Source organism: Streptomyces sp. NPDC017202 (assembly GCF_044331705.1).
Classification (GTDB): Bacteria; Actinomycetota; Actinomycetes; order Streptomycetales; family Streptomycetaceae; genus Streptomyces.
On record NZ_JBIRNP010000009.1, the window covers coordinates 255,772 to 306,886 of the forward strand.

At 74.8% G+C, this 51,115-nt stretch carries 43 protein-coding genes and 1 pseudogene (1 of these 44 cut by a window edge); 25 read left to right on the forward strand and 19 right to left on the reverse strand.

What is annotated here, in order from left to right; translation table 11 throughout:
* Positions 1-331, forward strand: the 3' portion of a protein-coding gene (locus ACH4N1_RS20015) for a peptidoglycan-binding protein (RefSeq protein WP_398098717.1). It extends 362 nt beyond the left edge of the window; 331 of the gene's 693 nt are visible here — the last part of the coding sequence; the start codon falls outside the window, past its left edge; its stop codon occupies positions 329-331.
* A gap of 126 nt (positions 332-457) precedes the next feature.
* Here the strand turns inward: ACH4N1_RS20015 and ACH4N1_RS20020 are convergent, their stop codons facing one another.
* The 5 genes from ACH4N1_RS20020 to ACH4N1_RS20040 all read right to left on the reverse strand — a co-directional run bounded on the left by ACH4N1_RS20020 (position 458) and on the right by ACH4N1_RS20040 (position 8,147).
* Positions 458-2,869 carry a SpoIIE family protein phosphatase gene (locus tag ACH4N1_RS20020; RefSeq protein ID WP_398098719.1) on the reverse strand — a complete coding sequence of 804 codons (2,412 nt, stop codon included), beginning with the start codon at positions 2,867-2,869 and terminating at the stop codon, positions 458-460.
* Positions 2,870-2,969: 100 nt separating this feature from the next.
* Positions 2,970-3,344: a hypothetical protein gene (locus ACH4N1_RS20025; protein WP_398098720.1), complete on the reverse strand. Its 375-nt coding sequence runs from the start codon at positions 3,342-3,344 to the stop codon at positions 2,970-2,972.
* A 318-nt stretch (positions 3,345-3,662) separates the two neighbouring features.
* Positions 3,663-4,586: a MurR/RpiR family transcriptional regulator gene (locus tag ACH4N1_RS20030; RefSeq protein WP_398098721.1), complete on the reverse strand. Its 924-nt coding sequence runs from the start codon at positions 4,584-4,586 to the stop codon at positions 3,663-3,665.
* Between the two features lie 312 nt (positions 4,587-4,898).
* Positions 4,899-6,821, reverse strand: a complete 1,923-nt coding sequence (locus tag ACH4N1_RS20035) for a phosphatase PAP2 family protein (RefSeq protein ID WP_398098723.1) — start codon at positions 6,819-6,821, stop codon at positions 4,899-4,901.
* A gap of 417 nt (positions 6,822-7,238) precedes the next feature.
* Positions 7,239-8,147: a BadF/BadG/BcrA/BcrD ATPase family protein gene (locus ACH4N1_RS20040; protein ID WP_398098725.1), complete on the reverse strand. Its 909-nt coding sequence runs from the start codon at positions 8,145-8,147 to the stop codon at positions 7,239-7,241.
* A gap of 358 nt (positions 8,148-8,505) precedes the next feature.
* Here ACH4N1_RS20040 and ACH4N1_RS20045 point away from each other — a divergent pair, with 358 nt between their 5' ends.
* The 5 genes from ACH4N1_RS20045 to ACH4N1_RS20065 all read left to right on the forward strand — a co-directional run bounded on the left by ACH4N1_RS20045 (position 8,506) and on the right by ACH4N1_RS20065 (position 15,010).
* A complete protein-coding gene (locus ACH4N1_RS20045) occupies positions 8,506-9,639 on the forward strand; it encodes an ROK family protein (protein ID WP_398098727.1) in 1,134 nt (377 codons plus the stop codon).
* Between the two features lie 270 nt (positions 9,640-9,909).
* A complete protein-coding gene (locus tag ACH4N1_RS20050; RefSeq protein ID WP_398098729.1) occupies positions 9,910-11,241 on the forward strand; it encodes an ABC transporter substrate-binding protein in 1,332 nt (443 codons plus the stop codon).
* Between the two features lie 46 nt (positions 11,242-11,287).
* Positions 11,288-12,265 (forward strand): carbohydrate ABC transporter permease, encoded by a 978-nt coding sequence (locus tag ACH4N1_RS20055; RefSeq protein ID WP_398098730.1) that lies wholly within the window; start codon positions 11,288-11,290, stop codon positions 12,263-12,265.
* 33 nt (positions 12,266-12,298) lie between these two features.
* Complete coding sequence (locus ACH4N1_RS20060) at positions 12,299-13,177, forward strand: carbohydrate ABC transporter permease (protein ID WP_398098731.1); 879 nt, start codon at positions 12,299-12,301, stop codon at positions 13,175-13,177.
* Positions 13,178-13,183: 6 nt separating this feature from the next.
* Positions 13,184-15,010 (forward strand): hypothetical protein, encoded by a 1,827-nt coding sequence (locus ACH4N1_RS20065; protein WP_398098733.1) that lies wholly within the window; start codon positions 13,184-13,186, stop codon positions 15,008-15,010.
* Between the two features lie 12 nt (positions 15,011-15,022).
* Here ACH4N1_RS20065 and ACH4N1_RS20070 read toward each other — a convergent pair whose 3' ends face one another.
* Entirely contained in the window at positions 15,023-15,658 is a 636-nt protein-coding gene (locus ACH4N1_RS20070) for a DUF6461 domain-containing protein (RefSeq protein WP_398098734.1), read from the reverse strand.
* A gap of 147 nt (positions 15,659-15,805) precedes the next feature.
* Positions 15,806-16,486 carry a nucleoside/nucleotide kinase family protein gene (locus ACH4N1_RS20075; protein WP_398098735.1) on the reverse strand — a complete coding sequence of 227 codons (681 nt, stop codon included), beginning with the start codon at positions 16,484-16,486 and terminating at the stop codon, positions 15,806-15,808.
* 67 nt (positions 16,487-16,553) lie between these two features.
* Here ACH4N1_RS20075 and ACH4N1_RS20080 point away from each other — a divergent pair, with 67 nt between their 5' ends.
* The 5 genes from ACH4N1_RS20080 (at position 16,554) to ACH4N1_RS20100 (ending at position 22,563) form a co-directional block, all read left to right on the forward strand.
* Positions 16,554-16,949 (forward strand): nuclear transport factor 2 family protein, encoded by a 396-nt coding sequence (locus ACH4N1_RS20080; protein ID WP_398098737.1) that lies wholly within the window; start codon positions 16,554-16,556, stop codon positions 16,947-16,949.
* A gap of 103 nt (positions 16,950-17,052) precedes the next feature.
* A complete protein-coding gene (locus tag ACH4N1_RS20085; protein ID WP_398098739.1) occupies positions 17,053-17,814 on the forward strand; it encodes an HAD family hydrolase in 762 nt (253 codons plus the stop codon).
* Positions 17,811-20,156 (forward strand): glycoside hydrolase family 65 protein, encoded by a 2,346-nt coding sequence (locus tag ACH4N1_RS20090; RefSeq protein ID WP_398098741.1) that lies wholly within the window; start codon positions 17,811-17,813, stop codon positions 20,154-20,156. Before ACH4N1_RS20085 ends, ACH4N1_RS20090 begins: the two co-directional genes overlap by 4 nt.
* Before the next feature lie 188 nt (positions 20,157-20,344).
* Positions 20,345-21,853: a hypothetical protein gene (locus ACH4N1_RS20095; RefSeq protein WP_398098742.1), complete on the forward strand. Its 1,509-nt coding sequence runs from the start codon at positions 20,345-20,347 to the stop codon at positions 21,851-21,853.
* A 236-nt stretch (positions 21,854-22,089) separates the two neighbouring features.
* On the forward strand, positions 22,090-22,563 hold the full coding sequence (locus ACH4N1_RS20100; protein ID WP_398098744.1) for a DUF5709 domain-containing protein: 474 nt from the start codon (positions 22,090-22,092) through the stop codon (positions 22,561-22,563).
* Between the two features lie 250 nt (positions 22,564-22,813).
* Here ACH4N1_RS20100 and ACH4N1_RS20105 read toward each other — a convergent pair whose 3' ends face one another.
* The gene (locus ACH4N1_RS20105) at positions 22,814-23,020 is read right to left on the reverse strand and encodes a hypothetical protein (RefSeq protein WP_363090040.1); all 207 of its coding nucleotides are present in this window, start codon (positions 23,018-23,020) and stop codon (positions 22,814-22,816) included.
* Between the two features lie 480 nt (positions 23,021-23,500).
* On the opposite strand from ACH4N1_RS20105, the pseudogene ACH4N1_RS20110 reads away from it, so the two are divergent.
* Together ACH4N1_RS20110 and ACH4N1_RS20115 are read left to right on the forward strand one after the other, a co-directional pair.
* Positions 23,501-24,103, forward strand: a pseudogene (locus ACH4N1_RS20110) (MMPL family transporter); the annotation flags it as partial.
* Between the two features lie 320 nt (positions 24,104-24,423).
* Complete coding sequence (locus tag ACH4N1_RS20115) at positions 24,424-24,702, forward strand: GlsB/YeaQ/YmgE family stress response membrane protein (RefSeq protein ID WP_363090077.1); 279 nt, start codon at positions 24,424-24,426, stop codon at positions 24,700-24,702.
* Between the two features lie 22 nt (positions 24,703-24,724).
* Here the strand turns inward: ACH4N1_RS20115 and ACH4N1_RS20120 are convergent, their stop codons facing one another.
* From ACH4N1_RS20120 to ACH4N1_RS20130, 3 genes are all read right to left on the reverse strand, one after another.
* Entirely contained in the window at positions 24,725-25,612 is an 888-nt protein-coding gene (locus ACH4N1_RS20120) for a Gfo/Idh/MocA family protein (RefSeq protein ID WP_398098746.1), read from the reverse strand.
* A gap of 132 nt (positions 25,613-25,744) precedes the next feature.
* Positions 25,745-25,960, reverse strand: a complete 216-nt coding sequence (locus ACH4N1_RS20125; RefSeq protein ID WP_398098748.1) for a hypothetical protein — start codon at positions 25,958-25,960, stop codon at positions 25,745-25,747.
* Positions 25,961-26,040: 80 nt separating this feature from the next.
* Positions 26,041-27,411, reverse strand: a complete 1,371-nt coding sequence (locus ACH4N1_RS20130; protein ID WP_398098749.1) for a diaminopimelate decarboxylase — start codon at positions 27,409-27,411, stop codon at positions 26,041-26,043.
* A gap of 259 nt (positions 27,412-27,670) precedes the next feature.
* Here ACH4N1_RS20130 and ACH4N1_RS20135 point away from each other — a divergent pair, with 259 nt between their 5' ends.
* The 11 genes from ACH4N1_RS20135 (at position 27,671) to ACH4N1_RS20185 (ending at position 41,937) form a co-directional block, all read left to right on the forward strand.
* Complete coding sequence (locus ACH4N1_RS20135) at positions 27,671-28,603, forward strand: alpha/beta hydrolase (RefSeq protein ID WP_398098750.1); 933 nt, start codon at positions 27,671-27,673, stop codon at positions 28,601-28,603.
* Between the two features lie 231 nt (positions 28,604-28,834).
* The gene (locus ACH4N1_RS20140; protein ID WP_398098751.1) at positions 28,835-31,552 is read left to right on the forward strand and encodes a LuxR C-terminal-related transcriptional regulator; all 2,718 of its coding nucleotides are present in this window, start codon (positions 28,835-28,837) and stop codon (positions 31,550-31,552) included.
* 143 nt (positions 31,553-31,695) lie between these two features.
* Positions 31,696-32,961 carry a PucR family transcriptional regulator gene (locus tag ACH4N1_RS20145; RefSeq protein ID WP_398098753.1) on the forward strand — a complete coding sequence of 422 codons (1,266 nt, stop codon included), beginning with the start codon at positions 31,696-31,698 and terminating at the stop codon, positions 32,959-32,961.
* 450 nt (positions 32,962-33,411) lie between these two features.
* Positions 33,412-34,206, forward strand: a complete 795-nt coding sequence (locus tag ACH4N1_RS20150; RefSeq protein WP_398098755.1) for an ABC transporter ATP-binding protein — start codon at positions 33,412-33,414, stop codon at positions 34,204-34,206.
* Entirely contained in the window at positions 34,203-35,138 is a 936-nt protein-coding gene (locus ACH4N1_RS20155) for an ABC transporter ATP-binding protein (protein WP_398098756.1), read from the forward strand. Before ACH4N1_RS20150 ends, ACH4N1_RS20155 begins: the two co-directional genes overlap by 4 nt.
* Complete coding sequence (locus ACH4N1_RS20160; protein WP_366056443.1) at positions 35,135-36,031, forward strand: branched-chain amino acid ABC transporter permease; 897 nt, start codon at positions 35,135-35,137, stop codon at positions 36,029-36,031. Before ACH4N1_RS20155 ends, ACH4N1_RS20160 begins: the two co-directional genes overlap by 4 nt.
* Entirely contained in the window at positions 36,024-37,181 is a 1,158-nt protein-coding gene (locus ACH4N1_RS20165; RefSeq protein ID WP_398098758.1) for a branched-chain amino acid ABC transporter permease, read from the forward strand. The genes ACH4N1_RS20160 and ACH4N1_RS20165 overlap by 8 nt, the downstream gene beginning before the upstream one ends.
* Positions 37,178-38,446: an ABC transporter substrate-binding protein gene (locus tag ACH4N1_RS20170; protein ID WP_398098759.1), complete on the forward strand. Its 1,269-nt coding sequence runs from the start codon at positions 37,178-37,180 to the stop codon at positions 38,444-38,446. The genes ACH4N1_RS20165 and ACH4N1_RS20170 overlap by 4 nt, the downstream gene beginning before the upstream one ends.
* 162 nt (positions 38,447-38,608) lie before the next feature.
* On the forward strand, positions 38,609-39,466 hold the full coding sequence (locus ACH4N1_RS20175; RefSeq protein ID WP_398098760.1) for an aldo/keto reductase: 858 nt from the start codon (positions 38,609-38,611) through the stop codon (positions 39,464-39,466).
* 207 nt (positions 39,467-39,673) lie between these two features.
* Positions 39,674-41,443, forward strand: coding sequence for an ABC transporter ATP-binding protein (locus tag ACH4N1_RS20180; protein ID WP_398098761.1), 1,770 nt, complete (start codon positions 39,674-39,676; stop codon positions 41,441-41,443).
* Between the two features lie 188 nt (positions 41,444-41,631).
* Positions 41,632-41,937 (forward strand): DUF5133 domain-containing protein, encoded by a 306-nt coding sequence (locus ACH4N1_RS20185; RefSeq protein ID WP_398098762.1) that lies wholly within the window; start codon positions 41,632-41,634, stop codon positions 41,935-41,937.
* 14 nt (positions 41,938-41,951) lie between these two features.
* On the opposite strand, the gene tgmB is transcribed toward ACH4N1_RS20185, so the two are convergent.
* From tgmB to ACH4N1_RS20220, 7 genes are all read right to left on the reverse strand, one after another.
* Entirely contained in the window at positions 41,952-42,935 is a 984-nt protein-coding gene (tgmB, locus tag ACH4N1_RS20190; protein WP_398098764.1) for an ATP-grasp ribosomal peptide maturase, read from the reverse strand.
* A gap of 14 nt (positions 42,936-42,949) precedes the next feature.
* Complete coding sequence (tgmA, locus tag ACH4N1_RS20195) at positions 42,950-43,141, reverse strand: putative ATP-grasp-modified RiPP (protein WP_363090027.1); 192 nt, start codon at positions 43,139-43,141, stop codon at positions 42,950-42,952.
* A gap of 213 nt (positions 43,142-43,354) precedes the next feature.
* On the reverse strand, positions 43,355-43,636 hold the full coding sequence (locus tag ACH4N1_RS20200) for a DUF1232 domain-containing protein (protein ID WP_398098766.1): 282 nt from the start codon (positions 43,634-43,636) through the stop codon (positions 43,355-43,357).
* A 181-nt stretch (positions 43,637-43,817) separates the two neighbouring features.
* Positions 43,818-45,923 (reverse strand): xanthine dehydrogenase family protein molybdopterin-binding subunit, encoded by a 2,106-nt coding sequence (locus ACH4N1_RS20205; RefSeq protein WP_398098768.1) that lies wholly within the window; start codon positions 45,921-45,923, stop codon positions 43,818-43,820.
* Positions 45,920-46,930: an FAD binding domain-containing protein gene (locus tag ACH4N1_RS20210; RefSeq protein ID WP_398098770.1), complete on the reverse strand. Its 1,011-nt coding sequence runs from the start codon at positions 46,928-46,930 to the stop codon at positions 45,920-45,922. The genes ACH4N1_RS20205 and ACH4N1_RS20210 overlap by 4 nt, the downstream gene beginning before the upstream one ends.
* A complete protein-coding gene (locus ACH4N1_RS20215; protein ID WP_398098772.1) occupies positions 46,927-47,487 on the reverse strand; it encodes a 2Fe-2S iron-sulfur cluster-binding protein in 561 nt (186 codons plus the stop codon). Before ACH4N1_RS20215 ends, ACH4N1_RS20210 begins: the two co-directional genes overlap by 4 nt.
* 141 nt (positions 47,488-47,628) lie before the next feature.
* The gene (locus tag ACH4N1_RS20220; protein ID WP_398098773.1) at positions 47,629-48,774 is read right to left on the reverse strand and encodes a hypothetical protein; all 1,146 of its coding nucleotides are present in this window, start codon (positions 48,772-48,774) and stop codon (positions 47,629-47,631) included.
* 885 nt (positions 48,775-49,659) lie between these two features.
* Here ACH4N1_RS20220 and ACH4N1_RS20225 point away from each other — a divergent pair.
* Positions 49,660-50,160 carry a roadblock/LC7 domain-containing protein gene (locus ACH4N1_RS20225; protein ID WP_398098774.1) on the forward strand — a complete coding sequence of 167 codons (501 nt, stop codon included), beginning with the start codon at positions 49,660-49,662 and terminating at the stop codon, positions 50,158-50,160.
* Positions 50,161-50,227: 67 nt separating this feature from the next.
* Here ACH4N1_RS20225 and ACH4N1_RS20230 read toward each other — a convergent pair whose 3' ends face one another.
* A complete protein-coding gene (locus ACH4N1_RS20230; protein ID WP_398098775.1) occupies positions 50,228-50,830 on the reverse strand; it encodes a hypothetical protein in 603 nt (200 codons plus the stop codon).
* Between the last annotated feature and the right edge of the window lie 285 nt (positions 50,831-51,115).

Consider the following 51,115-nt stretch of genomic DNA (forward strand, 5'->3'; position numbering starts at 1 on the left):
GCTGCCGGACGACGGCCGGGAGACCGCCGCCCGGACCCTCCCGGGCGCCACCACGCCCGTCACCACCGTGCCCGTCAGCACCGCGCCCCCGGCCGACCCCGACGGCCCCGGCACCCTGCGCGAGGGCGCCACCGGCCCCGAGGTCACCGACCTCCAGCAGCGCCTGCGGCGCATCCCGGACGTCTACGACGGCGGCGCCACCGACGGCCGCTACGACACCGTCCTCACCGAGGCCGTGGCCCGCTTCCAGCTCTGGTACGGCATCCGCGGCGACGAGAGCGGCGTCTACGGCGACGACACCCGCCGTGATCTGGAATCACGCACCGGCTGACGGGACGACGCCCGGGACCCTCCGCCGGGTTCGAGAACACCCCGGCCGCCCACGCCTTCGCCCGCCTCCGGGGTCTCACCCCCGTCGGCGGACGAGGGGAAACAGCGCCGGCCGGCACGCCGTAGGTCATTCGGGGGACGGCGCCCAGGCGGGCTGTTCGCTCTCGCCGGGGACCCCGATGTCCAGCACGCACACGTCGTCCCGCCGTTCCGCCTCCAGCAGTGCCCCGAGCAGCCGGTCCAGCGGGGCCGAGCCGTCCCTGCCCGGCAGCACGGCGGCGCGGGCCAGCCGCTCCAGGCCGCGGTCGATGCACTCCGAGGGCCGCTCGACGAGGCCGTCGGTGTACAGCACCAGGCGGTCGCCGGGCGCGAGGCGGCACTCGGACTCCTCGTAGCGCGCGGTGTCGGTCGCGCCGAGCAGCATCCCGAAGGGCCGGTCGAGGTAGCGGGCCTTGCCGTCCCGCACCAGCAGGGGCGGCGGATGGCCCGCCTGCGCCCAGACCAGCCGCCCCTCGCGGGGGTTGTAGCGGGCCAGGACCATGGTCGCCGTGCCCTGCGGATCGCGGGAGTGCAGCAGCAGGGCGTTGAGCCGGGCGAGCGCGCCGGTCAGCGACGAGCCGGTGATGACCATGCCCTTGGCGGTGAAGCGCAGCAGGGCCATCGCGGCGACCGCGTCGACGCCGTGCCCGGCCACGTCGCCCACCACGAACAGGGCGTCGCCGTCGGGCAGTTCGATGGCGCTGAACCAGTCGCCGCCGACGTTGAGGCCCGACTGCGCGGGCAGGTACGCGATGTCGACCCGCAGTCCCGAGAGCCGTACGGGCTGCTTCGGCAGCGGGAGCAGCGCGTCCTGGAGCCGGGCCGCCATCGTGCGTTCGGCCTGCAGCACGCCGTGCTGGGTGAGGATGGCCCGTTCGCTGGCGACGAGGGCGAGTTCGGCGCTGCGTTGCGCGGTGATGTCCTGGACGAAGCCGTGGACCTCGACCGGGGTGCCCCGGTCGTCCGGCACGGCCTCGGCGACGAGCCGCAGGTGCCGGGCCCCGTCGCGGGTGGCGATCCGGAACGGCACGTCGCAGGGCCGGCCCTCCAGCACCAGGTCCGTGACGGCGCCGGCCACCGCGGGCATGTCCGAGGGCAGCGCCAGGGTCGCCAGCTGGGCCAGCGGCACGGCGCCCCGCGCGGGATCGCGGTCGAGGATGGCGAAGACCTGGGAGGACCAGTTCACCTCGTCGGTGACCAGGTGCCAGTTGGCCCAGCCGAGGTTGCCGAGCCGCTGCACGTCCGCGAGGCGCTGTTCCTGCCGGTCCGAGGGGGCGTGCCGGATCCAGTTGAGGACCAGCCCGTCGCCCAGCCGCGCCACCCGCGCCGAGTAGGTGGCCAGCTCGCCGACCCCGGCCACGACCTGCTGCTGGGCGAACGGCTCGCTCTCGTACGGTCGTCCGGAGGCCAGGGTGTCCAGGCAGCCCTGCCACAGGGGTTCCCCGGCCGTCGCCGGCCAGCACTCCCGGAAGCGCAGACCGAGCAGTTCCCGGCCGCGGCGGCCGACGGTGTCGGAGGTGTCCGCGGTGGCGGCGTCGATGCGGAAGTCCTCGACGTCCCCGGACGGGGAGCGCAGCGGGGCGAGCAGGACCGAGGTGCCCGGGAGCCGGTCGAACACGGTCCGCACGGCGTCCGCGTCCGCGCCGGTCGCGGGGTGCTGCCGGATGCCGAACATCCGCAACGGCCCCGCGCACAGCCGGGCGGCGGAGAGCAGGTGCCGGCGGGCGTCGGGGGCGAACGGCTCCGCGCGGCGCCGGAAGACGCCGATGGCGACGTCGGCGGACCCTCCCCCGTCGGTCACGGGCAGCCAGGCGCGGGTCGGCCACCGCTCGGCGGGTTCCCCGATCAGCTGGTAGCGCCACCGGTCCGCCCGTGTGTTCTCCAGCCAGCGCGCCTCACCGGAGTCGAGGACGTCCAGCGCGGCGATCCCGCTCAGTGGCGGCACCCGGCGCCACTGCTCGACGAGCACGTCGTCCACGCCCGCGTGTCCGACGAGTTCGAGTCCGCCGGCCGGCAGCCGCGTGTAGATCATCACGGCCTCGGCCCCGATGTCCGGGGGGAGGTGGTCGAGCAGGCAGCGGGCGAGGTCCCGCGGTCCGCCGACCCGGACCAGCGCCCGGGCGAAACGGGCCAGGGCCTCGCCGTCGGGTTCCGCGCCGGGCGGTGCGGGTGACGGAGGGCGGTCGGCGACGTCGTCGGCCCGGGGCGGCAGCGCGGCAGTGCTGCCGGACGGGGCCAGGCCCCCGAGCGTGATCCAGCACTCCTCGAGCAGGGTCCGCCCGGCCGCCTTGGCCCGGTGCTGAAGCTCCTCGTGGGCGGCGTCCAGGGAGCAGCCGGTGCGGGCCATGAGGGCGCCCTTGGCGCGTTCCAGTACCACCGAGGTCGCGGCCGTCTCCTGGAGCCGGTCGAGCTCGGCGCGCTGACGCGCGACGACCTTGGCCAGGGCGGCCAGATCGGGTACGGCACCGGTCTCGGAGGGCCGGGCGGCTTCGCTCGTCACGTCTTGAGCATCGCATACCGGCCAGGGTCCGGGCAGGGGCTTCCGGCATCGCTCCCGCCAGCGGTGATGCCGGGTGGAGCAGGGAAACGGAAGGTGTCGTTCAGTGTCTGGGGCCGCTCTCCACGAGCGCCTCGGAGACCGCGCGGACACTGCGGGCGATGTGCTGGAGCTGCATCACCTCGGCGGCGTACAGCTTGATCGTGTGCTCGATGACGGACTCGGGCAGACCGAGGCGCGGCAGGTCCGCGCGGGCGGTCTGGAGCGCGGTGCGGGCCACCCGGATCTCGTGCTGGACCTGGATCTGCGCGTGGCGGGCGAGCAGCACCGGGTGGCGCAGCAGCGCGGGGTAGCTCGCATAGCGTGCCGGTACCAGCTCGCGCAGCCACTTGGCAGCGGAGCGCTCCCAGTCGTAGCTGCCGGGGGTCTTGACCTGGCACGGCCAGTCCGGGCTGATGCGCGTCGTCGTCAGAGGCATGGTGATCGCTTCCGGGTGTCTGTCGTCGTGACGGGTGGTCCGACGGTTCTGGGCGGCCCCGGCCCAGGGGATGACCGGGGCCGCCGCGGGCGCTCGTTCCGGCGAGGCCCCGAGCGCCCTCGGCGCCGACGCGGGTGGGTGACGGCGGCTTCGGGTGCTCGTTCTGGTGCCCTTGGCGGGCGGGTGCGGCCGTGAGCAGTATTTATATATGCCGTCTGCTTTGCAAGACGTATGAAAACATTCATGCTCGATTTGTTCGCAATGATCCGCCGGCGGTTCCGAGGGGCGGGGGTGGGGGAGCCGGTGGCCGGCGCCGGGTCATTCCCGCAGGAAGAACTGGTGCTGCTCGGCGATCTGCTCGTACTCCTCCAGCCGCGCCTGGGTCCGTTCCGGACCGGCGTCCGTCATGGCCTGGAGCAGCGCCGCGGCCATCACACCGGGGGCGGCGTAGGAGTCGAACACCAGCCGTGAGCCGGTCCCGGTGGCGAACGCGACGTCCGCCTCGTCGGCCATCGGACCCAGCGCCAGGTCGGTGACCAGCGCGACCTTGAGGCCGGCGCTGCGCGCGACCCGCACCGCGGTCAGCGTCTCCTGCGCGTGCCGGGGCATCGAGAACGCCAGCACCCACGTCCCGCCCGCCTCCCGCGACTGCAGCAGGGCGTCGTACGCCACGCTGCCGCCCCGGGTCACCAGCCGTACGTCCGGGTGGATGCGGCGGGCCGCGTAGGCGAAGTACTCCGCGAGCGAGGCCGAGATGCGCAGGCCCAGGACGGTCAGCGGGGTGGAGGCCGACAGCTGCCGGCCCACGTCGATGACCCGGTCCGGGTCGGCGAAGTCGCGGCGCAGGTTCTCCAGGTTCTCCAACTCCGCGTCGACCGCCGCCTGGAGTTCGTTGCCCCGGTTCTCCTCGGCCGCCGCCGGACCGCCCGAGAGCGTGCCGAGCGCGATCGCCTGGAGCCTCTCCCGCAGCGCGGGATAACCGCTGAAGCCGACCGCCGCCGCGAACCGGGTCACCGAGGGCTGGCTGACCCCGACCCGCTCGGCCAGGTCGGTGATCGACAGGAACGCCGCCTCGGTGAGGTGCTCGATCAGGTACTGGGCGATGCGCCGTTGCCCCGGGGACAGATGGGGCCCGTCGAAAAGCGCCCTGAGCCGGGAGGTCGCGGACGCCTCCGCCTCCGGATCGGTCTTGCCCGAGGTGATCGTGGTCGCCTGTGCGCGTGCCTGCTGAGGCGATGGCACCGGTCCTCCTCCGTGTTCTCCCACGAGGCTCAACATAGCCCACGGGCCGTGCCCGGCCGGGTGCGCGGAGGAGCGGGAACGGGCCCGGGAGAGGGCGGCGGAGCGGAGGGAGGCGGGCCGCGGCACGAGGCGGGGCGCGCGGGCGGGAGGAGGCCGGGGGAAGCCGGGGGAGAGGGGCGGGCAGGTGCGGGGGGAGGGGAGCGGCGGGGTACGGGCGGGAGCGGTCCGCAGGTGCAGGTGCAGGTGCAGGTGCAGGTGCGGCCATGGGTGCGGGCTGGGCCCGCCGCTTGACCGCTCCCGTCCGTCAGGGCGTCAGCGCCGCTCGATGCGCACGGACAGGCCGTCGGCCGTGTACACCGGCACGGCCCGCAGGCGGTCGGAGCCCGCGCTCAGCTCGACCCGGTCGAAGCGGCCGCGCAGCGCCGGGGCGTCGATCACGCGGACGGTGCTGCCCACGGCCGGCGGGCGTTCCCCGTCCAGGCGCAGCGACAGCACGCTGTCCGCGCCCAGCACGACCCGGCGCGTCACGGTCAGGACCGCCTTGTGCCGGCCCGCGCGCAGGGTCGGCGCCAGCGTGCCGGACTCCTGGGCGAACAGGCCGTGCACCTGGACCGGTTCGTCGACGCGGAGGGTCCCGCCCAGCACCCGGACGTCCCCGTGGCCCAGCGCGTGCGCCGACGCCGACACCAGCACGCCGTCCCGCACGACCGTCCCGCCCGTGTACCGGTTGCGGCCGGTCAGGGCGAGCGTGCCGGTGCCGTCCTTCGTCAGAGCGCCCCGGCCGCCGATGTCGTTGCGCCAGGCGTCGGCCGCCCGGAAGCCGCCGGCCGCCGCGTCCAGGGTGACCGCCACGTCCGTGTCGAAGGAGCCGTAGCCGTCCGCGGCGGTGAACAGGTCCAGGCGGCCCCACTGTTCGAAGCCGTCCAGCAGGACGTACCCGGCGGGCAGCGCCGTGGTGCGCAGCACCTCGCGGCGCTGGGCCGCGGTCAGGTACGGCAGCCGTGTCTCCAGCAGCACCTCCGCGCCCTTGGGCACGGTGAGCGGCTCGTCGCGGCCCTCGCGGGTGAGCACGTACGTCAACCGGTCCCGCACGGCACGGTGGTTGGCGCTCCGGTCGGCGTAGCGGTCGCCGGCGTCGGAGTGCGCGTGGGCGTACAGGGTGTCGGCCGTGGTGCCGGTCCGCTCCGTGAAGTAGGCCAGGGCCTGCGCCCGCGCGGCCTTCTTCAGTCCGGCGTTGGCGGGGTCGGCCAGCGCGGCGGCGGCGAGGGCGGTGGCCATGATGCGCCCGCCCATGACGTCGACGGTGGAGTGCATGCCGGAGACGATCCGGGTGTGGCTCAGCTCGAAGGCGCGCGTGACCAGCTCCTGGAACCGCTCGGGCACCGCGTACGCGAAGGCCAGCGCGGCCAGGTGGAAGGCGTTGGTGTGCCCGCTGGGGAAGCCGCCGTCGTCGACGGGGGAGGTGCTGCGCTGGCGCAGCAGCTGGGTGACGACGACCACCTCCGAGTCGTAGACCGGGTAGCCGAGGGCGTCGGTGCGGCCGGTGTCGACGACCTCGCTGTCCTCGTTCATGCGCCAGGGGCGCGGGTACTGGAAGGCGTACTTGCCGGGGTTGCCGGACGCGAACGGGCCGCGCACGGTGTCGACGAGCCTGGCCACCTGACCGAGGTCGGAGGTGTAGGACCCGGCGCCGAGCGCGGAACCGGCCGGGGCGTCGGCGGGAACGGCGTCGCTGATCGTGGTCGGGGGAGTGGTGTCGGGGGCGGTGGTGATCGAGGTGACCGCCCTGGCGCCCGCGCGGTAGAGGTCGGCGAGCGGGCCCAGGGCGCCGATCATCGCGTAGCTCTGGTGCTGGCGGTCGTGGACGAACGCCTCCCTGGCCTGCGCCTCCGTGCGGGTGGCGGTGACGCGGGCGCAGTAGCGCATGTTGGCGCGCAGCACGTCCGGCCGCAGCGCCGTGCCGGTGTCCCAGGCCGCACCCGTCTTCCAGACCCGCGCCATGCCGCCGAGGGCGCGCACCACGGCGTTGGTCTCGGACGTCAGGTTCGCCATGACGTTGCTCTGGTAGTCGTCGACGAACGCCGGTGCGGCCGTGGCGGCCTTGGCGTCGGCGGCGGCGAGCCAGGAGACCAGGGTGGGGGCGGCGAGCAGCGCGGCGGAGCCGCCCAGCGAGGCCTTGAGGAAGCCGCGTCGGTTCACGGCGGACGGCGTGCGGGGCCCGGCGGTTGACGGCATGGAGGTGCCTCTCTCGGATGGTTCGGCCGTGCGGCCGGGGAGGTCGGACGATCGGGTGCGGTCTGAGCGGTCGTGTCGATCCGTGAGCCGATCGGTGCGTACGTGCGAAGATCTACGGCCGTGTCGTGTCCCGTCGGCGAGGCTCCGGCGACCGCGGCATGTCCCGCGGGTGAACGCGGTGCCGGTGTCCCGGGGCGTGCGCGGGTGGGGGAACGCGGTGCCGGTGTCCCCGGCCCGCGAGCGTGCGGGCGAGGCGCGCAGGAGGCGCATCGGGAGACCGGGGGACTGCGGGGACGAGGCCGCGGCGAGGACGGCGGCCACCGCCGGAGCGCGCACGCCCCGTCACGACAGCCCCGGTCACGACAGCCCCCGTCACGACAGCCCTCGTCATGACAGCCCCCGTCACGACAGCCCCCGTCACGACAGCCCCCGGGCCAGCGCGATCGCCCCCTGCACGGGCGGTACCCGCAGTGCTCTCGCCCGGGCCCCGGGCACGGCCTCCGCCAGTGCCGTGGTGAACGCCTCGAACAGTGCCGGTTGCGCGAGCACGGTCCCGCCCGCGACCACGACGTCGTCCACGACGACCCCACGGGCGGCGAGCCGGGCGACCAGTGCGGCGAGCGCCCCGCCGGCCCCGGTGATCACGGTGCGGGCGAGCGGGGAGCCGTCGGCGGCGGCCGCGAAGACGGCGGGGGCGTGCCCGCCCCACTCGGCGGAGAGGTCGGCGGCGGCCTCCAGCGCCGCGCCGAGCGCCGGCACCTCGGGCACCCCGAGCGAGTCGAGCAGCCCGCGCGCGAGGCGTTCGGGAGGCTCCCCGCGGTCGTGGGCGGCCAGGACCGCGCGGGCCGCCTCCCGCACCAGACCGGCGGCGCCGCCCTCGTCGCCGAGGACCGCGCCCCAGCCGCCCACCTGGACGGCGGTGCCGTCGGGCAGCCGGCCCACGGCCACCGAGCCGGTGCCGGCGACGAGGCCGACGCCCTTGTCGAGTCCGGCGGCGGGGACGAGGAGTTCGGCGTCGCCGACGACCCGTGCGGGAACGTCGAGGAGCGTGCCGACGGCGGCGCCGATCGCGGCGCCCTGGCGGGGGGTCTCGCACGCGTGGGCGCCGACGGCGAGGGCGGACGGGCGGGCGCCGGCGGGCAGTGTGTCGCGCACCAGCGCGGCCAGCCAGCCCGCGGCGGCGGCCGGGTCGTGCGGCCGCCAGCCGCCGCTGGCGCGGACGTGGTCGGCGACGAGGTCGCCGCCCGCGAGCGCGCGGAGATGCGTCTTGGTGCCGCCCACGTCGATGCCGACCAGCAGGGGGCACGCGGGAGGGGATTCCTGCACGGATCCTCTTTCGTCGTTGCGCGGGGCTGCGACGGCGGGCGAACCGTGTCCTGGGGACAGGAGAGAAGCAGGAGAAGCGGAAGAAGGGGAAGGTGGCGAAGCCCCGGGACGGGCCTCTGGCGGAGCACGGCAGGCGAGTACCGTGCTGTTCGTTAGGAAGTTAACTAACGAAGTACAGTGCGTCAAGAGTCGTCGCGCGCCCGGGTCCGGGCGTGCTCCGGCCGGGCCGGGGACGCGTGACGCCGGCCCTTCCCCGGCCGTGTTCCACGGGGCCGATCACAGGGATGATCGCCTTCGTGAGCGCGGCCCGTGACCTGAGTGGCCCGTGACCTTGACTGGGGGAACCGTGGAACACGTCGTGGCAAGAGCCCCCCGCCTGACCGAGAGCGCCGGTGCGGTGTTCGCCGTGCTGGCCGAGGCGGGCAGCGCCACCCGGCCGCAGCTCGCGACCCTGGCGGGCCTGTCCAAGCCGACGGTGTCCTCCGCCGTCGCGGAGCTGGAGGGCGTCCGCCTCGCGGCCCACTCCGGCACCTCCTCCGGCGGTACGGGCCGGTCCGCCGCCGTGTACCGGCTCGGTCCCGCCGCCGGGGCCGTGCTCGCCGTCGATCTCGGTCCGGCCCTGACCCGGGTGCGCGGCTGTGCCCTGGACGGCACGCCGCTCGCGGAGGCCACCGGTCCGCGGGCGGACGCCGCCGACGTCGTACGGGAGGCGCTCGACGCGCTGCCGGCGGACGCCCCGCTGCGCACGATCGTCGTCGCCGTGGGCGATGTCACCGCGCCCGGAGGGCGGGGCGGCGGCATGCGCCCGGCGACCGCCAAGGCCGGTCCGGTCTTCGACGCCGTGGCCGTGGCGCTGCCGCCGGGGGTGCCGGTCCACCTGGAGAACAACGTGAACTGCGCCGCGCTGGCGGAGCTGCACGAGGGTGCGGCGCGGGGCCGGCACACCTTCGGCTACCTGCGGATCGGGGTCGGCATCGGCCTCGGCATCGTGGTGGGCGGACGGGTGCTGCGCGGGGCGAACGGGGCCGCCGGAGAGCTGGCCCGGCTGCCCTACCCCTGGGCCGACGGCCGCGAGCCGCGGCACGAGGCCCTGGAGGAGTACCTGGGCGCCCGCGCCCTGCTGCGGCGCGCCGCCGAGGTCTGGGGCGAGGACGACGGGCCGTGTCCGCGCACCACGGACCGGCTGCTGGCCCTGGCCGGGAAGGGCAGCGCCCCGGCCCGCGCCGTCCTGGACCGGCACGCCGTGGACGTGGGGCGGCTCGCCGCCGCCGTGATCGCCGTACTGGACCCGGGGCTGGTCGTGCTCGGCGGCAGCACCGGTGCCGACCCGCGGCTGCTGCCCGGTGTGCGGGCCGAGGTGGAGCGGCTGAGCTGGCCCACCGAGGTGGTCAGCAGCACCATCGGTGACCTGGGCACCGTCGTCGGCGCGGCCCGGCTCGCCGTGGCCCGGGGAGTCCAAACCGTGACCGAGGCGGCGCGGACGAAGGATTGACGGCCTCCGACTCGGTCTGCCAATGTCCGGACAAGCGCTTTCTAAGTCGGCCGGGACGCCGACTTGGGGGAGGCGTCCCGCCCGTACCCGAGGTACGGCAGCCGCACGAGGGCGTGCTCGTGTGACGACGGCCATGGCAGCCGGGGATCCCCACCCGTCAGGATGGCGCGGCCGGGCGAGGCCGCACTTCCGGAAGGCGTCATTCCGAGCAGCATGCCCGTGCCGCATCGACCGGCCGGGACGTCCATCACGCACCTCAGGGAGGACCCGGTGGGTCACCAGATCTCGCGCAGAACCCTCTTCCGCACCGCGAGCGGTCTCGCCGTCGCCGGCGCGCTCGGCAGCTCGCTCGCGGCCTGTTCCGGCGGCACCGGGGCCGGCAGCACCACCAGCAAGTTGACCATGACCTGGTGGGGCAGTGACGAGCGGCACGCGGCCTACAAGAAAGCGCTTGCTGCATTCCAGAAGGCCAACCCGAAGATCGAGATCCAGGAGACCTACTCCGGGTACGACGGGTACTTCGACAAGTTCAACACCAACGTCGCCGGCGGCAGCGCGCCCGACCTCATGCAGATGGACACCGCGCTGGTCGCCCAGTACGCCCGCAAGGGGGTCCTCGCCCCGCTCGACGAGTACGTCGGCAAGGACCTGGACCTCACCGGCTTCTCCAAGACGCTCCTGGCCAACGGCACCGTCGACGGCAAGCTCTACGGCGTCCCGTCCGGCATCGGCGTCAACCAGCTCACCGTCAACCGCAGCGGCCTGGAGGCGCTCGGCCTGAAGCTGCCCGACCGCGAGTGGACCTGGGCCGACCTCAAGGAAGTCGCCCGGCAGGTCCACAAGAAGAGCGGCGGCAAGACCTACGGCGTCGACGACGGCGGCGGCGGCACCCTGCAGTGCTTCGAGATCTTCGCCCGGGAGAAGGGCGAGACCTTCTTCTCCGAGGACGGCAAGAAGATCGGCTTCACCGCCGACACCCTCCAGGAGTGGTGGGAGTACTGGGCCGAGATGCGCAAGCTGAACGCCTGCCCGCCGCCGGCCGTCACCTCCGCCGCGCACAACGACCTCACCAAGAACGCGGTCGTCATCGGCAAGGCCCTGTTCACCTTCGACTCCGGCGTCTACGGCGCGGGCGGCTCGATCACCGACGCACAGCTGGACTTCCTGCCCACCCCGCAGGGCGACTGGTCGGGAGCGCGCGAGGGCAACTTCGTCAACGGCGGTGTGCTGCTGAGCGCCACGAAGAAGAGCAAGCGGGTGGCCGACTCCGTCAAGATCATCTCGTTCATCGCGCAGGACGACGCCGCCATCAAGGACTTCCAGCTGCTGCGCGGCATCCCGCCGACCGACAAGGCCCGCAACCTGATCTCCGCCGGCCTGTCCGAGACGGACAAGCTGAACATGGCGAACGCCGACTACATCTCGCAGCGGGTGGCCAAGGCCACCGACGCGCTGCCCAACCCGGTGCCGCCGCCGCAGGGCGCCGACCAGGTCTGGGACCTGCTGTTCCAGTCCAACCTCGCCGTCGCCTTCGGCAAGAAGTCGATCAAGGCGCAGTCCGGCGAGTTCTTCGACCAGGCGGCGGGCGTCCTGTCCGCGTAACCCGCACCGCACGCAGGAAGACCGGGAGAGGGTCAGGGAGATGAGTATGACCACCGCGAAGTCCGACGCGGTCGTGAAGGAGACGCCGGTCCCGGCGACCCCTTCCGACCAGCGCGAGCGCGAACGGATGCGACGCCGCCTCGCCAGGAAGCGGGGCGGGGGCTGGTGGCCCTACGTCTTCCTGGCCCCCTGGTTCGTCGGCCTGTTCGGCCTGACGATCTACCCGATGCTCGACTCGCTGTACCTGTCCTTCACCGACTTCGACCTGCTGACGCCGCCGCAGTGGGCCGGCACCGGCAACTACGAGCGGATGTTCACCGACGACCCGGTCTTCTGGGACACGGTGCACGCCACCCTCCTCTACGTCGTCGTGTCGGTCCCGCTGAAGCTCGCCCTGGCGCTCGGGGTGGCGATGCTCCTCAACCGGGACCTGAAGGGCATCGGCCTGTACCGGGCCGCCTTCTACCTGCCCTCGCTGCTCGGCGGGGCGGTGGCCGTGGCCATCGTGTGGCGCCAGGTCTTCGGCGGCGACGGCCTGTTCAACGACTTCCTCGGCTGGTTCGGCATCGAGGGACAGGACTGGATCTCCAGCCCCGACACCGCGATCTACACGCTGATCCTGCTCGCCGTCTGGCAGTTCGGCACCCCGATGGTCATCTTCCTCGCCGGCCTCAAGCAGTTGCCGAAGGACGTCTACGAGGCGGCCGCGATCGACGGCGTCGGACCCGCCACCCGCTTCTTCCGGATCACCCTGCCGTTGCTGACCCCGATCGTCTTCTTCAACGTCGTCCTCCAGATCATCGACGCGTTCAAGACGTTCACCCCCGCCTTCGTCATCAGCAACGGCAGCGGCGGACCCCTGAACTCGACGATGCTGTACTCCCTCTACCTGTACAAGAAGGGCTTCACGGACCTCCAGATGGGATACGCCTCGGCCCTGGCCTGGGTGCTGTTCCTGGTCATCGCAGGCTTCACGGCGGTCAACTTCATCGCCGGCCGTTACTGGGTCCACTACGACGACTGACGCCCGGCGTCCGAGCGAGGAGTCCTTCCCACCATGTCCGTCACCACCCCCGCCGCCTCGCCGCTGAAGAAGCTGCGCTCGGCCACCGGCGCCCGCCGGATCTTCCTCCACACCCTGCTCGTCGGCGTCGCCGTCGTCATGCTGTACCCGCTGCTGTGGATGCTCAGCAGCTCGATCAAACCCGACACCGAGATCTTCACCCACCCCGGGCTGATCCCGAACGACCTGAACCCGCGGAACTACGCCGACGGCTGGAGCGGGTCCGGCAACTCCTTCTCCCTCTACATCACCAACTCGCTGATCGTCACGATCGGCGCGGTGATCGGCAACGTGATCTCCTGCTCGCTGGCCGCCTACGCCTTCGCGCGCTTCGAGTTCCGCGGCAAGAAGATCTGGTTCGGCCTGATGCTCGGCACGCTGATGCTGCCCACCCAGGCCGTCCTCATCCCGCAGTACACGATCTTCTACAACCTGACCTGGATCAACACCTACCTGCCGCTGATCGTCCCGAAGTTCCTCGCGGTGGACGCCTTCTTCATCTTCCTGATGGTCCAGTTCATCCGCTCCATCCCCCGCGAACTCGACCACGCGGCGATGATGGACGGCGCCAACCCCTGGCAGATCTACTGGAAGATCATCCTGCCGCTGATGAAGCCGGCCCTGGTCACCACCACCATCTTCACCTTCATCTGGACCTACGACGACTTCCTGCACCAACTCGTCTACCTCCAGCAGAACGACAAGTTCACCGTCCCCCTCGGCCTGACCCTGTTCCTGGACCAGACCAGCGGCTCCTCCTACGGCGCCATGTTCGCCATGTCGACACTCGCCCTCCTGCCGACGCTCATCTGCTTCCTCATCTTCCAGAAGCGGCTGGTCGAAGGCCTGGCGACCTCCGGCATGAAGGGCTGAGCGGACATGCACCTCCCGCACCAGCGCGGCCCGCTGCACGACCTCCCGGACACCCCCGAGGCCTACGACGCCGTCCTCGCCGACGTCACCGAACAGGCCCTGGCCCGGCTGACGCCCGAGGGCGGCCTCGAACACCCCGACTGCGCCGACGACATCGGCGACACCTCCCTCGGCATCACCTCCCTGCTGGCCCTGGCCTGGCAGCGCTCCGGGGACCCGCGCCTGCCGGCGGCCGTGCGCCGCAGCGTCGACTTCCACCTGCGTGAACGGGTCTACCGCGAGGACAACCCCGGCTACCCGAACCTGAGGATCCGCGACTCCGGCCTGCCGTACGCCCGTTACACCCTCGCGCCGGGCGCGCACCCCGTCGGGGACTGGCCGAGCACGGTCTGGGCGCTGCTCCAGGCGGTGAACGTGACCGAGGCGGCGGCCGGCCTGCTCGACGACGGACCGCGGCACGAACTGCTCCGGGTCGCGCACGGCTACTGGCGCTGGCTGACCGAGGCGACCTTCTTCAACCCGCAGGAGGCCGCCAACCAGGCCATCGGCTGCGTCGTCGGCGGCCTCATGCTGGCCCGGCAGCTGCCCGGCCCTGACGGCGAGTCGGCGCGCGCCCGGGCCATGGAACTGTACGAGCGGGAGATCCGCGCCCACCGCGTCCGCGACCGCGGCGCCCTGCTGCCCCCCGAGCACGGCGGCGCCTACGACAACAACTACGGCCCGATCTCCCTGTCCTTCCTCGCCCAGGCCCACCGGGTCAGCGGCGAGGAGGTGTTCGCCCACGACGGCGACGCGCTCGCCCGCTACCTCGACGCCCGGCTGGCCAACGGCGGCTTCGACCACGGCGGCCCCCGCTACAGCGAGCAGCACTCCGGCTTCGAGTCGGTCCTCGGCCTGCGCTACTTCGGCCACCGGATCGGCTCCGACCTCGGCCGTTACCGGGGCGACACCCGCTGGGGCCGGCACGCCGTGAAGGCCGACGGCGGCGTCGACGGCCACTTCGCGTGGATGCTGGTCTGGCAGATCCAGGACACCACCCGCTGGCACCGCGCGCCCGCGCAGGGCACCGCACGCCACCAACTGCGCTCCGGAACCGTCTCGGTGGCCTTCGACGACCGGATGACCCCCTCCCTCATCGAGGCGGGCGGCACCTACTGGCTGCCCGCCGCCGTCGCCCGGCAGCACGGCTTCGGCCCGGTCACCGACGGCTTCCTGCTGTGCCGCCCGATGGGAGAGGTCCGGGTCCGCGACGTCCGCGCCGGCGGCCTGACGGCCAAACTGGTCACCAAGCCGGTCGTCGGCCGCGACCACGTCCTGCGGTACGTCCGCTCCCTGTACGTCACCGACGGCACCCTGCTGTGGACGACGGTGACCGTCGAACGCCTCGACGGCACGCCGTACCTGCTGGCCGGCCTGCCGTACGCCGAGGACGACGGCGACCGGGTGCGGCGCACGGCACACGGCGAGGCCGCCTCGGCCGGCCCCCTGCGCCTGACGCACCCGCGCGCCGAGGGCCCGGAACACTTCGACGCCCGGGCCGAACTCACCCAGGAACAGGCCGCGTTCGCCCTCGCCGCCGACCCGCGCGGCTACGGCAACCCGGACGAGGGCTGGCGGCACCTGGTCGACTCGACGGCCCTGGAGGCCGGCCCCGTCCCGGACACCCCCGAGGACCTGCACGTCTTCGCCGTGCGGTACGGCTCGTCCGACCCGCTGACGGTGACCGTCACCCGGGACCGGTCGGGCCTGGTCGTCCGCACCACCGCCTTCACGGCCGTCCTCGGCGGCGACGACGCCCACGGAGAACCGGAACTGGCCGTGCACCCGGCCTGACCGCGGATGCGGTCAGGCGTCGAGCGTCATCCGTGGTGTCCCGCGCACCGCGTAGGCCGGCAGCCGCGCGTCTTCGAGGTACTCCCGGGGGAGCGACAGCCCGAACCGCCGCTCCACGACGCCCAGACCGCGACGGTAACCGGTCCGGTAGTCCTCGTCCTCCGACGGCAGGTACGTCTTCCCGTCGGAGGAGAGGACTCCGGCCGCGACGAGGTCGGGCAGGAGCAGATCGGGTTCCCGCCCCCACCGCCACACCTCCTCGCGCAGTCCGAAGCCGCACAGGAAGACGCCGTCGTGGGCGTAGTCCACCGAGGCGGGCGGATGCTCCTGCACGGGCACGTACCGCACGACCTCGACGCCGTCCCGCGACATCTCCGCGAGCAGGTCACCACCGGTCGAGTCGCCGTACTCCACGGCCAAGGACCAGCCGCCGCACTCACCGACCCGCACCACCCCGTCCCCGTGATCACCGGGCCGGTACCAGCACACCCCGAGGTGCTCCACCTCCAGGTCCGTGAACGGCCCGGTCGCGCCGTCCGGGGCGCCACCCATGCGCACGGCCAGCTCCTCGGGGGTGATCCCCCGGGCGAACACGACGCTGGACATCCAGTGCTCACGGTCGACCAACCACACGATTCCGTCACTCATGGTGGGAACCCTAGGCGGAGGCACCGACAGCGGGACCGCCGAACTCGAGGGCGCCGGGGACGAGCGGCGTCGCCGGACGGGCGGGCCCGGCGGACCCCGCCCCGCCGTGCCGTGGGGAAGGCCGCCCGCCGCGGCAGGGCACGGCACTCAGTCGCCGGACCGCGCTCCGGTCCGGCCCGGCCCCACGCCACCCGACCACCCCCGCACGACCAGATCCGCGCGGTCGCGCGTGGCCGCCACCAGGTCGGCGTTGCGCCGGTCCGGGCCCCGCACCCAGGCGACCGCCTCCGCGTGGGACTTGCCGAACTCCTCGTGGCGGGCGACCAGTCGGCGGACGCGTTCCTCCTCGTCGATCTCGCAGAACCACACCGCGTCCAGCTCGGAACGCACGCGCGCCCACGCGCCCGTGCCCAGCAGCAGGTAGTTGCCCTCCGTCACCACGAGACGGGCGCCCGGCGGCACCGGGACGGCGCCCGCGACCGGCTGCTCCAGGACCCGCTCGAAGCCGGGCGCGTACACGACGTCGTCGCCGTCCGCCTCCTCCCGCAGCCGGCGCAGCAGAGCCGCGTACCCGGCCGCGTCGAACGTGTCGGGCGCCCCCTTGCGGTCGCGGCGGCCCAGCCGGTCCAGTTCGGCGTCGGCCAGGTGGAAGCCGTCCATCGGCACGTGCGCCACCCAGGGCTCCCCGGTGCCGTTCAGCTCCCGCACCAGGCGCTCCGCGAGCGTCGTCTTGCCCGAGCCGGGAGCGCCGGCGATGCCGAGGATCGCGCGCCGCCCCGGCCGGGTGAGCGCACGCGCGCGGGGCAGCAGGTCGTCATGGGTGAACACACGGCAGAGTGTCGCAGCCCGGCGGGGAACCCGGAGGGGCCGGGCGGGGAAAGGAGCGGGACGGAACATGTCGGAGGACGAGAGGCGGATCCGCGCGCTGATCACGCGCTGGGCCGACGCGGTCCACCACGGCGACCTGGAGGCCGTGGTCGCCGACCACGCCGAGGACCTCCGGCTGTACCACGTGACCCCGCCCGACGACGGCATCCGCGGACTCGCCGCCTACCGGGCGCTGTGGCCGCCGTTCTTCGCCTGGCAGTCCCGGGGCGCGCTGTTCGAGATCGACGTCCTCGACGTCACCGCCGGCCCGGACGTCGCCTTCGCGCACGCCCTGCTGCGCTGCGGCACCCCCGAGGAACTGGCCGAACGGCCCACCCTGCGGCTGCGGCTGACGTTCGGCCTGCGCAAGCGGCGCGGCCGCTGGGTGATCGCCCACGAGCACCACTCGTTCCCGCACGACTGAGCCCGACGCGGACGGGGATCCCGGACCGGACACCGGACGAGCCGCGGCACCGTGTGGCGCGCGCCACCCGGTGGGGAACCCGTTGAAGGGGAACGGGACCTGTATGACGACGACGCTCGGTCTTCCGGACACGATCCAGGCCTGCCTCTTCGACCTCGACGGGGTCGTCACACGGACCGCCGTGGTGCACGCGGCGGCCTGGAAGGAGACGTTCGACGAGTTCCTCCGCGAACGCGACGACGCGGACCACCGGCCGTTCGACTCCTCCCACGACTACGACGAGTTCGTCGACGGCCGCCCGCGCGCGGACGGCGTCCGCACCTTCCTCGCCTCCCGCGGCATCCACCTGCCCGAGGGCTCCCCGGACGACCTGCCGGACGCGGCGACGGTCCACGGGCTCGGCAACCGCAAGAACGAACTGCTCCTGGCGAAGATCCGCACCGACGGCGTCGAGGCCTACGAGAGCACCCTCGGCTATCTGCGGGCCGCCCGCGCCCGGGGCCTGCGCACGGCGGTCGTCTCCTCCAGCGCCAACACCCGTGACGTGCTGCGCTCGATCGGCGCCGAGGACCTCTTCGAGGTGCGCGTCGACGGCGTGGTCGCCGCCGAACGCGGCCTGCCGGGCAAGCCGCACCCCGACACCTTCCTCGCCGCCGCCCGCGAACTCGGCGTCGAACCGGACCGGGCCGCCGTCTTCGAGGACGCGCTGGCCGGCATGGACGCGGGCCGCGCCGGGCACTTCGGGTACGTCGTGGGCGTTGACCGGGTGGGGCAGCGCGACGCCCTGTACGCCCACGGCGCGGACGTCGTCGTGAAGGACCTGGCCGACCTGGCCGGGCCGGGGGAACTGGGGGAACACAAGTGACAGCCGACCGGCCCTACGCCGTCGAGCCCTGGCGGGTGCGCGAGACGCACCTCGACCTCGACGCCCTCGCCCGGAGCGAGTCGGTGTTCGCCCTGTCCAACGGGCACGTCGGCTGGCGCGGCAACCTCGACGAGGGCGAACCCCACGGCCTGCCCGGCACCTACCTCAACGGCGTGCACGAACTGCACCCCCTGCCCTACGCCGAGGCGGGGTACGGCTATCCGGAGTCCGGCCAGACCGTCATCAACGTCACCAACGGCAAGATCCTGCGGCTGCTGGTCGACGACGAGCCGTTCGACCTGCGCTACGGCCGGCTCGTCTCCCACGAACGCGTCCTCGACCTGCGCCGGGGCGTCCTGGAACGCACCTGCGAATGGACCTCGCCGGCCGGCTCGACGGTCCGGGTGCGCTCCACCCGGCTGGTCTCCCTCAGCCAGCGCGCCGTCGCCGCCGTCGCCTACGAGGTGGAGGCCGTCGACAGCCGCTGCCGCGTCGTCGTCCAGTCCGAACTCGTCGCCAACGAGAGCCTGCCCGAGCCCGCCGCCGACCCGCGGGCCGCGCGGGCGCTGAAGTCGCCGCTGGAACCGGAGGAGGACGTGGCCGTCGGCCGCCGGCTGCGGCTGGTGCACCGCACCCGGCGCAGCGGACTGCGGGTGGCCGTCGCCGCCGACCACACCATCACCGGCCCCGGCAGCACCACCACCGACAGCGAGAGCAACGTGGACGTCTCCCGTCTCACCGTCACCTCCGTGCTGGAGCCCGGCGAGACGCTCCGGGTGGAGAAACTGGTCGCGCACGGCTGGTCCGGCACCCGCTCCCGGCCCGCGATGAGCGACCAGGTGGAGGCGGCACTCGCGGCGGCCGGACACAGCGGCTGGCAGGGCCTCCTCGACGAACAGCGCGACTACCTCGACGACTTCTGGGCCCGCGCGGACGTGGAGGTCGACGGCGACGAGGAGATCCAGCAGGCCGTCCGCTTCGCCCTCTTCCACGTCCTGCAGGCCGGCGCCCGTGCCGAGCGGCGCGCCATCCCCGCCAAGGGGCTCACCGGCTCCGGCTACGACGGCCACGCCTTCTGGGACACCGAGACCTTCGTCCTGCCCGTCCTCACCTACACCGCGCCCGACGCCGTCGCCGAGGCCCTGCGCTGGCGGCAGGGCACCCTGGACGCCGCCCGCGAGCGGGCCGCCCAGCTCGGACTGAGCGGCGCCGCGTTCCCCTGGCGCACCATCGAGGGTTCGGAGGGGTCGGCGTACTGGCCGGCCGGCACCGCCGCCTTCCACGTCAACGCCGACATCGCCGACGCCGTCGTCCGGTACGTCGCGGCGACCGGGGACACCGCGTTCGAGCGGGACACCGGCGTCGAACTGCTGGTGGAGACCGCCCGCCTGTGGCGTTCCCTGGGCCACCACGACGCGCACGGCGTCTTCCACATCGACGGCGTCACCGGCCCCGACGAGTACAGCGCGGTCGCCGACGACAACACGTACACCAACCTCATGGCGCGGGCGAACCTGTTGGCCGCCGCCGACGCCGTCGAGCGCCACCCGGAGGAGGCGGCCCGGCTCGGCGTCGACGAGGAGGAGTCGGCGGCCTGGCGGGACGCCGCGGCGGCCGTGCACATCCCCTACAACAAGGAACTCGGCGTCCACGAACAGCACGCCGGGTTCACCCGCTACCAGCGCTGGGACTTCGACGGCACGCGCCCCGACCAGTACCCCCTGCTGCTGCACTTCCCCTACTTCGACCTCTACCGCAAACAGGTCGTCAAGCAGGCCGACCTGGTGCTGGCGATGTACACCTGCGGCGACTTCTTCGACGAGGAGCAGATCGCCCGCAACTTCGCCTACTACGAGCCGCTCACCGTCCGCGACTCCTCCCTCTCGGCCTGCTGCCAGGCCGTCGTCGCCGCCCAGGCGGGCCATCTGGACCTGGCCTACGCCTACACGGCCGAGGCCGCCCTCATGGACCTGGCCGACCTGGAGCGGAACACGAGCGACGGGCTGCACATCGCCTCGCTGGCGGGCACCTGGATGGCGCTGGTCGCCGGGTTCGGCGGACTGCGCCGGGACGGCGACCGGACCCTGTACTTCTCGCCCCGGCTCCCGGAGGCGTTCAGCCGCCTGGCCTTCTCCCTCCAGTTCCTCGGCCGCCGCCTGCACGTGGAGATAGGCCCCGAGAAGGCCACGTACACCCTGCTGTCCGGGCCGCCGCTGACGATCGACCACCACGGCACGCCGGTCCACCTCAACGGCGACGGACCCGCGGTGCGGCCCGTCCCGCCCGCCCCCGACCGCCCGGCCCCCGAACAGCCGCGGCACCGCCGCCCGCACGTCCGCTAGCTCCGGTCACCGCCCTCCCCGCCCTCCCGCCCTTCCCGCCTCCGCGGCGACGGCGGGAGGGCGACGACCGGGCCCGGCCCGGCGACCGTGCGCGCACCTGGCCGTACACCACCCTGCGTGCCCGCTCCCCGCGCGTTAGTTTGGCCATGTTTTTCCGGTTACGGGCGAGCGACGGGCAAGGGACGGACATGGCCGACGACAGGAACGCCACGCTCGTCGGCGCGCGACGGGCTGCGCGACGGGGCGCGCCGACGAGCGGGTCCGGCGCGGCCCGGTGGGCGCACGGCTCCCGGCCGCTCGCGGCCGTCGCCGCGGCCTTCACCGTCGCCCAACTGGTCCTCGTCGGGCCGGGCCTGGGCCTCGGCTGGGACGAGACGGTGTACGTCAGCCAGATCTCCGCCCAGGCCCCGCCCGCCTTCTTCAGCGCGCCGCGCGCCCGTGGCGTCTCCCTGCTGGTCGCGCCGGTGACGTCCTGGTCGACCTCGACCGAACTGCTGCGCGTCCACCTCGCCGTGCTGTCCGGGCTCGGGCTCCACCTCGCCCTGCGGGTCTGGCGCCCCTTCTTCCCGCCCCGCGTCCTGGCCGCCGCGGGCGCCCTGTTCGCGTCCCTGTGGGTGACGTTGTTCTACGGCCCGGCGGCCATGCCCAACCTCTGGGTCGCGATCGGCGCCCTCGCCTGCGTCGGCTGCTTCCTGCGGGCCCGCGCCGACCGCGCCGACCGGACGGCCCTGTGGGGCGTCGCGGCGGGCGCCGCCCTCATGGCCTGGATGCGTCCCACCGACGCCGTCTGGACCGCCCTCCCGCTGCTCGTCCTGCTGATCCCGGCCCGGAGCGGCCGCCTGGCCCTCGCCCTGCTCGCGGGCCTCGCCACCGGCGGCGGCCAGTGGATCGCCGAGGCGTACCTCAGCCACGGCGGTCTCGGCCGACGGCTCTCCGAGGCCTCCCGCATCCAGGGCGGCCTCGGCTGGCACGTCGCCGTCGACGACCAGTTGCGCGGCCTCGTCGGCCGGACCCTGTGCCGCCCCTGCACCGGCCCCCTGCCCGACCCGGTGATCGTCGCCTGGTGGTGCCTGCTGCCCCTGGCGGCCGCCGCCGCTCTCGCCGTCGCGGCCAGGGCCCGCCGCACCACGCCGACGCTGCTGCCGCTGGCCTGCGCCGCGACCGCCGCCGTGCCGTACCTCTTCCTGATCGGCTACGCCGCCCCGCGCTTCCTGCTGCCCGTGTACGCGCTGCTCGCCGTCCCGGTCGCCGACGCGCTGTCCCACCTGGTCACCGCGCCGGGCGGCCGAGTGCGCCCGGTCGCCGCCGGGCTCCTCGCACTCGGCCTCGCCGGACACCTCGCGGTGCAGTACGTCGTCCTGGACCGGGTCGTGGACCGGACCGCCGCCGACCGCCGCGACTGGGCCCGCACCGCCGCCGACCTGCACCGGTTCGGCGTACGACCGCCCTGCCTGGTCACCGGCACCGAGGCCGTCCCGGTCGCCTACTACGCCGGCTGCGCCTCGGCCAACCCGCGCGGCCACAACGCCAACACCACCGAGGCGGGCATCGCGCGCACCGCCGACCGGATCCCCACCGCCGCCCTCTCCCCGCCGGGCGGCCCACCGCCGCCGTACGCCCGCGGCTGGCGGACCCGTCCGTCCGCCGGACTCGACCTGCACCTCGCGCCGTCGCCGCCCGGCGACCGGACACGATGACCTCCGAGCGGGTCGCCGCCGGCGCCGACCGGCGGGGGACGGCCCCGCGACGCCGGCGGAGAGGGCGTGGGGGACGGGACGTGGGGGACGGGGACACCGCCCCGCCGGCCGGTCCGTCAGGACGGGCGGGTGACGTCCGCGTCCGCTCGTGCGGCGGGCAGGTGCCACGGTTGGGGCGCGTGCGACGGGATACGCGGACGGGGACAGAGCAGCCGTGACAGCCCCGGGAGGCATTCATGGGCACGGAGCCCGAGACGACCGCCGACGACGCCTACCAGCCCACCGGCACCAACGAGGAGCAGGAGGACGCGGCGCCGCTCGACCTCCAGGACGCCCTCGACGAACGCACCTACGACGACATGCTGGACGAGGGCTACTCCCCGCCGGAGAAGCCGCTCGGCGTCACCAAGTACGGCACCACCGCCGCCGAGCAGCACGAGGGGGAGAGCCTCGACCAGCGCCTGGCGCAGGAGGTCCCGGACGTGTCCGAGCCCGACGGGGACGGCGTCGGCGACCTGCCGCGGGGCGAGGGCGAGCCGGTCGACCCGGAGGCGGGCGGGGCCCGGGCCGGCCGCCTGGTCGCGCCGGACGAGGGCGCGCATCCGGACGCCACCAAGGAGGAGATCGCCGAGGACGTCGGCATCGACGGCGGCGCCGCGGGCGCGGAGGAGGCCGCCGTGCACGTCGTGGACGACCGGGACCTCCCCTAGGGTCCCTCGTGCGGATCGACCTCCCCCAGGGTCCCTCGTTCGGATCATGCCGGGCTCGCGGGGTCCCGCTCCCGCCGCCGGTTCCGGGAGCGGGCACACCGAAAGCGGGCGCCTCCGGGTCCGGCGGCCCGGAGAGCCCGTGCGGAAGGGGGTGGACCGGTTGCGTCCCGGCGCCGGGCGGCAACCGGTCCACCACGGAGTCGGGCGGGTCGGGGGGTGGGTCGGGTCGGGTCGGGTCGAACGAGTCGGGTCAGGGAAGCATCTTCTCGATGCAGTCCGGCCCCTCCGCCTCCAGCTTGCGCCGGGCCCACTCGAGGTTGCGCGGGGTGAGATCCCGGCCGGTGGCCAGGACCATGTCCTCGGGCGACACCTCGGTGCCGGTGCGGGTGTGGAGCAGGTTGTCCGGGGTGGCGCGCTCGGAGGGCGGCCGGGAGGGATCGGGCTCGGTGGTCGGCATGGTCACGGCTCCTCGGTCCGGAGGGCTGCTGCGGCCCCGGTGCGGTCATCGGGTCCACTAACACCATTCATCGCGGGAGCGAAGTGTGCATCCCGGGGGCCCGGACGCCCACCGGACGGGCCGCGGGCGAGCCCCTGCGGCGTTCGGGGAGCGGGGTCCGGGGCGGAGCGCCGAGCCGGGGCCGGAGAGGGGCGGGGACGGGCGAGGGCCCGTCCGTCCCGGATGCCCGCTCCGGCCGACCGGCGTCTAATGGGCCGTATCGGGGCACGGTGAACCACCTCCGGCAGCGAAGGCGCGGCCCATGCACTCCAGCGGGACGCCGCGAGGCGGCGCACTCCGGCGGCTCGGCACCTGGTGTGCCCGCCACTTCCTCGTCGTCATCGTCGGCTGGCTGGTCGCCCTCGTCGCCCTCCAGGTACTCAGCCGCACCTACGGCGGAACCTACTCCGACGACTTCTCCCTGCCGGGCGTCCAGTCCCAGGCCTCCTGGTCGCCGTCAAGGCCGCCGTCCTCAACGTCCTGTCGATCACGGCCTCCTACGGCGTCGTCGTCGCCGTCTTCCAGTGGGGCTGGGGCGGGCCCGCCCTGGGCGTCTCCGGCACGGTGCCCATCGAGAGCTACGTGCCGATGATGATGTTCGCGATCATCTTCGGCCTGAGCATGGACTACGAGATCTTCCTGCTCTCCCGCGTGCACGAGGCCTGGCTGCGCACCGGGGACGCCAAGGCCTCCGTCGCCCACGCCCTGGAGATCACCGCCCGGGTCATCACCTGCGCCGCCCTGATCATGGTGAGCGTCTTCGCCGCGTTCATCGTCAGCGACAACATCGTCGTGAAGATGCTCGGCCTGGGCCTCGCGGTCAGCGTGCTCGTCGACGCGACCGTCGTCCGGCTGCTCATGGTCCCGGCGGTGATGACCCTGCTGGGCCGGCACGCCTGGTGGACCCCGCGGTGGCTGGACCGGATCCTGCCGCACATCGACGCCGAGGGCGAGGGGACGGTGGAGACGACCCCGCCGGAGCGACCCGCGACGGCCGCCGGGAAGAGCGACGGACGGCCCGGCGGGGGAGCCCCCGCGGCGTGACCGCACCTCCGGCCCCGAACCGGACGACGCCGTGTTCCTCGACGCCCCGCCCCGCGCCGCATCCGCTCCGTCACCCCCGACGTCCGCGCCCGCACGGCCGTCGCCGAGTGCACCCGCCATCCCGTCGCCCGCGGCGCGGAGTTCACCGCCGGTGCGACCGGCCGGGGTGGCTTCCCCGCCGCAGCTCCGGGGGTGACCGGGCCTGGTTCCGGTGGAGCGGGGAGCCCTTGGAGGAGGGCTCACGCACACTGGCAGGTTTGCGACGCCCCTCGGCGTGCATTCGGAAGACGTAGACGCTTTCAACGGAGATGGGAGGAACCGTGGGCATCATCGCCTGGATTCTGATAGGCCTGCTCGCCGGTGCCATTGCCAAGATGCTCCTTCCCGGCAAGGACCCCGGCGGCATCATCGTCACCATGCTGATCGGCGTCGTCGGCGGTCTGCTCGGCGGCTGGCTCGGCAAGGTGATCTTCGGCGTGGACTCGATCGACGGTTTCTTCGACCTGTCCACCTGGATCGCCGCGATCGTCGGCTCGCTCATCCTGCTGGTCCTCTACCGGGCCGTCACCGGCAACAAGCGGACCCACCGGCACGCCTGACCGGCCCTTCGCGGCCGTGGTCTCAGCCCGAGTCGGAGGCCGACAGGCCCTCGGCCTCGGCGAGGATCTCGGTGACCCGCAGGCCGAACCCCGCGTCGCACGGATGCGGACGCCCGTCACGGGCCGCGGCGCACAGCGCGTCCGCGGCCCGGCGGAGTGCTGTGGCGGCGTCCGCGGCGCTCTCCGGGAGACGCGCCACCCCCCTCTCCCCGCGGATCTCCACGCCCGAACCGGCCGCCGCCGACGGGGCGGTCAGACTCAGCGTCAGCGTGCTGGAGGCCCCTCCGGAATGGTCCAGGACCAGGTGGACGGTGTCGCCGGGCCCCGGAGCCGCGGCGGCCACCCGGCGGACGTCGCCGAGGACCGGCAGCAGCACGGACAACGCGTGCGGGCCGACGTCCCACAGGGCGCCCTTCTCCCGCCGCCACGGGGTGGCGAACGGATGGTCCCCGCCGGTGAACACCGAACCCAGCCACTGCGCGTGCCCCGTGAACCAGCCGCCCGCCTCCGCCTGTTCGGCGATCCATGCCTCCGGCTCGGGGAGGAAACGGGTGGTGAAGAAGACCACCGAGGCGACCCGCGCCTCCCGCACGGCGCGCACCACGTCACGCGCCCCCGCCACGGTCGCGGCGAGCGGCTTGTCCAGCAGGAGATGACGACCGGCCCCGGCGGCCCGGACCGCGAGGTCCGCCTGCACGTCCGGCGGCAGCGCCACCGCCACCGCGTCGACCTCCGCGAACAACTCGTCCACGTCGTCGAAGGCCCGGGTGCCGTGACGGTCCGCCAGCTCCTTCGCCGCGGCGGGACGCCTGCCCCACACCCCGACGAGGCCGAGACCCTCGTGCGCGCTCAGAGCGGGCGCGTGGACCGTCCGCGCCCAGGGGCCGGTGCCGAGCAGACCGATACGCATGCCGCTGACTCTCCCTGCTGCCGGTCGGGGTGACGTCGCACGCCGCGCCGGACGCCGTGCGCGCCGAGCCTCGCACACGAACGGCGCCGGAACGCACCCCTCGGAGGGATCACGGCGGCCGTGACCCGGCCGTCAGGCGGCGCGGGTGCCCGCCGCGGCCTTGTGGGCGCCCTTGCGGGCGGCCGTCCCCGTGCCCCGCGACGTGTCCCGGACCAGGTGCAGATGCCTCCTGCGCCCGGCGTGCCGCCGCCTGGGCCGGGCGGGGGAGAGCACCCGGTCCTCCACTCGGTCCAGGACCACCAGCAGGGCGGACAACGTCGGCAGCAGCAGTACGGCGACCCAGAACACGGCGTCCCTCCTCGTCCGGCGACCCGCTCCGGGTGCACCGATGCACGCCGTTGATGCGTGCGGACGCCCGGGGAACGCCGTCAGGGACGTGAAGGATCCGTGAAACCGTCCAGCAGCGCGTCCGCCTGGGCCAGCCCGCTCTCCTGCGACACCTCCCGCAGGGTCTGGGCCGGCCGCACCGTGACGAACCCGACGCCGCCGGCCCGGAACACGAAGCCGTACACCCCCGGCCGGGGCAGGCTGTTGTAGGCCCAGGGCGCGGAGAAGCAGTAGGCGCCCGCGTCGTGCAGCACGACCAGGTCCCCCTCGGCGAGTTCGGGCAGCGGGCGGTCGTGCGCCACGACGTCACCGGCGAAGCAGAGCGGCCCGGTCACGTCCTGGCGCAGCCGCGGCGCGTCCTTCGGCGTGCCGTCCGGGCCGTACGCGGACACCCGCAGCGGCCAGGACCCGGGCATGAACACCGTGCGCGTGGCGACCTGGGCGCCGGCGTGGGTGAGCACGACCCGGCGGCCGCCGGCGTCCTTGACGTACTCGACGCGGGCCGCGAGGAAGCCGTTCTTGGCGAGCAGGGAACGGCCGAACTCGGTGACCAGCCGGTAGCGGCCGTCCAGCACGGCCGGCCGGACGGCGGTGAGCGCGGACACGTAGTCGGCGTAGGTGGGGGTGACGGTGTCACCGTCGAAGTTCACCGGCAGACCGCCGCCCAGATCGAGGCTGGTGACCTGCCGGCGGCCGGACCGGGCGTCGATCTCCTCGGCGAGGTCGTGCAGGGCCGCGACCCCCTCGGCGATCAGCGGGAGGGGGCAGCCCTGCGACCCCACGTGCGCGTGCAGCCGGGTCAGCCACGGGCGGCGCGCGAAGGCCTCGACGACGCGCTCGCGGGCCCCCGGGTCCCGCAGGGCGACACCGAACTTGGAGTGCGCCGTCGCCGTGCTCATCGGGCCGATGGTGCCGCCGCCGACCTGCGGGTTCACCCGCAGCCCGAGGACCGAGGCGCAGCCGGGCGGGCGCAGGGCGTCCACGCGCTCCAGTTCGGCCAGGTTGTCGGCGTTCAGCGCCACGCCCAGGGCGAGGGCCTCGCGGATCTCCGCGCGGGTCTTCGCGGGCGAGTCCAGCACGATGCGGGCCGGTGCGAAACCGGCGTCCAGCGCCAGCCGCAGCTCGCCCGGGCTCGCCGCCTCGCAGCCCATCCCCGCGTCGGCGAGCAGCCGCAGCACGGGCACCAGCGCGCACGCCTTCGCCGCGAACGTGTGCAGCACGTCGGGGACGTGCGCGAACGCCCCGTGCAGGGCGGCGACGCCGTCGCGCACCCCCTGCACGTCGACGAAGGCGGCCAGTGGCCGGTCCTCGCCGATCAGCCCGTCGGCGACGGCCCGGCGCAGGGCGGCCGGGACGCGGGCGGAGCGGTCGGCGCCGGTGGCGCGGGTGTCGTCGTCGGCGGGGAGCACCACGGGAGGGCCTCCTTCGGTGCCGGGCGGGGGCGTGCCGGGCGGGGCGGGGCGGTGCCGGGTACCGGCGGTCACCTCCAGCTTCGTCCCGCGCGGGGGAGTACGGCGACCGCGGACGACGCCGCGGGCGGCGGGGCGGGCCGCACGAGACCGGCGACATTGCCGGTCCCAGGGCGGCGACATTGCCCCAGAGTGGCACGGCCATCCCCCACGAGGGCCCGCCCGGCCGGGCGGGCCGCCACGACAGAGAGGACGACTCGTCGTGCAGCAGCAAGCGCGCACCGGCGCCGCCCACCGGGTGTCCGCCGGTTCCCCCCACCGCGCACGAGGCCGGTTCGCCGGCCTGGTGACGGCGATCGCCGCGGTCGTCGGCCTCACCACGCTCGGCCAGCCCGCGGCGCAGGCCGCCGACAACCCCTACGAGCGCGGCCCGGCGCCGACCACGTCGAGCATCGAGGCGGCACGGGGTCCGTACGCCGTCTCGCAGACCACCGTCTCCTCCACCGCCGTCACCGGTTTCGGCGGGGGCACGATCTACTACCCGACCAGCACCGCCGACGGCACCTTCGGCGCGGTCGCCGTCTCGCCCGGTTTCACCGGCACCCAGTCCTCCGTCTCCTGGCTGGGCCCGCGGCTCGCCTCCCAGGGCTTCGTCGTCTTCACCATCGACACCACCTCGACGCTCGACCAACCCGCCTCGCGCGGCAAGCAGTTGCTCGCGGCCCTGGACTACCTCACCGGCCGCAGCTCGGTCCGGACCCGCGTCGACGGCACCCGGCTCGGCGTGATGGGCCACTCGATGGGCGGCGGCGGCAGCCTCGAGGCCGCCAAGACCCGGCCCTCCCTCCAGGCGGCCATCCCGCTGACGCCGTGGAACACCGACAAGACGTGGCCGGAGGTCGGCACGCCCACCCTGATCGTCGGTGCCGACGGCGACACCGTCGCCCCCGTCGCCAGCCACGCCGAGCCCTTCTACACCTCGCTGCCGTCGTCCCTGGACCGGGCCTACCTGGAGCTGAACGGCGCCACCCACTCCGCCCCGACCAGCTCGAACACGACGATCGCGAAGTACAGCGTCTCCTGGCTGAAGCGGTTCATCGACAACGACACCCGCTACGAGCAGTTCCTGTGCCCGCTGCCGAGCCCGAGCTCGACCATCGAGGAGTACCGGGGCAACTGCCCGCACACCTCCTGACCCTCCCCGAAGCCGTACGACGGCGGCGGCGGTCGCGCCCATCCGCGCGCGACCGCCGCCGCCGTCGTCGTTGTGCGCGATCACGGCGCGGACGGGCGGCGGTTGGGCACCGGCACAAGCCCGCACACCCGGCTCCACCCGCGAACGCCCAGGTGGCGGGCCGGAATAGGGCCCGCACCCACCCGGACGAGTGACTTCCGCCTCACGTTACGCGTGCGTAACGTCACGGGAATGACCGGACAGACGACCGCGCCCCCCGGCCCGACGCCGTACCGGGCGAGCACCCCCGCGGACCGGCTCGACGGCGGCGCGCACGTCGTCACGGGCGAACCGGGCTGCGGCCGCACCCGGTTCCTCGAACGCGCCGCCCGCGCCTTCGCCGGGCCCGTCGTGCGGGTACGGGCGGACCCCGCCCGGTCGGCCGTCCCCGGCGACGGCCTGCGCACCCTGCTGCGCGCGCTCGGCGACGCCACCGGCCACGCGCCGGCCGGCGGCTTCGGACCGGCCCTGCTCGACACGCTGTCCGCCGGTCCGGCCCCGCTGCTCGTGTGCGTCGACGACGCCCACCTGTGGGACCCGGTCTCCCGCACCGTGCTGGGCGACGCCGCCCGGCAGCTGTGCCGTACGACGGCGGCGGCGCGCCTGCTGCTCACGGTCCCCGGACACCGCCCGCCCGCACCGGAGTTCGCCGGACTGCCGGTGGTGAGGGTGGACCCGCTCACCCCGCCCGAGGCGGTGGCGCTCCTCGACGAGGTCACCGGCGGAGCCCTCGACGGGGGAGTCCGGGACGCGATCGTGGACGCCGCCCAGGGCAGCCCGGCCCTCCTGCTGGCCCTCGTCCGGCGCCTCTCGCCCGCCCAGCTGCGCGGGGACCGTCCCCCGCCCCACCCGCTGCCCGGCGCCGAGGTGCTGACGGGCCTGGCCGGCGGGTACCTGGACGGACTCACCCGCGACCGCCGCGACCTGCTGCTGACCGCGGCGGCCGCCGCCCGCGACGACGAGGACACGGGCGTCGGCCTCGGCCTCGTCCTGCGGGCGGTCCGGCACCTCGGGCACGACGGCGCCGTACCGCTGCCCGATCTGCTCGCGTCCGCCGACGACGAGGTCCGCTTCCACAGCGAGCTGCTGCGCAGAACGGTGTACGCGGCGGCCCCGGACGAACGGCGGCGGGCCGTCCACCTCGCGCTGGCCCGCGAGCTGGAGCACTCCAAGGCCCCGGGGGCCCCGGGGGCCCCGGAGAGAGGGGACCCGCGGGCCGTGCTGCACCGGGCCTGGGCCGGAGCCGTGCGCGGCGACGAACTGGAGGCGGTCGCCGGGGACCTGCCGTCCCGCCGGCTGCGCTGTGCCGCGTACACCCGCGCCGCCGAGCTGTGCGAGGACGGCCCGCGGCGCGCCGAGCGGTACACGGCCGCCGCCGGCCAGGCCCTGCTCGACGGACGTTCCCACCAGGCGCTGCGGCTCCTCGACGCGGCCCGGACCGGCGGCGCATCCGCCGGCGTGCGCGGCCGTGCCGCACTGCTGCGCGGCACGGCGGCGCTGCGCGACGGACCCGTCGACGAGGCCCAGGCCTCCCTCCTGCTCGCCAGCTCCCTGCTCGCCGACCGCTCCCCGGCCGACGCCGCGGCCGCCGCACTGGCCGCCTGCGACGCGGCGTGGGCGGCGGGCGACCCGGCGGGGTGCCTCGCCGCACTCGAACGCTGCGGGCGGGTCACGGCAGACCTCGCCCCGGACGATCCCCGCGCCGACTACCGGCTGGGGCTGCGGGCCCTGCTGGAGGCGCGGTTCGAGGAGGCCGCGGTCCGGCTGCGGCGGGTGGTGCCGGCCCCGGACGGCCCCGACGTCCCGGAGGACGGCCTGCGGGCCGCCGCGGCGGCCCTCATGCTCGGCGACCTCGCCGGCGCCCGCCGGGCGGCCGCGCGGGCCCTGGCCGCCGCCCGCACCCTGGACGCCGTCGCGGTCGTGCCCCGGGCACGGGAGTACCTCGCCTACGTCGAACTGCGCGCCGGACGGCACGCGCTCGCCCGCACCCACGCCGAGGAGGGACTGCGCGCCGCGCACCGGGCCGGGCAGCGCAACACGGCCGCCCACCAGCACGCCGTACTGGCCCTGGCCGCCTCGATCGAGGGGGAGACCGAACGGGTCGCCGCGCACGTGGCGGCCGCGCTCGGCACCGCCCGCCGGCACGGCCTCGCGCAGGCGGCGACGCTCGCGGAGTGGGCGGCGGCCCGCGCCGACCTGGGGTGCGGCCGGCCCCAGGAGGCCGCGGACCGGCTCGGGCCCCTGGTACGGCCGGGCGCCCGGCGCGGACACTTCGCGCTGTGGATGCTCGCCATTCCCTGTTACGTGGAGGCCGCCGTCTCCGCCGGGCAGCCCGAGGACGCCCGGACCGTCGTCGAGGACTTCGCCCGGTGGGCGGTCTTCGGCGCCGATCCCCAGGCGCCCGCCCAACTCCTGCGCTGCCGCGCCCTGCTGGCCCCGCAGGACCGGGCCGACGCCCTCTACCGGCACGCCCTCGACCTCCACGAATCGGCCGGCGGCGACTTCGAGCGGGCCCGCACCGAACTCCTCCACGGCAAGTGGCTGCGCCGCCGGCGCCGCCTGCGCGAGGCCCGCGACCGGCTCGGCGCCGCCCTCGTCGGCTTCGAACGGTGCGGGGCCCGCGCCTGGGCCGAACAGACCCGTGACGAGCTGCGCGCGGGCGGCGCCGCGGCCGGCGGAGCGCGCCCGAACGGGCCCGCCGACCTGGCGGGACTGACCCCGCAGCAGCTGCGCATCGCGCGCCGGGTCGCCGAGGGCGCGACCAACCGGGAGGTCGCGCTGACGCTGTCCGTGAGCACCCGCACCGTCGACTACCACCTGCGGAGGGTGTTCGCCACACTCGGTGTGCGGTCCCGGCTGGAACTGGCCCGGCTGGTCGAGCAGGCGGAAAAGACCGGTGCACACCCCTAGGGACCGACCGGACGGTATGTCATCCTTCGGGGCAGGACCCGCCGGCCGGCGGGACCCGTGCGGACCTCCACGGCCGGCCCGGAGCCGGACGGGGCACCGCCGTGCGGGAGCCGCCGGGTCACCGACCCCTGGGGAGGACCGCGATGCAGCACGCCCTTCGGTCACGGATTGCGGTGCGCCCGGCACCGGCGGGGCCCGCAGGACCGGGCCCGCGGCCGCGGCCCCGCGTCCGGTCGCTGATCGACGCCGACGCCCTGCGCGTGCTGCACCGCGCCGCGCGGGTGCTGCTCGACGACCTGCCCGACCTCACCGACCGGCTCGTCGCCGCCCTCCAGGACCAGGAGCCCGCCTACCGCACCGCCGTGGAGAGCGACCCCGCCGCCACCTGGCAGGAGGTCCACCGCTCCCTGCGGCACAGCGTGAACTCGCTCCTCGACCCGCGCGGCAACCGGGACGCGGCCCGCCGCTGCTCCTGGAAGATCGGCGCCACCCGGGCCGAACAGGGCCTGCCCCTGGACGCCCTGCTGCACGCCTTCCGGCTCGGCGGCTCCCTGGTCTGGCAGGGCCTGGTCGAGGAGACCTCCCGCTCCGCCCCCGAGGACGTCCGCCTCCTCGTGCACGTGGCCGCCGACGTGTGGAACTTCGTCGACGAACACTGCACCCTCGTCGCGGACGCCTACCGGCAGGTCGAACGACAGCTCGCCTGGCGGCGCGAGAACCGGCTGCGGCTGCTCGCCGCCGCCCTCCTGGAGGGCACCAGCCGCATCGCCGACCTGCCCGAGGCCGCACAGGCCCTGGACCTGCCCGAGCAGGGCCGCTACGTCGTCGTCGCGGTGTCCGGCGGCTCCCCGTCCGAGGCGGCCGGTGCACGGGCCGCGGTGGGACGCGGCGCGCGTGTGCACTGGCACACCGGGGTCGAGGTGGACTACGGCATCGTCCTGCTCGGCGACGGCCAGGACGGGACGGCGATCGACGGCGGCCCGCCCTCGGGCGCGCGCGTCGGCGTCGGTACGGCCGTGTCGGGCCTGGCCGCCGTCGGCGACGCCCGCCGCCTCGCGGACACCGCGCTGCGCATGTGCCCGGGGACCGGCGGCACGATACGCCTGACCGAACACCTCCCCGCGGCCCTGGTGATCTCCGCGCCCGACCTCGCCACCGCCCTCGCCGACCGGGTGTTCGGTCCCTTGCGGACCCTGGAACCCGCCGACGCGGCCGTCCTCCTGGACACCCTCGCCACCTGGCTGGCCTGCGACGGCTCCGCCCAGCGGGCGGGCGAACGCCTCTACTGCCACCGCAACACCGTCCTCAACCGCCTCCGCCGCTACGAACAGCTCACCGGCCGCAGCCTCTCCCGCCCGACGGACGTCGTCGAGATCACCCTCGCCCTGGCGGCCCGGCCCGCCCACTGACGGGCGCCACGGCGGGGCGGCGGGGCTGGGCGGCGCGGCGGCGAGGCGGGCCCCGCCCCGTCATGGACCCGCGCCCGCGCCCCCGCGTGCGCGCCCCGGCCCTCGGCCGGGGCGAAGCGGTGCGGTGAGGCGAGGCGGCGGTGAGGCGAGGCGGTGCGGTGATGCGGGCCGTACCGCCACTCACCCGTGACCATGACCCGCTGACCCGCTGACCCGCTGACCCGCTGACCCGCTGACCCGCTGACCCGCTGACCCGCACATCCCCTCGTCCCGCCGCCGCGGCGGCACGTGTTCCCCGCCTGGGCACCCGCACAAGCCCCCGCCCCCCGCACTGGGCCCGCGCAGCGACCCCGTCCCCGCGCCTGTACCGGCCCCTCGGCCCCGTGTTGTGGTGAGCGCCCCCGTCCCCCGAAGTGCCGTGACCGGCCGGCACGGACCCGAGGAGCCGCGATGCCCGAAGCACCACCGCAGGATCCGCCCGCGCTGCGCGTCGAAGGGCTCGACGTCATGTACGGGCGGGCCCTGTCAGCCCTGCGTTCCGTGTCCCTGACCGTTCCGCACGGCGCGGTCGTCGCACTGCTCGGCGCGAACGGCGCCGGCAAGACCACGCTGCTGAGGGCCGTCTCGGGCACCCTGCGCCTGCACCGCGGCACCGTCACCGCGGGCCGCGTCCGCTACGGCGACACGGAACTCGACGGACGCGACCCGGTCGCCGCGGTACGGGCCGGAGTCGTCCAGGTCCCCGAGGGCAGACGGGTCTTCGCCGGCCTCACCGTCGAGGAGAACCTGCGCGCCGGCGGCCTCGGCCTCGGCCGGCGCGCCCCCGCGCTGGTCCGGGAGTCCCGCGACCGCGTGTACGGCCTGTTCCCCGTGCTCGCCGAACGCAGCCGGCAGGCGGCCGGCCTGCTGTCCGGGGGCGAGCAGCAGATGCTCGCCATCGGCCGTGCCCTGATGGCCGCCCCCCGCCTGCTCCTGCTCGACGAGCCGTCCCTCGGCCTCGCCCCGCGCATGGTGTTCCGCATCGCCGAGGTCGTCCGCGAGATCAACGAGCAGGGCACCGCCGTGCTGCTGGTCGAGCAGAACGCCGGCATGGCCCTGTCCCTCGCCGACCACGCACACGTCCTCGAGGTGGGCGAGATCCGGCTCTCCGGTCCCGCCGACGAACTCGCCCGCACGGACGCCGTGCGCCGCCTCTACCTCGGCGAGAGCGCCGACGAACCGGCCGGCGACCAGGGGGCCGCGTGAACATCCGCACCACCGGCCGTACGGCCGCCCGCGCCACCGCCGGTTCCCCGGCCGCACCCCCCGCGCTCCACGTCCGCGACGTCACCGTCCGCTTCGCCGGTCTCACCGCCCTCGACACGGTCTCCTTCACCGTGGCCCCGGGCTCGGTGCACGCCCTGATCGGACCCAACGGCGCGGGCAAGTCCACCTGCTTCAACGTCCTGTCGGGCCTGTGCCGCCCGGCCGCCGGCCAGGTCCTGCTCGGCGACACCGACCTGACGGGGCTCGCCCCGCACCGGATCGCCGCGCTCGGCGTGGCCCGCACCTTCCAGAACATCGTCACGACCGAGGGCACGGTCGCCGACAACCTCATGCTCGGCCGGCACGCCCTGTCCCGCGCCGGCTTCGCCGCCAGCGCCCTGCGCCTGCCGAGCGCCGTGCGCGAACAGCGCGCCCACCTGGACCGGGTCCACGAGATCGCCGAACTCACCGGCCTCGCCGCCCACGTCGACACCCCGGTGGCCCTGCTGTCCTACGGCGACCGCAAACGCGTCGAACTCGCCCGCGCGCTCTGCCTGGAACCGCGCGTGCTGCTGCTCGACGAGCCGGTGGCCGGCATGAACGGCGCCGAACGCGCCGCCACCGCCGACGTCGTCCGCACGGTCCGGGAACGACTCGGCCTGTCCGTCGTCCTCGTGGAGCACGACATGGGCCTCGTCATGCGCCTCGCCGACGAGGTCACCGTCCTCGACTTCGGCCGCCGGCTCGCCCACGGCACACCCGAGGAGATCCGCCGCCACCCCGAGGTGCTGCGCGCCTACCTGGGCACCGGCGCCCCCGACGAGGCCGGCGCCCCCGACGAGGCCGGCGGGACGCCCCCCGGGGCCACCGACACGGCCGAGACCCGCGAAAAGACCGACGTGACCGAACCCCCCGGGGAGAACGCTCAGTGACCACCCTCCTCGACACCCTCCTCAACGGCCTCGCCCTCGGCGCCGTCTACGCCCTCGTCGCCCTCGGCTTCGTGGTCATCTTCAAGGCCTCCGGCGTCCTCAACTTCGCCCACGGCTCGCTGCTCCTGCTCGGCGGCTACCTCGTCGCCGTCCTCCACGACGACCTCGGCTTCGCCGGCGCCCTCGCGGTGGCCGTCCTGGCGACCGGGGCCGTGGCCGGCGCCCTCGACCGGCTGCTGCTGCAACGCGGCGACCCGGACCCCAAGGCCGCCCACGTGCAGACCATCGTCACCATCGGCGTGGACATCGTGCTGGTGACCGACCTGTCCCGGCGCATCGGCGGCGACCTCCTCACCCTCGGCGACCCGTGGGGCGACGCGGTGACCGGCCTCGGCCCGGTGACCGTCGCCGACAGCCGGCTCGCCGCGATCGCCGTCTCCGCCGTCGTCATCGCCGCCGTCTTCGCCCTCTTCCGGTTCACGCCCTGGGGTCTGTCCCTGCGCGCGGCGGCCGAGGACGTGGAGGCCGCCGCCCTGATGGGCGTACGGCTGAGCCGGGTCCGCATGCTCGCCTGGTGCCTGGCCGGCGCGCTCGCCGCACTCGCCGCCGTGTTCCTCGCCGCCTTCCCGGCGCCGGGCCTGGAGCGCACCACCGGCCAGATCGCCCTCAAGGCCTTCCCCGCGGCCATCCTCGGCGGCATGGCCTCACCGCCCGGCGCCCTCGCGGGCAGCCTGCTGATCGGCCTGACCGAGGCCCTCGTGGCGGGCTACCAGTCCGAACTGCACGTCCTCGGCGAGGGGTTCGGCGACGTCGCGCCCTACGCCGTGATGGTGGTCGTCCTGCTGGTGCGGCCCACCGGTCTGTTCGGCGCGAAGGGAGCGGTCCGTGTCTGAACTCGTCCCGAAGTGGGCCAGGCTGCTGCTGCCCGCCCTCCTCCTGTGCGCGCTGCCCTTCTACCTCGACGCCTTCTGGCTGCGCATCGGCCTGTTCTCGCTGGCCGCCGCCATCGGCGCCGTCGGCCTCGGCCTGCTCAGCGGCACCGCCGGCCAACTCTCCCTCGGCCACGCCTTCTTCCTCGCCGTGGGGGCCTACGGCTACACCTGGCTGGCCGGTGACCCCGGCCCGGCCCTGCCGCCGGCGCTCGCCGCCGTCCTCGCCGTGCTGCTGGCCGGTGCGGCGGGCGGCCTGTTCAGCCCCGTCGCCGGACGGGTGCGCGGCATCTACCTGGGCATCGCCACCCTCGCGCTGGTCTTCCTCGGCCACCACCTGCTGCTCACCGCCGACTCCGTCACCGGGGGCTTCAACGGCCGCTCGGTGCCGCCGCTCACCCTCGGCGGCTTCGGTTTCACCGCCGACGACCCCGAACTCACCGTGCTGGGCGTGCCGTTCGGCGCCGAGGAACGCCTCTGGTACCTCGGTCTCGCCCTGTTCGCCCTCACCTGGTTCACCGCGCGCGGACTGCTGCGCGGCCGCCCCGGCCGGGCCCTCGCGGCGGTCCGCGACAGCGAGACCGCGGCGGCCGTCATGGGCGTGAACGTCGCCCGCTACCGCTCGGCCGCCTTCGTCGTGTCGTCGATGTACGCCGGTCTGGCCGGGGTCCTGCTGGCCCTCTCCTTCCGCCGGGTGGTGCCCGACTACTTCGGCCTGGCCCTGTCCGTCGACTACCTCGCCATGATCGTCATCGGCGGCCTCGGCTCCGTCGCCGGAGCCACCGCGGGAGCCTTCTTCGTCACCGCGCTGCCCCTGCTGATGACCCGGTACGCCGACCAGCTCCCGCTGGTCGCCGCCCCCGGCACCGGCGGCGAGGGCGCCATCGGCCCGACCGAGGCCGCCCGCTACCTCTACGGCGCCGCGATCGTCGTCATCCTCCTGTACGCCCCCGACGGACTGCACGGCCTGACCCGTCGCGTGCGCGCCCGCCTGCGGCCCGCCCGCCCACCCGGCGGGACCCCGTCCGCGCCCCCGCCGACCAGCACCGACGCCCCACCCGCCTCACCGGACTCACCCGCCTCACCCGCACGAGCCAAGGAGCACACCCCGTGAACCCCAAGCACCGCACCCGCGGCACCGCCCTCACCGCGGCACTGGCTGCCCTGCTGATCGCGGCCACCGGCTGCAGCTCCAAAGCGGACGGCGGCACCACCTCCGACGGCGCCGACGGCGTCACGTCCGGCCCCGGAGTGACCGGCAAGACCATCAGACTGGGCGCCCTCACCGACCTGACCGGCCCCTATGCCACCCTCGGCAAGTCCATCGTGCAGGCCCAGCAGATGTGGGCCGACGAGACCAACGCCAAGGGCGGCATCTGCGGCCGCAAGGTCGAGATCGTCGTCAAGGACCACGGCTACGACGTCCAGAAGGCCGTCACCGCCTACGCCGACATCTCCCCGGACGTCGTCGCCCTGCCCCAGGTCATCGGCTCCCCGGTCGTCGCGGCCCTGCTCGACGACATCGAACGCGACCACCTGCTCACCTACCCCCAGGCCTGGGCCGCCTCCCTGCTCGGCAAGGACTCCGTCCAGGTCATGGCCACCACCTACGACCTCGACATGATCGCCGCGGTCGACTTCCTCACCCGCACCAAGGGCCTGGCCAAGGGCGACACCGTCGGGCACGTCTACTTCGAGGGCGACTACGGCGCCAACGCGCTCCAGGGTTCCACCTGGGCGGCGGAGAAGGCCGGGCTGAAGATCGCGGGCCAGAAGATCAAGGCGACGGACACCGACCTCTCGGCCCAGGTGACGGCACTGAAGAAGGACGGGGTGAAGGCGATCCTGATCAGCGCCGGGCCCGCCCAGACGGCCTCCCTGGTCGGCGTCGCCGCCTCCCGCGGCCTGCGCGTCCCCGTCGTCAGCAGCGCGCCGGGCTTCGCCCCCCAGCTGATGAAGACCCCCGCCGCGCCGGCCCTGACGGCCATGCTGAGCATCGTCAGCGGCGCCCCCGCCGTCAGCTCCGACATCCCCGGCGTCAAGAACATGGTCACCGCCTACACGAAGAAGTACCCGGCCTCCCCGGTCGACTCCGGGGCGCTCTCCGGCTACAACGCGGCCCAGCTCCTCGGCGCCGACCTGAAGAAGGCCTGCGAGGGCGGCAGCCTCGCCCGCGAGGACGTGGTGAAGGCCCACCGTTCGCAGAAGAACGTCGACACCGGCCTCGGCAGCCCGCAGGACTTCACCGACGTCGACCGGCCCGCCGCGCTGTCGACGTACGTGCTGAAGCCGGACGCGAAGGCGGCTGGCGGCGTGGTCGGCGTCGAGGACGCGCACCAGGCGCCGGGGGTGGAGGAGTACCTGACGTCGAAGTCCTGAACCGGGCCCGCATTCAGCGGCCCCGCTGCTGAATGCGTTCGCTTTCTTCCATTGGACCTCAAAGGCCCGCCGGGGCCAGGCTGGAACGCGTCCGGTGCACCGCGCTCACCTTCCGGTGCACCGGACTTCGTCACGCCCCACCGCCGAGAGAGGTCACGAGCCATGCACACCCGCCGCATCGGTGACGTCGAGGTCAGCGCGATCGGGCTGGGAGCCATGCCCATGTCGATCGAGGGCCGCCCCGACGAGGCACGCTCCCTCGCCACCGTGCACGCCGCGCTGGACGCCGGCGTCACCCTGATCGACACCGCGGACGCCTACCACCTGCACGCCGACGAGGTCGGCCACAACGAGACCCTCGTCGCCAAGGCCCTCGCCTCCCACGACCGGGGCGCCGACGTGCTGGTCGCCACCAAGGGCGGCCATCTGCGCCCCGGCGACGGCAGCTGGACCCTCGACGGCAGCCCCCGGCACCTCAAGGAGGCATGCGAGGCCTCGCTGCGCCGGCTCGGCGTGGAGGCGATCGGCCTCTACCAGTTCCACCGCCCCGACCCGCGCGTCCCGTACGCCGACTCGGTCGGCGCGGTGCGCGAACTGCTCGACGAGGGAAAGATCCTCGCGGCCGGCATCTCCAACGCCGACCCCGGCCGGATCAGGCTGGCGAACGACATCCTGGGCGGCCGGCTGGTCTCCGTGCAGAACCAGTTCTCGCCCGCCTTCCGCTCCAGCGAGCCCGAACTGCGCCTGTGCGACGAGCTGGGCATCGCCTTCCTGCCCTGGAGCCCGCTCGGCGGCATCTCCCGCGCCGGTGAACTCGGTTCCGCCCACGCGCCGTTCGCCCGGATCGCCGAGCGGCACGGGGTGAGCCCGCAGCGCGTGTGCCTGGCCTGGATGCTCGCCAAGTCGCCGGTGGTGGTGCCCATTCCGGGCGCCAGCCGCCCGGAGACGATCCGCGACTCGGCCGCGGCGACCGAGCTGGTCCTCACGGCGGAGGAGCTGGCGGAGCTGGACGCGGCCTGACCGGGCGCGCCGACGGGACGCGGGACGGGGCACACCGCCGGGGCACGGGACCCGGGAACGGGCATGGGACCCGGGAACGGGTCGTGCCGCCGGGCACGCCACCCGGGTGCGGTCCTGTCGACCAGGATAGAAAGCGCTTGCTCTACGCTCGGGACCCGCACCCCCACCTGATTCCCGCATCCCGAACCCGGGGAAGGACCACCGCCGATGGCGTCGTCGCTCGACAGACCCCTCGACCACCGCTACCGCGACGAGCACCCGATCCGCACGCTCGCCTACCTCTTCCGCGCCGACCGGCACCGGCTGGCCGGCGCGGTCGTCGTCTTCACCGTCAAGCACAGCCCCATCTGGCTGCTGCCGCTCATCACCGCGTCCATCATCGACACCGTCGTCGAGCACCAGCCCATCGGCCGCCTGTGGACCAGCACCGGCGTCATCCTCTTCATCCTGATCGTCAACTACCCGCTCCACCTGCTCTACGTCCGCCTCCTGTACGGCAGCGTCCGCCGCATGGGCACCACCCTGCGCTCCGCCCTGTGCACCCGCATGCAGCAACTGTCCATCGGCTACCACTCGCGGGTCAGCGCCGGAGTGCTCCAGGCCAAGGTCGTCCGGGACGTCGAGGCCGTCGAGCAGATGGTGCAGCAGACCGCGGAGAACGGGCTCGGCGCGATCACCGTGCTCACCGGCGGACTCGTCATCATCGCCGTCCGCACCCCCGAGTTCGTGCCCGTCTTCCTGATCGTGGTGCCCGTCGCCGCGTTCGTCGTGGCCCGCCTGCGCTCCCGGCTGCGCGCCCACAACGAGCACTTCCGCCACGAGGTGGAGACCCTCTCCTCACGCGTCACGGAGATGACCCGGCTGATCCCGGTCACCCGCGCCCACGGCCTGGAGGGCAAGGCCATCACCCGCATGGACGGCACCCTGCGACGCCTGCTGACCTCCGGGATGCGCCTCGACCTGGTCAACGGCCGCTTCGGCTCGATCTCCTGGGTCGTGCTCAACGTGGTCGGCGTGCTGGTCCTGGCGGGCGCGGCCCTCGTGTCGTACTACGAGGTCTGGGGCGTCACCCCCGGTGACGTCGTCATGCTCAGCGCCTTCCTCACCACCCTGACCAACTCCACGACCACGCTGACCGGCCTGGCACCGGTCATCACCAAGGGCCTGGAGTCGGTCCGTTCGGTCGGCGAGGTCCTCCAGGCGCCCGAACTGGAGGACAACGAGGGCAAGGCCGAACTGACCGCGCTGCACGGCGCGGTGGACTTCGAGGCCGTCGGACACGCCTACGACGGCGGCCGGCCCTCGGTGCGCGACTTCACCCTGTCCGTGGCGCCGGGCGAGACCGTCGCCCTGGTCGGCGCCTCCGGCGCGGGCAAGTCGACCGTGCTCAACCTCGTGATCGGCTTCATCCGGCCGACCGCGGGCCGGCTGCTGCTGGACGGCACCGACATGAACACCCTCGACCTGCGCACCTACCGGCGGTTCGTCTCGGTGGTCCCGCAGGAGTCGATCCTCTTCGACGGCACCGTCCGCGAGAACGTCGCCTACGGCATGGAGGACGAGGCCGACGAGGAAGCGGTCCGCGCGGCCCTGCGCGACGCCAACGCCCTCGAGTTCGTCGACCGGTTGCCCCAGGGACTAGACACCCTGGTCGGCGAGCGGGGGGCACGCCTGTCGGGAGGACAGAAGCAGCGGCTGGCGATCGCCCGCGCGCTGATCCGGGACCCCAAGGTGCTCATCCTGGACGAGGCCACGTCCGCGCTCGACACCCGCTCGGAAGCCCTGGTCCAGCAGGCACTCGCCCGGCTGCTGCACGGACGCACCACCTTCGTGGTGGCGCACCGCCTGTCCACGGTGCGCGGCGCCGACCGGATCGTGGTCATGGGGGAGGGGCGGATCCTGGAGACCGGCACGCACGAGGAACTCCTGCGCCGGGGCGGCGCCTACGCGGCCCTGCACAGCGGGCAGGTGGCCTGACGCCACGGGGCCGCCCGCCGGGGCGGCACGGGATCGGCACGGGATCGGCACGACAGGCCCGGTGCCCGGGGACCACTGGGCCGGATGGCGAAAAACATACCCCCGGAGGGTGACACGCGCCCCATCCGTGCATGAATCACCCGGGTCCGGGCACACGACGCCCACCACACCTGGAGAAAGGGGCGCTCGTGATCGTTCCGGACCCGAAGACCGTCAGGACGCTGCTCACCCGTTACGCGACGCTGAGGATCGCTCAGGCGGAGCGGGAGACACCGCAGACGGCTCGCGAGTTGGAGGACGTCACCTACACGCTGTGCGTCCTCATGGCCACGTCCGACGTCCGTGAGGCGGTCGCCGCCGCGGACGCCCTGCTCGCCGCCGAGGTGCGGCCGCCGGCGGCCCGGCTGCCGAAGCAGGAGACGGACGCGGCGCAGGACGTCACGACGAGGGACGGCGAGCGGGACGAGGAGAGCGGCCTGTCCCTGGCGGTCTGAGGCCGTCCCCGGCCTCAGACCGCCGAACCACAGCGGTCCGCGTCCCGGGCCGGCCCTCGCGGGGGAGTTCCGGCCAGCCACCGCGCGATGGTGCGGGCGATCGGCTGGCCGGTGTCCACCTCGACGAAGCCGAACTGGCCCGACTGGTTGCACTCCAGGAACCACCACGTGCCGTCGGCGTCCTCCGCGAAGTCGAAGGCGCCGTAGGCCAGTTCCGCCCCGCGCAGATACGTCCGCACGGCCTCGGCCAGGCGCGGCGGGACGTCGACCGGGCGCCACGGCGCGGTGGACGGCGCGAAGCGCACGTCCACCACCTCCGGGTCGCCGTCGCCGCAGGCCTCCTTGCGGGCGGCCAGCAGGTGCTCGCCCACCGCGGTCAGCCGGATGTCGGCCCGCTTGGCGACCCGCCGTTGCAGCAGGGTCGGGCCGTAGGCGACGGCGGCGAAGTCGGCCCCGGGCGGGACCCGGGTGGTGGGCACAGCCCGGGGCGGGTCCTGCGGATGCGCCCCGGACACCGGCTTGACCACCAGGTCGGGGTACCGCTCGGCGAAGTCCCGCGCCGCCTGCGGGAACGTCGTGATGAGCGTGGCCGGCACGGGCAGCCCGCTGCGCTGGGCCAGCCGCAGCTGCCACGGCTTGTGCCGGGCCCGGCGGGACGCGTCCGGATGGTTCATCCAGCGCGCCTCACCGCCGCGCAGCATCCCGTACAGCGCCTGCGAGGCCTCCTCCGTGAGCCACGCGGACGGGTCGGGGGCGCGGGCCGCCGCCGCGCCGGGCCGGCGGACCCACACCGAACGCAGCGAGTCGATGCCCACCAGCCGTCCCGCGGACGACAGATGGCCCCGGAAGGCGCCGTGCACGTACTCCCCGGAGAGCGCCACGGAACCGGTCAGGTCGGCGGGATCGAGCCGCACGACGGGGACGCCGGCGGCGTTCAGGTGCACGACCACCATGTCCGCCGTGACGTCCTCTTCACTGGTGAGGATGAGCACGGTCATCTCGGCCGCCGCGCTCAGTCGTCGAAGTGCGTCTTGGAGCCCGCTGTGGAGGTCGTCGTCCCGAGCTCTCTCAGCAGGGCGTGGTCGCGGGCGGCGATCCGGCCGTCGAGGAGCACGTTCAACTGCATTCCTGGGTCATAGGCGTACGGAGTGGTGAACTCCAACTCCGCCGCCGGGCGTGCGTAGTTGAGCGCGAACGGTTGCATCGTCTCTCCCTCGTCGGTACTGCGTCGATCAAGCGGTGCCACCGTGCGACGTCACTCGGGCCCGCTGCTGTGGTGCGACCTTCAGTCACTTATACGAATCGAACGGGTGGTTGGTTTCCTCACTCTCCGTGATCGCCGCCGGGGCGGGCCGGGCACAGGGAGCTGAGCAGGGGCGATGAGCCTCGTGCGGAGTGAAAACGTCTTCCCGAGCGGTCAGTTGGCGGAGTCCGCGGGGCCGGGGGCGCGGCGCAGCGAGCGCAGGGCGAGGAGCAGGACGCCGATGTCGTCGAGGTAGACCGGGTCGGGCAGCAGGTCGGCCGGGAGGACGAAGTACGCGACCGCGCCCCAGAACACCCAGCGCGGCCCGGTCGGCAGGCCCGCCTGCCGGAGGCCGCGCCGGGCCCGCACCAGCCGCACCATGACGGTGGCGGCCACGGCGAACAGCGCCACCGCCACTACCGCGGCGGCGGTGACGAGCGTGGTGGTCGCATCCACGGGCCCTCCCTGTGCGCGGTCCGTCGCGCGGTGTCCGGTGGTTCCCCGACTGTCGATTCCCCGTTCTCGTCTGCCGAATGCCCCGTCCGGGGGAGGGAAATCGCGCCGACCGGGTGTCGTTCGACACGCCCGTGCGCCCGCCCCGCCCGCGCGGACGCGCGTGGCCGGGGCGGGCGCCGGTTCAGCGGCCGGACTCCGGCAGCGCGGTGAGCACCCGGTCCGGGGTGAGGGGGAGTTCACGGAAACGGACGCCGGTCGCGTGGTGGACCGCGTTGCCCACCGCGGCGGCCGTGCCGACGATGCCGATCTCCCCGATGCCCTTGCTGCCCATGGGGTTGAGGTGCGGGTCGTCCTCCTCGACCCAGTGCGCCTCGACGTCCGGCACGTCCGCGTGCGCGGGCACGTGGTACGACGCCAGGTCGGACTCCGCGAAGTCGCCGAACGCGGCGTCCATCGTGCTGCCCTCGGTCAGCGCCATGCCCAGACCCATGATCATGCCGCCGACGAACTGGGAGCGGGCGGTGCGGGCGTTGAGGATGCGCCCCGCCGCGTACACCCCGAGCAGCCGGCGCACCCGCACCTCGCCGGTCACCGTGTCCACCGCGACCTCCGCGAAGTGCGCCCCGAACGCGTGCCGGGCGTACCCGGAGTCCGCGTCGGCGGTACCGGCGGTGTCGGCGTGCTCGACCAGGCCGTGCTCGGGCACGGGCCCCGGGAAGGCGGCCAGCCGGTGCGCGAGCCGGACGCACGCCTCGTGGACCGGCCCGCCCCAGGACGCCGTACCGGAGGAACCGCCGGCCAGCGGGGCGGACGGCAGGTCGCTGCTGCCGAGCCGGACCCGGACCCGCTCCAGGGGCACGTCGAGAGCGTCCGCCGCGATCTGCGCGAGGACGGTACGGGCCCCGGTGCCGATGTCCGTGGCGTTGACCTCGACGAGGAAACTCCCGTCGGGCAGGGCACGGGCCGCCGCGGTCGACGGCGACACCAGCACCGGGTAGGTGGCGGCGGCCACGCCCGTCCCGACCAGCAGCGGGCCCTGCCGGCCGGAGCGCGGACGCGGATCGCGCCGCTCCCACCCGAACCTGCGCGCCCCCTCGCGCAGGCACTCCACGAGGTGACGGCTGCTGAACGGCCGGCCACTGTCCGGTTCCGTCTCCGGCTCGTTGTGCACCCGCAGCTCGACGGGGTCCATGCCCAGTTCCACGGCGAGTTCGTCCACGGCCGACTCCAGCGCGTACATGCCCGGCGCCTCCCCGGGCGCCCGCATCCACGAGGGGCTCGGCACGTCGAGGGGGACCACGCGGTGCGCCGTACGGCTGTGCGGGGCGGCGTACATGACGCGGCCCGGTACCGCCGCCTGCTCCACGAACTCCTTCACGCGGGAGGTGTGCGTGGTGACCTCGTGGTCCAGGCAGGTCAGCCGGCCGTCGGCGTCCGCGCCCAGGCGCAGCCGGTGCAGGGTCGGCGCCCGGTGCCCGACCACCGAGGGCAGGAAACGGCGTGGCAGGACGACCGTGACCTGCCGCCCGGTGTGCCGCAGCGCGGCCATCACGGCGAGCACCACGTCCGGCCGGGGCGTCCCCTTGGAGCCGAAGCCGCCGCCGACGTGCTCGGCGACGACGGTGATCCGCTCCCCGGCCAGCCCGAACACAGCGGCGAGCACGTCCCGTACGGTCGTGGTGCCCTGGCTGGAGGTGTGCACCGTCAGGTGCTCCCCGTCCCAGTGCGCGGTGCTGGCGTGCGGCTCCATGGGGTGGTTGTGCAGGGGCGGCACCCGGTAGCCGACGTCGACCCGGACGGCCGCGGACGCGAACGCCCGCCGGGAGTCGCCGCGTTCGCGGACCGCCGGATGGCCGCCGTTGGCCTCCTCGGGCTCGTAGGCGTCCGGGTGCGTCTCGGACAGCGTGACGTCGTGCGGCTCCGCCGAGCAGTCGACGCGCACGGCGGCGGCGCCGGCCCGCGCGGCCTCCGGGCTGTCCGCCACCACCAGGGCGACGAACCAGCCCCGGTGCGGCACACGGGCGTCCTGGAGCACGGCGAGGATCGGATCGTCCGGCTCGGCGAGCCGCGGCGCGTTCTCGTGGGTGAGCACGGACACGACGCCGGGCAGGCCGAGCGCGGCCGAAGCGTCCACCCCCGTCACCCGGCCGCGGGCCACCCCGGCGGGCACCGGACGGGCGAACAGCCGCCCGGGGGCGGGGAACTCGGCGGCGTAGCGGGCGGTGCCGGTGACCTTCTCGCGGCCTTCCCGGCGCTCGGCCGGAGCGCCCGTGGCGGGTGACCTCACGCGTCCTCCCCGTGCGGTGCCGAGCCGCCGTGCGCGAGCCGCCCGAGGACGTCGACGGCGAGGTTGCGGGCGAGGGGCACCTTGTAGGCGTTGCCGGGCAGCGGCCGGGCCTGCTCCAGTTCGAGGCCGACGGCACGCTCGCACGCCGCCCCGGTCGGCGCCGCCCCCACGAGCGCCTCCTCGGCCCGCCGGGCCCGCCAGGGCCGGTGCGCCAGCCCCCCGAACGCGATCCCCGCGTGCGCGACCACGCCGTCCGACACCTTCAGGACCACCGCGACGGACGCCAGCGCGAAGGCGTACGACGCCCGGTCGCGGGCCTTGCGGTACGCGGACGGCACCCCGGCCGTGGCGGCCGGCAGCAGGACCGCGGTCACCAGCTCGCCCGGCTCCACCACGGAGTCCCGCTCCGGCCGGTCACCGGGCAGCCGGTGGAACTCCGCCGCGGGCACCCGCCGTACGCCCGCGAGGCCGTACAGCTCGACCTCGGCGTCCAGCGCGGCCAGGGCGACCGCCATGTCCGAGGGGTGGGTGGCGACGCAGTGCTCGGAGTGGCCGAGCACCGCGTGATCGCGGTGCACGCCGGCCAGCGCGCCGCAGCCAGTGCCCGGCTCCCGCTTGTTGCAGGGCTTGGACACGTCCTGGAAGTAGGGGCAGCGGGTGCGCTGGAGCAGGTTCCCGCCGGTCGTCGCGGCGTTGCGCAGCTGACCGGAGGCACCGGCGAGCAGCGCCTGCGACAGGACGGGGTAGCGCTCGCGGACCAGCGGATGCGCCGCCAGGTCGCTGTTGCGCACCAGCGCGCCGACCCGCAGCGAACCGTCCGGCAGCTCCGTCACCCCGTCCATGGGCAGACGGGTGACGTCGATGAGCGTGGTGGGCCGCTCGACGCCGAGTTTCATCAGGTCGACGAGGTTGGTGCCGCCGCCCAGGTAGCGGGCGCCGGGGTGGGAGGCGTAGGCGTCGGCGGCCTCGGCGAGACTGCCGGCCCGTACGTAGGCGAAGGGCTTCACCGGATCACGTCCTCGACCGCGTCGACGATGCGGGGATACGCCCCGCACCGGCACAGGTTGCCGCTGAGCCGCTCGCGGATCTCCTCCCGGTCGAGCGGCACCGGACCGCGGACCGCTCCCGCGCCGGTGACGTGCGAGGGGTGGCCGGCCTCCGCCTCGGCGAGGGCGCCGACCGCGGAGCAGATCTGCCCCGGTGTGCAGTAGCCGCACTGGAAGGCGTCGCGTGCCAGGAAGGCCCGCTGGAGCGGGTGCGGCTCCTCGCCGTCACCCGACAGCCCCTCGACGGTCGTGACGTCGCAGCCGTCGGCGGCCACCGCGAGCAGCAGGCAGCTGTTCACCCGCCGGCCGTCGACCAGGACCGTGCAGGCGCCGCACTGGCCGTGGTCGCAGCCCTTCTTGGCACCGGTGAGGTCCAGGTCCTCCCGCAGGAGGTCCAGCAGGACGCGCCGGTGGTCCACCGTCAGGGTGTGCGGCTTGCCGTTGACCCGCAGCGTCGTCTCGGAGCGGTACGGAGGCGGTGCGCCGGCGCCGTGCGCGGGTTGCTGCTCGCTGCCCATGTCGTGGACCCCTTCGCTCGTGGATCCCTTCGAAGACCCGTCGTGCCGTGGGGACCGCGTATCCAGCGGACGGCGCTCGACACGTCCCGCGGGGCGGGAAACGGCCGCGGGGCGCACCGGGGGCGCGCGGGCCGGGCCGGGCTACCCGGCCTCGTCGCCGGCCGGCTCCCGCTCCCGCGGGCTCTCGGCGCTGGCCGGGCGCAGGCCCTTCGCCGTCTCGCGGAGGCGTTCCAGGGTCCGGCCCAGCTGCTGGAACGGCGAGCCGGCGGGCCGGGCGGCCGGCTGCGCGGGCTCGCCCGGCCCGGCCGCCTCCCGGTAGGCCTTCAGCGCCTCGTGCGCCTGCTCGGCGGCCTCCCGGTACAGGTCACGGGACTGCGTCATCGCCTCCAGCGCCTCCCGGTACCTGACCACGAGACTGCGCTCGCGGGCCAGCTCCTCCTCCAGCGTCAGCAGCTGCCACTCGTCCCGCAGCGCGGTCAGCGCGGCCTCGCCGCCGTCCGGCAGCGGCTTGGGCAGGGCGGCGAACCGGGTCACCGCGTCCAGCAGCTCGGTGGGGTGCGTGCCGTCCAGGAAGACGCTGCGCACCGTGAAGTCGGCGGCCTCGTACCCGGCCGGGGCCGGCGACCCCGGCAGCACCAGGGCGCCGCCGCGGGGCAGCTCCACGCCGAACTCGCGCAGCGCCCAGTTCGCGGTCCGCAGCTGGTGCGGTGCCGCACGGTGCTCCACGACCCGGTGGTGCAGTCCGGGCGGCAGCAGCGGGACCAGGGAGCGGCGGCCCCGCTCGTCGGGGGTCATGGCCTCGTGCACCAGCAGGTCGATGGTCCAGGTGTCGCGCTGGGCGCCGCGCAGCACCCGCCGCAGTTCCTTGTCGTCCGCCGGGAGCGCGCTGACGTCGGCATAGCGGCCGCCGGTGACCGTCTCCTGGCCCCACGGGGCGTCCTCGTCCCAGGGCCAGAACATGGCGGCCGGCGACGGCCAGCGCAGGTCCCACGGCCGCTCCGCCTCCGCGACCAGCGTCCATTCCTGCCCGCGCCCGGACCACTCGCCGAGCGTCAGCCGGGCCCGCACGGTGACGTCCCCGGGCACCTGCCAGCGGGCTTCGAGGACCAGTTCGCCTTCGGTGGTGTCGGCGTCGGGGACCTCCAGGAAGTCCTGGAGGGTGCCGGCGTCCTTGAGCGACCGGAGGTTCTTGCGCAGGACGTCCGGCGCGGTCGGCCCGGTGTGGCGGCCGCGGGTCAGCCACACCGTGGAGGGCGTCGGGGCCGGGACGGTCGGGGAGGTGAGCATGAGTCCCTTCGTGAGGAGCGAGGGCGACGGGGGAGTGCCAGTATCGCCGTCGCGGCGGGCGGGTGAGCGAGCGGGGGTCGGTGCAAAACAGGTCGTGGTGCGCATTCCCACCCGGGCCTCGCGTCACGCGTGGAGCGGGGCACCCGGGTGACCCCCGCGCCGCGCGCCCGCGACCGGTCCGGCGGGGGCGGGCAGCGGCACCCGGCCGACCGTACGCAGGAGGAACGCACCGGTGGAACCCGGTCTCACAGGACGGACCGCGCCGGTGCCGGGCCCTCCCGGGGTATCGGCGCGGCGATCACCGTCGGCCCGGCGCGCCTTCGCGCGCGAGCGGCACCCCCGGTCGCTGCCGCACCGGTCCGTCGAACCGGAGGAGATCACCGGCCGTGTCGCCCACCTCGGCCCGCCGCTCGCCGCCTGCCGCCCGCCGCCGTTCGCCTCCGCCTCCGCCTCCGCGGCGACGGGCGGCGCGTGGCGCGTGGGCGGCCGGTCCGGTCCGGCCGGTCCGGTCCGGCCGGTACACCGACCCGGTACCACCCCGACCGCGCGCGGCCCGCACACGGGGTGTGCGGCGTTCACCACCGGACGCGGACGCGCACCCGTGGTCCCCGCCGCGGCGGCCGCCGACAATCGACCCGGCGGACAGGGCTCGCCCACCATCCGCGTCGGGGCGGGCCCTGTTCCCGTGCCCGGAACAGCCCTCCCGCGGAGCCCGCGGACCGTCCCCCGGACCGGGTCGCACGTTCCAGAGGAAAATGCCAAAGCATCCACCCGGGACCGCCACTTTCCGTAACCTCGGGGTCACGCCCTCGGTGGCCGCCCGCTGCCGGGCCCGCCGGGCCGGTGAGCGCCGTGCCGTCGACTCGCGCCGAAAGGAGACCGGTCATGCCCGTCGAGGCCGAGGTCCTGAACGAACTGCACCGGCTGCGCACCCGCATGCCCCAGCTGACGGGGGCGGTGGCGGCCAGCGTCGACGGACTCGTCCTCGCCCAGGACCTGCCCGGCGTCCAGCCGGAGGGCCTCGCGGCCCTCACCGCGGCCGCCCTCGGTGTCGGCCACCGCCTGGTGGACCTCACGGCGCGGGGCGAGTTCTGCGAACTCCTCGTGCGCGGGACCGGGGGATACGTCGCCACGTACGCGGCCGGCCCCACCGCCGTCCTCACCCTGCTCGCCGACGACCGCGCCAACGTCGGCCGCCTGCACCTCGAAGGCCGGCGCAGCGGCGCCCACATCGCCGGCCTGATGGCGGCCGGGCCCACACCGGAACCGGCACACCCGGCCGTTCCCACCGTCCCGCCACCACCCGAGAACCGTGCCCTGGGCGCCCTGCCGATGCGCATCCCCCGGCAGTTCAGACCTCAGCGGGGTCCGGAGCACGGCGGCTGAACCGGCCGCCGACCGCACCGCGAGGCGGGCCTGCGCCCCTCACCCCCCCCCGCACCACGGAGCAGCTCTACGCGCCGCCGCCTCCCGCCCGTCCCCGGCGGCGGTCGGCGCCGCGCCGCTGGCCCACGACCCGTTCCGCGCCGCCCGGGTTCGCGCCGGGCGCGCTGAAGCCGCCGGGCACCAGCCGCGGCGATACCGCGGCCGCGGCCGACGGCGGGCCGACCTCCACCGCGCGGGTGCCGGTCGGGCCCGCACTGCCGGCGTGGGCCGGTGGCGGTGTCGCACGGCCGATGACCCGGGTGTGCGGCATCAAGGCGGCGCAGGCGGAGCAGACTTCGCTGAGCGTCCACACCTGGCCCACGGCCGGGTCGTGCCGCAGCACCAGCAGGACCGCGCCCGCGCAGGCGACCCGCGTGCCCTCGTGCAGGGCGCACCGCTCGCGCCGGCACCCGCAGGCGGCGTCGTGGCGCACCGACGCCGCTCGGGCGTGCGCGGCGGCGTGGGCTTCGGCGAAGCGGCGCAGGGCCGCGAGATCGCGCGAACGCGACGGCATCGCGCACGCGGAGGAACAGGTGACCGACGCGGTGCGGTCCCGGTGCCCGACCACGCGAATGGTCCAGGAGCGGCCGGGACGGCGGGCTGACGGCGCCTCGGGGAACGTTTGAGCCAAGACCGGATGTCCTTCGTGCGACGCGGGCGGGGAAAGGGGAAGGGCACCGCGTTCCGGTTCCGGCACGGCCCACCGGAGGTGACCCCGTCCAGAGCATGCCCGTGCCCCCGCCACGCCATTCCCGCCGAGCCCGTACGACAGGTGCACGGGGAGGACACACCGGAGCACGGACGGGCGCGCCGAAGCCCTAAGACCGTGTCCTATGTGGTGAGGCGGATGAGTCGTTTGTAGCAGCAGAGGGCGGCGGCGAGGCCGAGAAAGGCCAGGTAGTTGCGGGGATCGCGC

Bases quoted from the DNA above. Each gene is read 5' to 3' on its own strand.
- ACH4N1_RS20025 (WP_398098720.1), bottom strand. From the start codon at position 3,344: ATGCCTCTGACGACGACGCGCATCAGCCCGGACTGGCCGTGCCAGGTC.
- ACH4N1_RS20035 (WP_398098723.1), bottom strand. From the start codon at position 6,821: ATGCCGTCAACCGCCGGGCCCCGCACGCCGTCCGCCGTGAACCGACGC.
- ACH4N1_RS20055 (WP_398098730.1), top strand. From the start codon at position 11,288: ATGACCACCGCGAAGTCCGACGCGGTCGTGAAGGAGACGCCGGTCCCG.
- ACH4N1_RS20060 (WP_398098731.1), top strand. From the start codon at position 12,299: ATGTCCGTCACCACCCCCGCCGCCTCGCCGCTGAAGAAGCTGCGCTCG.
- ACH4N1_RS20065 (WP_398098733.1), top strand. From the start codon at position 13,184: ATGCACCTCCCGCACCAGCGCGGCCCGCTGCACGACCTCCCGGACACC.
- ACH4N1_RS20070 (WP_398098734.1), bottom strand. From the start codon at position 15,658: ATGAGTGACGGAATCGTGTGGTTGGTCGACCGTGAGCACTGGATGTCC.
- ACH4N1_RS20080 (WP_398098737.1), top strand. From the start codon at position 16,554: ATGTCGGAGGACGAGAGGCGGATCCGCGCGCTGATCACGCGCTGGGCC.
- ACH4N1_RS20085 (WP_398098739.1), top strand. From the start codon at position 17,053: ATGACGACGACGCTCGGTCTTCCGGACACGATCCAGGCCTGCCTCTTC.
- ACH4N1_RS20095 (WP_398098742.1), top strand. From the start codon at position 20,345: ATGGCCGACGACAGGAACGCCACGCTCGTCGGCGCGCGACGGGCTGCG.
- ACH4N1_RS20100 (WP_398098744.1), top strand. From the start codon at position 22,090: ATGGGCACGGAGCCCGAGACGACCGCCGACGACGCCTACCAGCCCACC.
- ACH4N1_RS20105 (WP_363090040.1), bottom strand. From the start codon at position 23,020: ATGCCGACCACCGAGCCCGATCCCTCCCGGCCGCCCTCCGAGCGCGCC.
- ACH4N1_RS20120 (WP_398098746.1), bottom strand. From the start codon at position 25,612: ATGCGTATCGGTCTGCTCGGCACCGGCCCCTGGGCGCGGACGGTCCAC.
- ACH4N1_RS20140 (WP_398098751.1), top strand. From the start codon at position 28,835: ATGACCGGACAGACGACCGCGCCCCCCGGCCCGACGCCGTACCGGGCG.
- ACH4N1_RS20145 (WP_398098753.1), top strand. From the start codon at position 31,696: ATGCAGCACGCCCTTCGGTCACGGATTGCGGTGCGCCCGGCACCGGCG.
- ACH4N1_RS20150 (WP_398098755.1), top strand. From the start codon at position 33,412: ATGCCCGAAGCACCACCGCAGGATCCGCCCGCGCTGCGCGTCGAAGGG.
- ACH4N1_RS20175 (WP_398098760.1), top strand. From the start codon at position 38,609: ATGCACACCCGCCGCATCGGTGACGTCGAGGTCAGCGCGATCGGGCTG.
- ACH4N1_RS20180 (WP_398098761.1), top strand. From the start codon at position 39,674: ATGGCGTCGTCGCTCGACAGACCCCTCGACCACCGCTACCGCGACGAG.
- tgmB (WP_398098764.1), bottom strand. From the start codon at position 42,935: ATGACCGTGCTCATCCTCACCAGTGAAGAGGACGTCACGGCGGACATG.
- tgmA (WP_363090027.1), bottom strand. From the start codon at position 43,141: ATGCAACCGTTCGCGCTCAACTACGCACGCCCGGCGGCGGAGTTGGAG.
- ACH4N1_RS20215 (WP_398098772.1), bottom strand. From the start codon at position 47,487: ATGGGCAGCGAGCAGCAACCCGCGCACGGCGCCGGCGCACCGCCTCCG.
- ACH4N1_RS20220 (WP_398098773.1), bottom strand. From the start codon at position 48,774: ATGCTCACCTCCCCGACCGTCCCGGCCCCGACGCCCTCCACGGTGTGG.
- ACH4N1_RS20225 (WP_398098774.1), top strand. From the start codon at position 49,660: ATGCCCGTCGAGGCCGAGGTCCTGAACGAACTGCACCGGCTGCGCACC.